We start from the raw sequence: 56672 nt of genomic DNA, 5'->3' as shown, positions 1-56672 counted from the left end.
ACTGGATGTTTTCTTATACATTGATTCTGACAACCAGATCGCTGCAACGACTGAAAAACCAATTGCTCAAGTGGGGCAGTTTGGCTTGATGACGGTTGAAGGCGTAAACAGCACCGGTGCATTCATGAGCTGGGGCGTGAAAGGTAAAGATCTTCTTGTTCCTTTCAGCGAGCAACGTGGCCGTTTAAACGAAGGTCAGTCAATCTTAGTATATGTGTATATCGATAAAGCATCTAGCCGCATTGTAGGTACAACAAAGTTCAACAAGTGGTTAGACAATACGCCTGCGACTTATAAGCAAAACGAGCAAGTGGATCTCATTATCGCTGAGCGCAGCCAGTTAGGTTACAAAGCGATCGTGAACGGTGAGCATTGGGGCATGATTTTCCCATCAGACATCATCGGTAAGCTGTTCATAGGTAAAGCGCTAAAAGGCTACATTAAAAACGTTCGTGAAGAAGACGGTAAGATTGACTTGTCTCTTCAGAAAATTGGTGTGGCTAAAATGGATGACCTAAGCACTAAGGTTCTCGATCTGCTTGAGAAGAAAGGTGGTTACTTACCTTTGAATGATAAATCTTCTCCGGAAGTTATTTTCTCTGCATTCAGAACCAGCAAAGGTACGTTCAAGAAGACAATTGGTGGTTTGTACAAGTCTGGCAAGATCACTATCGACAAAGAAGGCATCAGCCTAGTTAAATAAGCGAGCTTGTCGGTCAAAAAAAAAGCCCAAACCTTCCTGTTTGGGCTTAGGGGAAAGGGCTCCGAAGAGCCTACGCTAATCGTTTTAATTCTTTGACTGTTAGACTGAAGTCTAGTTTAAATTCCCTAATAAGCGATTTTTGTTATTGGAAATAGCGACTTGAATTGATATTTGTGTAATTAAGTATTGATTTTTCAGTGCTTCCCTTGAAATGAACTAGCCGACAAGAATAGAAAAAGCCCAAACAATGAAGGTTGTTTGGGCTTTTTGTTTTTCTCAGTACAGTGAGAGCTTTAATCGAACGACTAGAAAAGGTTTTTGTCGCGTACTAGTTCTCTTGGTAAGCCATTCTTCACTCGGTTACCTACCCATTTACCAAGGCCGATGATTGCGCCGTTGTATTTTACTAGCACTTCGCCTTTGCCTGACAAGCCTTCTGGGCGAACGTCTCGGCCCATGAACCATTCTCGAGCATCTTCGATGTTGAGGTCTACGATGTTAGCTTCATGACCTGTCGCGAGCGTTGTCGCGACTTGGTGTTGCCATCGGTAACCTTTTTTATGGGTTTCAGCGATTTTGATGCCCATGCGAGAGAAACGGAATGCACCGATCATAGGCTCAAGCGCCTCAGGGAATAGCCAAACGTCTTTATCTCGGATCCAAACTTGAGTATCACTTGGTAGTTCGATATCGAGAGCACTAAGCAGTTGTTCAGCGACTTCTTGCTGAGCTTTCTTTGACGCTTTTTCAAATGGGAATTTACCCATGCGTTTTTTAACTTCTGGTGGAGTCACAGACGCTAGTTTACGGATACGTGCAACAAAGAAACCTTCAGAGTCATACACCTGAGGGAAGATGTGAAGAAAGCCTTCTTCAGTCGTCGTTGCTTTTGCGTTGTCGAACAGTGATTCAAGAGATTCAAACTCAACCGCATCACCAAAGGTTTCTTTTAGGTGATGGCACACTTGTTGGTTCTCTTCAGTGCTTAACGTACATGTTGAGTAAACCAAAACACCATTAGGTTTAAGAGCATGGAATGCACTTTCAATCAGGTCTTTTTGCGTGTCGGCAATATCGACTACAGATTGATACGTCCAGTTCTTCATCGCATCAGCGTCTTTACGAATGGTACCTTCGCCAGAGCAGGGTGCATCCAGCAAGACAGCATCAAACTGTTCTGGCAACCAACCACCGAAAACTCGACCATCGAAGTTACTGAGTGCGGCATTACGAACGCCACAACGTTCGATGTTGGCGTGAAGTACTTTCACACGGCTAGCAGCGTATTCATTGGCCACCAACACGCCGCGATTATTCATTAGCGCAGCGATTTGCGTTGTTTTAGATCCGGGTGCAGCAGCAGTATCTAGCACGGCTTGGTAATCAGCTTCGCCTTGGAAAAGAGCCGAAGGTGGCATCATAGAACTGGCTTCTTGGATGTAGAAAAGACCAGACATGTGTTCTGCCGTATTACCTAGAGGCGCTTCACTTTCATCGGCTGTAATCCAAAAACCTGTTTCACACCAAGGTACAGGTTCCAGTTCCCAGCCTTTCTCTTTTGCTCGTATTAGGAAGTCTTCAACACTGATTTTCAGTGTGTTGACTCGAATACTTTTACGAAGTGGTTTTTGGCATGAAGCAATAAAAGAAGCCATATCTAGGTGACTAGGCATGATCGCTTCGATGTGCGTTAGGAATTCTTCAGGAATATATACGTTAGCGTGCAAAAGAGTATCTCGAATTATTGCATTAATGCGGGGAGTTTAAAGCAAAATGAGGTCGTCCTAAACCATATTTACGGCAAACAACAAAAATGCAGCCGAATGGCTGCATTTTGATGAAGAATTAATCTTCGTTAAGCTGTATTAATTTGCATGGAGCTTCTGAGGATTCACTCTATGGGCGAGGAATTGCGGTTCTCCATGACTTCCACTCATCTTCTGCTTGAGGGTATAGGTAGAAAGACTGATCTTCGCTTGCCACAGGCTGAAGTTCACTCGTCGGTGGCGTTGAGAAGGTAATTCCGCCTCTTAATAAACTGTCTACCGTTCCTGCTTTGATGTTTGCACCAGAAAGGCCGATAGAAACATCGACACCCGACACGTTCCAGAACACCGTGTTTGCGCGGATCAGATACGCGTAATCAGGTTCTATTTGAATCGTAGAGATGATGCGGTCAGCAAACTCGCCGAGTTGAACATCGATAACACTACCGATTTCTAGCTCACGGAATAGGATAGGCGTGCCTTCAGACACCGAGCCTCGCGTTTCACTTTGTAGCTGGAATATCTTGCCTTCAGGCTGCACTGGTCCTTTGCTAAGCTTAAATTTCGTACTTCTGTCACCATTGCCCGGATCTACGTTGATGTGCTTAGAGAGAAGCGCAGAGACGTTTTTGATGCCATTAAGGCCGATCTCAGGCTCTGCCAACCAGAAGTGACTGTTCGCCACGGCAATCTTGTCAACGTACTCCGGTAAGATTCGTGCGGTAATTTCAATGCCGCCTTTATTGAAGTTAGGAATCACCAAAGTAACCTCACCAACAGTGACACCTTGGTATTTGATCGCCATACCCTTGCTGACTTCTTGATCGCCAGAAGAGGTAATCGTAATCGCGCGGCCAAATTTTCGAGCGGATTTAGAATCTTTGTACAGCTTCCACACATCACCAAGCTTATTGTCTATACCGGGAAGCGAATCAAAAGCAATACCACCTTGAATTAGCGTTTTAACAGGTGCCGCTTTAATACTAATACCCGATAGCGAAGCATCAATCTCAACGCCTGAGCGGTTCCAGAAAACGGTATGTTTATTGAGTAAGTGCGTGTAACGATTTTCGATCGTGACTTTGATTCTTACACCACCATCAGCAAGCTGAAAATCCGAAATGCTACCCACTTGTAGGTTACGGTAGAGCAGTGGGCTGCCTTTAGATATTGAAGGTAACTCACTAGAAAATAACGAAAGCGTCTTTGAGCCTGACTGATTAAACTTAGCGATTTCTGCTAACGACTTGCTTTGGAAAAGTTGGTAGTCAGTTCGAGCTTCAGGTTTACCTTCACTCACAAAGCTGATCGAGCCAGTAAGAAGCTGTTTTGCCGGTGGAACCGTAACACTTAGACCTGATTCGGTCAGCTCTGCGGTCGCACTGCCTGTCACAAAGAAACGGTTGTGGCTTTTGATTAGGTGCGCATATTCGTTATCGATAAGCGCATCCATAAACACTTCGTGCTTGTCAGAGCCAGTGCCAACACCATCAACTAAGCCAACTTGAATGATAGAGCCAACGGCAATGCCTTTGTAGAGTAGTTGTGTACCGACATCCAATCCGAATGAATTGTTCGATGTTAAGCGAATCGCGACTGACTTTTCTTGTTCCTGACTGAACTCGTTTTTACGAATCGCAGTAAATCGACGCGCTTTTTCACCTTCGCCCGGTACCAAGGTTAAAAAGTTACCTGTCACTAAGTTGGCAATGTTTTTCATACCAGTGAGTGACAGTTCAGCTTCTTCTAAAACGAATTTACTCCCGCTATTTAAAAAATCGCTGAATGCCGGTTGGATAGCGGCAGATGCAACCACGTTTTCGCGACCTTCGCTTAAAGATAAATCAGTGATCTGACCGATTTCAATGCCTCGATACATGATCGGAGCGCCAGTTGCGCTGATCTTGTTGTCATCTGGCACGGCGATCTTGATAGAGATGCCACGACCGGCGGTTTTCAAATCTGGGTAGAGCTTGAACTTGGTGTTCATCTCGACGGGCTGACCTTCTCCGGGAGAGTCAACCGCAATTGAACCACCAAGCAATGCACTTAGGCTCTCTAAACGAACATCAACACCAGAAAATCCGATACTGGCACCTAAACCACTGACATTCCAAAAACGGCTTTGGTCGGTAATGATATGGCTGTATTCATCTTTAATCGACGCTTGGATCGTAACGGACTTCGCGTTGTCGTTTAACTGGTAGTTGTAAACCTCACCAATTGGAATTTTACGATAAACGATTTGAGAGCCAACAGACACACCGCCCAGATCTTTGGTCGTCAGTGAGATATTTAGACCTTCAGAGGCCAATAAATCAGAAGGGGACGATTCTAGAGCTTGGAAAACGGTTTCTGGTTCTTCTTTGGTTTCGCTAGGATGAATAGCAATGTAGTTACCCGAAACAAGCGCGTCTAACCCTGAGATGCCAGACAAACTCGCCGTTGGTTTTACGAGCCAGAAACGTGTGCCCTTTGAAAGTAACTTTTTCGCTTCTGGGTAGATGTCAGCATCGACATAGATACTCGATAAATCTTTGGACAAGGTGATGTCGCGTACCATACCCACCTCTAAGCCTTGGTAACGAATCGTTGTTCGACCTGCGACTAAACCTGCGGCATCTGAGAAGTATATCTGCACACGTTGCCCTGCATCGTGTATCGATTTCATGACCAACCAACCGGCTAAGGCGACGGTTAATATCGGCAGAATCCACAAAGGTGATATGCCTTTGTTTTTCCTTACTTCTGGTGAATATGACGTTTGTGATTGGTTATCGTTGTTCATTCACTGACTCATCTTTAGAGGTGTAGTTATCCCAAATTAGCCTAGGATCTAAGCTTTCCGCTGCCAGCATCGTGAGAACAACAACGACACCAAAAGCGACTGCACCATAACCTGGTGTAAAGTTTAAAATCTGTCCACGGTCGACCAAGGTCATCATGATCGAAATAACGAACAGATCCATCACCGACCATTTTCCCACCCACTTCACAATGAAATAGATGGTCATGCGCTGCCTGTGGTAAACCGCGCGCTTCATCTTGATACAAATTAAGATGTACGTTAGGCCAAGTATTTTCGCAACAGGCACGACGATACTGGCAATAAAAATGATCGCTGCGATGCCATACATGTCGCTATTGATTAGCGAAGCGACACCAGAAATTATCGTGTCTTCTAACCTTTGTCCGTTTGTAATAAGGATAGAAATAGGAATAACGTTGGCTGGTACGATAGCCACTGACGCAGCAAACAATAGAGCCCATGTCTTCTGTATAGAGTAGGGCTTACGGTGATATAAGTCATGGTGACAACGTACGCAAGTATGACCTTCAGGTTGAGAAAGATGGCAGTTGTGGCAGTGTACGTTCTTACTTTCTACAAAAGAGTAATCAGACTCTTGAGCCCAAGCTTCCCAATAGCGACGCACACTGATACGGCTTACCAGTAATACACTGAAAAGCTGCAGTAAAATCAATCCAACTAAACCAGGGCCGACAAAAATATCGGAGTAATCCTGCAGTTTGAAGCATGAGACAGCCAAACTTACCAGAAATACATCCAACATCATCCAATGCTTTAATGTCTGGATGATGGATAACGCATACCTAAATGGCGTGAAAATCTTAAAGCGCAGTGCTGCATGAGTGACGAGTACAGAGGTACAAACGAGTAACGGGGCGATCGAACTACAGAATAGGATGAGTAGGCCTAGTAGAGGGAAGCCTTCACCCATTAAAGTAAAGACACCTGATGGTAACGTCGCAGGTATCATGACGCCAATCAGACGAATACTGATAAATTCAAAAAAGTGTGAGGGGATAAATAGCAATAAGCAGGTAATCGCGATTGCTAGGTTTCCAGACAGGCTAGGTGTACCGCCTCGGTAAAGCTGGGTGCCACACCTTGGACAATATGCGGATTTCCCCAGAGGGATATCCATTTTATCAACAGGGAGTTCGCAGCCTTGACACAGACGTACAGAGCTGCTGTCGCACTGGTGCTCGGTTCTTAACGGAGACTTAGTTGCTAACGGAGACTTAGTTGTCAACGGAGACTCAGTTGACAACTGGTGCTGAGTCGATAAAGAGTTGGTTTCGGATGGGGAGGTCACGCGACCTCCCAAGTTGAAACACTAATCAGACTTTTAAGCTGATTTAAATGCCTAGAACTACACTGATTTAAGTCCCTAGAACAATAAACATCAGGCGTGCGACTGCACACTGCCATAGAGTGTTTGATATAGTCCTTGTTGTTCAACCAATTCACCATGCGTTCCCGTCTGTGTGACTTGCCCATCTTCTAAAACATAGATTAGATCGGCCTGTTTCACCGCTGATAATCGATGAGCCACTATCAAAGTTGTGCGATCTTTCAAAAACTCGCTTAGTGCTTTATGCAGTGCTGACTCTGTTGCTGTATCCAGTGCAGATGTTGCTTCGTCAAGAATAACAAACTTAGGATTACTCAGCACCATGCGGGCGATCGCTAAGCGTTGTCGTTGACCGCCAGACAGTCGAACGCCATTCCTACCAATTTGCGTATCCAAGCCATTACTCAGCTGTTTGATCACATCTTGCATTTGAGAGACTTCAAGCGCCCGCCACAACGACATTTCATCGTATTCAGCACCAAGGGTCAGATTATGCCTTAATGTATCGTTAAAGAGTATAGGTTGTTGTAAAACAACGGCAATTTGACTGCGTATTATGTCAAAGCTGATGTCGTCCGTTGTTTCACCATTAAAGCGTATACAACCAGAGTCGGCTTGATAAACCCCAATTAACAACTGGATCAACGTTGATTTACCACCACCGCTAGCACCCACTAGGGCGACTTTTTTTCCTGCTGGAATGTGTAGCGACAGCCTGTTTAAAACAGTGTTTTCTAATGTGTAAGAGAATGTAACGTCTTCAATGTCGACTGTCACTTCTTTATGGTCATCAAAAGGGTTTACCTTGCTAACAGGGCGATGTTCTTCTTCTAGTTGCAGCAGGTCGTTAATGCGTTGCAGCGCTGCTTTCGCGCTATACCAAGAGAATTGAATCCCTAACAATTCTTGGACAGGGCCTAACATGAACCATAAATAGCCGAATACCGCAAAAATCTGACCTATCGTCAAGTCACTGAACAACACCATTAGCATGGCTACGGCTCGGAACAGTTCGAAACCTAATAAGAACAGTAGAAACGAAACACGGCCGGCAGCTTCCGATTGCCAAGCGTATTTATCAGCATCGATTCTTACTTGGTTTGCTTGAACTTTAAGTTCATCAAGAAAGATACGCTCCTTGTTAGCGGCTCGGAGTTGATAGATGCCATCTAAGGTTTCCACTAAGCGATTCTGAAAACGCTCAAAAGACTGGTTCTCATATTTTTTGAGGTGTTTAACTCGGCTGCCGAGTTTACGAGAAAAATAAATAACAACAGGATTGACCAGTAAGATAAATAGCCCAAGTCGCCACTCTAACCATAGTAGGACGATAGCGGTTCCGAATACCGTTAAGAAACTGATGATAAATTTAGAAAGGGTCGAGCCAATGAACTTATCAATGGTCTCTATGTCTGTAATTAGGTGAGCATTAATACCGCCGCTGCCCTTGGTCTCATATTGTCGGATGCTAATACGACCAAGTTTATCGATCATCTTGCTACGCATCTGGTAGGTGATCGTTTTGGAAACCAAAGTAAATTGGCGACCTTGTAGAATATTCAGCGCTTGGCTGGCCGAGCGCATTAAGATAACCAACAAGAGAGTAAGCGCAATATAACCAGTCGGCGTTTGCAATGAGACTGGAAGTAGATGATTCATCATCTCTAACCCTGAAGCTGGCTTATCAAGCAAAACTTCATCGACCATGAGTGGCATAAGCAGAGGGATAGGGACGCTAATCAGGGTTGCAATAACGGCAACAAAGTTAGCAAACAGTAATTTGGACTTGTGTTTTTTTACTTGAGTTATCAACCAAGAACGGCTAATAGTGTCTTCTGAATTGTTCATTGTAATGAGAATAAGTCCTATTTAGTTTGATGGCCGCATTTTACTGCGTTCTCTTGATAATGGAAGTCTCAATTTAATTGGAAGTTAATATGAAAATAGAACATTACCAACGCTTAACCAAACAAGCCGTTGCATTAATTGAATCTGAAACCGATCTAATTGCAAATCTTGCAAACATTAGTTCATTATTATTCATGGAATTGGATGAACTGAATTGGGCAGGTTTCTATTTAATCAAGCAAGATTTAGCTAAGGAAAAAGACGAACTAGTACTGGGCCCATTCCAAGGTCAACCTGCTTGTGTTCGAATTCCGGTAGGGCGTGGTGTGTGTGGAACTGCGGTTGCGACAAATACAGTTCAGCGTATTCATGATGTGCATGAGTTCGAAGGTCACATCGCTTGTGACGCTGCAAGTAACTCAGAAATCGTTATTCCATTCTCTATCGATGGCAAAGTTGTGGGTGTTCTTGATATCGATAGTCCAAATATTGGTCGTTTTTCTCAAATTGATGAAGACGGATTGACATTTTTTATGGCTGAAGTGGAAAAGGTGCTTAATTCGCACGCGAACAAGGCATAAATTATTCTCTTACTGTGGTTTTTCCCAAGCATCTCTCTATAATACGTAAAAATATTTTCTTAATGCTCGCGGAAAACCGCAAAAACCAGGAACCCACATGGAAAACACTGAAAAGTTAAAAAACAGCAAAGAAGTTATCGCATATATTGCTGAATGTTTCCCTAAATGCTTTACTCTAGAAGGTGAAGCAAAACCACTTAAAATTGGTATTTTTCAAGATCTTGCTGAACGTCTAAATGAAGACGAAAAAGTAAGTAAGACTCAGCTTCGTGCAGCGTTAAGACAGTACACATCATCATGGCGTTACCTGCACGGCGTAAAAGCTGGCGCAGATCGTGTTGACCTAGACGGCAACACGTGTGGCACGTTAGAAGAAGAGCACGTTGAGCACGCTAAAGCTACACTTGCAGAAAGCAAAGCGAAAGTTCAGGCTCGTCGTAAAGAACAAGCACAGAAAGCTCGTGAAGAAGGCAAAGCGAAAGCTAAGGCGAAGAAAGCTCAACAGCCTCGTCGTCAAGCGCCTAAAGCACCGAAAGTAGAAAAGCCTGTAGAAACACGCGCTTTGAACGCTGACGAATTTATCGCTGGCAAAGAAGTAAATGTGAACATGGGTACAGGAAACATGGCTGCGACCATTGTTGAAATCAATAAGGAAGATGTGCGTGTTCAGTTAGCAAACGGCCTACAAATGGTTGTTAAAGCGGAGCACTTGCGCGCTTAAAGGAGATACTCCTACGCATGAAATGCCGTTCAAAATTGACACTGATTGCTGCTAGCTTTTGTCTAGCAGCTTCAGCTCAGGCTCTTGAAGCCAAATTAGATCAGGACGATTTACCTTTACTCGTTCCTGAGGCCCAACACGAAACTGCTAGTAAACGTGTTACTTCTCGATTTACTCGTTCTCACTATAAACACTTCAATCTCAACGATGATTTCTCTCAAGCTATCTTTAATCGTTATTTAGAGATGCTGGATTATAATCGTAATATCTTCACTCAAGCTGATATTGACTCTTTCTCCTCATCATCTGTTCAAATTGATGATCAGCTGAAAGCGGGTAATAACCAGATTGCTTTCGATGTTTATAATCTTTCTATGCAGAAGCGTTTTGAACGTTTTCAGTATGCGCTGTCTTTGCTAGACACTGAGATTAAGTTTGATACCGATGAAAGTATTGAGCTCAATCGCAATGAAGCGGAATGGCCGAAAGATATCGCCGAAGTGAATGAGCTTTGGAGGAAGCGTGTTAAATACGATGCGTTGAACCTAAAACTTACTGGTAAAGAATGGCCAGAGATTCAAGAAGTTTTGGAAAAGCGTTACAACAATGCGATGAAGCGTATCACGCAATCGCATAATGAAGATGCTTTCCAAATCTACATGAACGCATTTGCGCGTGAAGTTGATCCTCACACCAGCTACCTTTCTCCAAGAAATGCAGAGCAATTCCAATCAGAGATGAATCTATCTCTAGAAGGTATTGGTGCTGTACTTCAGATGACTGACGACTACACCGTTATTCGATCTCTCGTTGCTGGTGGCCCTGCGTCAAATAGCAAACAATTGAGCGACGGCGATCGTATTGTTGGTGTCGGTCAAGATGGCGAAGAGATTGTTGATGTTATCGGCTGGCGTTTAGACGATGTAGTGCAATTAATTAAAGGACCGAAAGGGACCAAAGTTAAGCTACAGATCTTGCCAGATGGTAAAGATGCAAAAAGTCACGTTGTCACAATTGTACGCGATAAGATTCGTTTAGAAGACCGCGCTGTTAAATCAGAAGTTATCGAGAAAGATGGCAAGAAGATTGGTGTACTCGAAGTACCAAGCTTCTATGTTGGTCTTTCTAAAGATACAGACAAACTGATCACTGAGCTTAAAGGGCAAGGTGTTGAAGGCATTATTGTTGATCTGAGAAACAACGGTGGTGGTGCACTCACTGAAGCAACTGAACTCTCTGGTTTGTTTATCAAAGAGGGACCCGTTGTTCAGGTGCGTGATAGCTACGGTCGTGTCAAAGTTAACAGTGATACTGATGGCGAAATTAGTTACCAAGGTCCACTAACGGTATTGGTCAATCGCTACAGTGCTTCAGCCTCTGAGATCTTTGCGGCAGCGATGCAAGATTACGGTCGTGCAATCGTTCTTGGCGAAAACTCTTTTGGTAAAGGAACGGTGCAACAACATCGCTCTTTGAATCATATCTATGATTTATTCGATAAAGAGTTGGGCTACGTTCAATACACAATCCAGAAATTCTATCGAATCAATGGTGGCAGTACGCAAAACAAAGGTGTAGTACCTGATATTGCTTACCCAACGCCAATTGATCCTGCTGATACTGGTGAAAGTGTTGAAGATAATGCTCTGCCTTGGGACAGCATTGATAAAGCAAACTACTCAGTGTTACAGCGTAATGATGAGCAAATTGCTGCTTTAACAGCTCAACACCAAGCTCGTATCGCTACTGACATGGAATTCGGCTTTATCGCGCAAGATATTGAAAAATATAAGGCAGATAAAGACGATAACGACCTTTCTTTGAATGAAAAGGTACGTCAGCAAGAGAGCGATGATGCGGATACGCTTCGTCTAGATCGTATCAACCAACGTCAAAAAGCCGCTAAATTAGAGGCATTTAAAACGTTAGATGATATTCCTAAAGACTATGAAGCCCCGGATGCTTATCTTGATGAGTCTGTTGCTATCATGCTGGATATGATCAAGAAATAGAGCAAATACCTGTTAAAAGGTGATTGTTTAAAGATGCACAATTTAAAAAGCGAGCCTAGGCTCGCTTTTTTTGTGTCTATGATTTGACAGGAATACCTGATTGTAACCGTTGAGATTGTCGCAAAGAACATTCAATACTCAGGGTCATTTAGCTCTATTTTGCGTCGAACAATGACATTTAAGTTACTTTGCACTTAAAATTTAGTGACTTGGATCATATTTTTTCGCTTTCTAATCATTACGTGCCTAAGCTTAAAGAAAACGAGGGGGTGCGTATGAAATGGATTCTACTATTTTTATCTTGTTTAAGTTTTGTTGCTTTTGGAAGTGAGGTCGCTTCGAGCGATCAACAATCAAAAAGTGATAGTAATCTATCTCATTTTGACCTTCCTCTGTTGCTTGGTGATTGGTATTTGATGAACCCAGATCCTGAACAAGGCACTGAAAATTTTAGAGCAATTAAGCTGACTCTCGACTCAAACTACTCTTTCTCCATTGATATTCAGAAGAAAGACTACAGTGTCGACCATTGGGAAGGTTTGTATAACGCTAATGAAGACACGATTATTTTGGGATTAAATACTTCTGAGCCTCAGGTTTACGCTTACAGCAGTAATCACAATATGTTGAATCTTAACGGTGTTATGTTCACCAAAGCCTTGCCCAACGCCCTGGCAGGAATATGGTCAAGTGCCGAACTGTCCGGAAGCGATTTGCGTGCCAGTAACATTCAAAAAATGGACTTAGTGCTTCAGCCTGACTTTATCTTCATGTTCCGAGTGTCCGATGAAGAAGGGGGAGAAGTCATTCGTCGCGGAGTGTATTACACCGAAGGCGACCAATTAGTATTGCTGTATGAAAATGGCGAACACGGTACTCGTTACACATTGAACAGTGATGTGTTGACGCTTCAAGGTGAAGAAGGAGACATGTTTGCGGTGCTCAATCGCATTCGTTAAGCACTATATCTCGCCGTAAAGTCGGGCTCGTTGATAATATGGTTCACAGTTCATTTCTTAGCCGTTCCTGTCTGATTTGATTGATAAAATAGCAAAACATGGAGGCATTTTCCTACAATGCCTCCTTTTTTCAATAATCCTCTTGTGTTCTTGGCGCTCAACCTTTAGATATATACAGTTAAAATATAATTACGTATAACGATCAAAAGGAACCCGTCATGGCACATACACCTCAAGCCAAATATCGTAAAGATTATCAATCACCATCTCACACTATTTCTGAAATCGATCTTACTTTCGATTTGTACGATTCGGCATCCATCATTACCGCTGTTTCTAGTGTTAAGCAGGAGAAAGAAAGCTCGACATTAGTACTTGATGGTGAAGGCTTGAAGTTGGTGTCTGTTTTGGTAGAAGGCACGGAGTGGACGCAGTATGAGCAGTCTGAAACTCTACTTACTCTGAATGACCTTCCGAAAGAATTTACGCTAACGATCGTGACTGAAGTCGACCCTGAAGGGAACAGCGCGCTTGAAGGCCTGTACAAATCAGGTGGTGCATTCTGTACTCAATGTGAAGCTGAAGGTTTCCGTCGTATTACTTATTATATGGATCGCCCAGATGTGTTGGCGAAATTCACGACAACAGTCATCGCAGACAAAGCTGAAAACCCATTCTTATTAAGTAATGGTAACCGTGTAGATGAAGGCGAAGCTGAAAACGGTCGTCACTGGGTGAAATGGCAAGACCCACATCCAAAACCTGCTTACCTGTTTGCTTTAGTTGCAGGTGACTTCGATGTACTTCGTGACGCATACACAACACAATCTGGTCGTAATGTTGACCTCGAAATCTTTGTCGACAAAGGCAACCTAGACCGCGCAAACCACGCGATGGTTTCTTTGATTAACTCAATGAAGTGGGACGAAGAGCGTTTCAATCTTGAGTATGACTTAGACATCTACATGATCGTAGCCGTTGATTTCTTCAATATGGGTGCGATGGAAAACAAAGGCCTGAACGTATTCAACTCTAAGTTCGTTTTAGCAAATGACCAAACAGCAACTGATACCGATTACCTAGGTATCGAAGCGGTTATTGGTCACGAATACTTCCATAACTGGACCGGTAACCGAGTGACGTGTCGCGATTGGTTCCAACTAAGCTTGAAAGAAGGTTTAACGGTTTTTCGTGACCAAGAGTTTTCATCTGATCTTGGTTCTCGCGCAGTAAACCGTATCAACAATGTTCGTATTATTCGTGGGCCACAATTCGCTGAAGATGCGAGCCCAATGTCTCACCCAATTCGCCCAGAAAAAGTGATAGAAATGAACAACTTCTACACATTGACGGTGTACGAAAAGGGCAGTGAAGTGATCCGAATGATCCACACATTGTTGGGTGAGGAAGGTTTCCAAAAAGGCATGAAGCTGTACTTTGAACGTCACGATGGCACGGCGGCAACGTGTGAAGACTTCGTCGCGGCAATGGAAGATGCGTCGGGCGTTGATCTGTCTCAGTTCCGTTTATGGTACAGCCAGTCTGGTACGCCGACGCTGTCTGTTAAAAGCCACTACGATGCAGAGAAAAAAGAGTACACGTTAACGACTCGCCAAGTAACAGCGCCAACTCATGAGCAAACCGAAAAGCAAGCTCTGCATATTCCACTAGATATCGAGCTATACACAGCGTCGGGTGATGTGATTGAGTTACAATGTAACGGTCAGCCAGTTCACAATGTATTAGATGTGAAAGAAGCGGAACAAACGTTTGTGTTTGAAAACGTTTCAGATCAACCGATCCCATCGCTACTTCGTGAATTCTCTGCGCCAGTGAAATTGGAATACGATTATTCAGATGAAGAGCTGATCTTCCTGATGGTGAATGCTCGTAATGAGTTCTCTCGTTGGGATGCGGGTCAAATGCTATTGGCTAAGTACATCCGCAGTAACGTTGAGAAGGTTCAACAAGGTCAAGAGTTTGAACTTTCAGCTTCTGTTGTTGATGCATTCCGTGGCGTACTGCTTAGTGATTCTTTAGAGCCAGCGTTTATTGCAGAGATGCTTTCTCTACCAAGTCATAATGAAGTGTCTGGTTGGTATGAGCGTGTCGATATCGATGCTGTTGCATCTGTATTGAAAGCGATGAAAGTGACGCTAGCGAAAGAGCTCGAAGATGAACTTGCTGCGGTTTACCACAGTCACGCATTAACAGAATACACGATTGACCATGATTCAATTGGTAAGCGAACTCTGCGTAAAGTTTGTCTAAGTTACTTGGCTCATACTGAAAAGGGTAATGACTTGGTTGTCGCTATGTACCAGCAAGCAAACAACATGACAGACACAATGGCAGCAATGGGCGCGGCGAACAGTGCACAACTCCCATGTCGTGAAACTTTAATGGCGGATTACAGCGACAAGTGGAAACACGATGGTCTCGTCATGGACAAATGGTTTGCTCTTCAAGGAACGAACCCAAGTTCAAACGCACTTGAGGTGATCAAGGCGTCTATGTCACACCAAGCGTTCAGTTTGAAGAACCCGAACCGTACTCGCAACTTGGTTGGTTCGTTCTTAAACATGAACCCGGTTCAATTCCATGACAAGTCAGGTCAAGGTTATGCGTTTGCTGGCGAGATCCTACGTGAGCTGAACAGCAGCAACCCGCAAGTGGCTTCGCGCTTGATTGACCCGCTGCTTAAGTTCCGTAAGTACGACGATGCCCGCCAAGCTCTTATCAAAAAAGAACTAGAGACGTTAAAGAACATGGACAACCTAGCAAAAGACTTGTTCGAGAAAGTGACGAAAGCACTAGAGGCTTAAGTTCGCGCTCATTCGGGTAACTGATTGCTAATAAGCGGTTTACTAATAAATTGTTTGCTACAACGAAAGGTCATCAGTGGTAGAGAATATCTACCACTGATTTTTTGTTTCTGGTTTATCGAATTTTCGATAAGCTAGAGCAGTTTCAAGCTCAGTTTCACCGTCAGACATCGAAAAGTGCCAAAAAACACCGGCACTGTATATTTATACAGGTATCGTATGAATCGCTATATTTTCCAACTTAACATCTCATATCAGCAGTTTTTGGCCAGCTATTCTGGTGCGGCAAGTAAAGTCCAAGTGATAACGACCACTGGATTACGCCTACAGTTACCTGCAACTCGGTTCAGACCTTTTCTTACACAAATAGGGGTTAGAGGGCAGTTTAGACTGACAACTGACCAAAAAAATAAGTTTATTAAGTTGGAAGCTCTGTAAACCTTGGCGTGCCTAGTGAGTTAAAAGGAATCTTAATCACATAATCAAACATTTCACCTCTTACCACCTCCAAAACAATTAACTATTTCTCAATAATGCTTTTACAATAAATGAATGCATTACCTTTGCTTAACTCGTTAGTAGGAAAGAGCTCAACGGCTCAATTCAAACACCAGCTTAAGTAAGCCCCTAATAATAAAATATAATTCTAATTGTGGAGTGTGACTATGACCGCACGTGAAACTGTGGTTCCAGTTTTACTTGAAAAAGTGTACAAACTGATTCAAGACAAACTTGACCTTGCTCATCGACCTCTCGTAACTCAACTTGCTCAACACTTGTTTAGTAACGTTTCTCACGACGACCTAACTCAGAGAAACGAATCCGATTTATACGGTGCTGTAGTTAGCTTATGGCATCACATCAATGAAAAGAAAGCCGACGAAATTTCTGTCCGTGTTTTTAACCCGACAGTAAGTCGCCAAGGCTGGCAATCTACTCACACTATCGTTGAGATAGTGGTACCAGATAGCCCATTCCTCGTTGATTCTGTAAAAATGGCATTAACTCGCCTCGACCTCTCTTCTCACCTTATGCTTCACAACCCAACACAAATCTCACGTTCTGATAAGGGAAGTGTTGTTGGTGTAAGCAACAATGAAGGTGCTTTCCAATCGCTTTTCCATATTGAGGTTGACCGTCTTAGCAGCAAAGCTGAAATGACCGCGCTCAAAACGGAACTACTGGATATCTTTACCGATACTGGTCTTGTGGTTAATGACTGGCTACAAATGGTAGAACGACTTGAAGAAGTCACCAATCAAGTTGAACAGCAAAAAGAGACGATTCCAGTCGATGGCCAGCGCTTTGATGAAACTCTGGCTTTCCTTCGTTGGTTAGGCGAGCACAACTTTACGTTTATGGGCTACAAGGAATATGACCTTGTTTCTGTAAATGGCGACACGGAACTACAACCTACCAAGGAGCAAGGCCTTGGTTTGTTCGCAAATTCAGATCGTGTACGCAACGTTAAGCTGTCTGAGTTTTCAGACTCGGCACGCTTAGAAGCGAAAAAGCCGTATGTATTGATCGTAACCAAGGGCAACACGGCTTCACGTATTCACCGCCCAGCTTACAATGATTACATCGGTATCAAAAAGTTTGATAAAAACGGCAAGGTCATTGGTGAGCACCGCTTTACGGGTCTTTACACTTCTGCCGTTTATAACCAAACCGTTGAAACCATTCCTCTAGTTCGCGAGAAAGTTGAGCGTATCTTAGATGCAAGTGGTTACCGCAAGGGTTCATACTCTTATAAAGCACTGCACAATATTCTAGAAAACTATCCGCGTGATGAACTGCTTCAAGCTCGAGAAGAAGAGCTACTTGAAGTGGGTACGGGCGTTGTACAAATGCAGGATCGCGATCTTCTGCGTTTGTTCGTTCGCAAAGACCCGTTTGGCCGTTTCTTCAGCTGTATGGTTTACGTAACAAAAGATCGTTACAACACCGAGCTTCGTCGTCAAACCCAGCGCATCTTGAAGCAATACTTTGGCTGCGAAGAAGAAGTTGAATTCACGACGTACTTCTCTGAAAGCCCACTGGCAAGAACGCACTATATTGTTCGTGTTGATAACAACAACATGGATGTGGACGTGAAAACAATTGAGCAAAATTTAATGGAAGTATCGTCTACGTGGGATGACCGCCTGTCTGAATCAATCGTTGCTAACTTCGGTGAGAGCAAAGGTCTTCCGTTATCGAAAGAGTACATGCGTGCATTCCCACGTTCGTACAAAGAAGACATGATGCCTGGTTCTGCTGTTGCGGATATCGAGCGTCTAGAAGCACTAAGTGAAGACAACAAACTGGGCATGCTTTTCTACCGACCTCAAGAAGAGGCGGCAGACTCTAAAGCTGTTCGTTTGAAATTGTTCTACCACAGTGATGAGCCGATTCACTTGTCTGATGTTATGCCAATGCTTGAAAACTTTGGCCTGCGCGTTATTGGTGAATCACCTTATGAAGTGCGCAAGACCAATGGGGTGACTTATTGGATCCTTGATTTCTCAATGCTGCATAAGAGTGACAAGACGATTGATCTTCGTGAAGCTCGCGATCTATTCCAACAAGCTTTTGCTGCGATTTGGGCGGGTGAGTTAGACAGCGATGGTTTCAATCGCTTGGTGTTGGGTGCGGGTCTTTCTGGCCGTGAAATCTCAATCTTACGTGCATATGCTCGTTACATGCGCCAAGTTGGTTTCCCATTCAGTCAACAATACATCGAAGACACATTGTCTCATTATCCAGATCTAGCAAAAGGGCTAGTGAGCTTATTCGGCAAGCGTTTTGATCCTAAATTGAAGGGCAGCGCGAAAGGCCAACAAGATCTTATTAAGAAGATCACTGAACAGCTGGATCATGTAGAAAGCTTGGATGATGATCGTATCATTCGTCGCTACATGGAAATGATCACAGCAACGCTTCGTACTAACTACTATCAGTTAGACGACAACAAACAATCTAAACCTTGGTTGGCTCTGAAAATGAGACCAAGCGAGATTCCAGATATCCCAGCGCCGGTTCCTGCGTTTGAGATCTTCGTTTACGCACCTGATATTGAAGGTGTGCATCTACGTGGCGGTAAAGTCGCTCGTGGTGGTTTACGTTGGTCAGATCGTCAAGAGGATTTCCGTACTGAGATTCTAGGCCTAGTTAAAGCACAACAAGTTAAGAACACAGTAATTGTACCGGTTGGTGCAAAAGGTGGTTTCGTTTGTAAGCGTCAGCACATGATGTCTGGCCGTGATGAAATTTTTGCTGAAGGTCAACGTTGTTACAAACGCTTCATCCGTGCGCTACTAGACGTATCAGACAATATTATTGAAGGCGAGGTTATCCCACCGAAGAGTGTTGTTCGTCACGATGAAGATGATCCGTACTTGGTTGTTGCTGCCGATAAAGGTACAGCAACGTTCTCAGATCTAGCAAACTCAGTATCTGATGAATACAACTTCTGGTTAGGCGATGCATTTGCCTCTGGTGGTTCTAACGGTTACGACCATAAAGCGATGGGTATCACGGCGAAAGGTGGTTGGGAATCTGTTAAACGTCACTTCCGTGAAATGGGCATCAACTGTCAAACAACGGATTTCACTGCTATCGGTGTAGGTGATATGGCGGGCGATGTGTTTGGTAACGGCATGCTGTTGTCTAAGCATATTCGTATGCAAGCTGCGTTTAACCACATGCATATCTTCATCGACCCGAATCCAGAATCAGCATCAAGCTGGGTAGAGCGTGAGCGCTTGTTTAATCTACCTCGATCAAGCTGGGAAGATTACAACAAAGACCTTATCTCTCAAGGTGGTGGCATCTTCTCTCGTCGAGCGAAGTCGATTCCTTTGACGCCTGAAATTCAGAAAATGCTGGGTACCAAGAAAGCATCAATGGCACCGAATGACTTGATCAAAGCGATCTTGTCTATGCAGGTTGATCTTCTTTGGAATGGCGGTATCGGTACATACGTTAAGTCTTCAAACGAGACTCATACTGATGTGGGTGACCGTGCAAATGACGTGCTTCGTATTGATGGCCGTGACCTGAAAGCTAAGGTTGTTGGTGAAGGCGGTAACTTGGGTATGACTCAATTGGGTCGTATTGAATACGCGCTTACGGGTGGCCGCGTTAATACTGACTTCGTTGATAACGTTGGCGGTGTTGACTGCTCAGATAATGAAGTAAACATTAAGATCTTCTTGAATGGTTTGGTGTCTAATGGTGATCTAACCGTTAAGCAACGTAACCAAGTGCTTGAATCGATGGAAGATGAAGTGGGCGAAATCGTATTAGACGACGCATATTGCCAAGCTGAGTCTATTTCGGTTACTGAGCATCAAGGTGTTGGCTTAGTCAAAGAGCAAATCCGCTTTATTCATACAATGGAAAAAGCAGGGTACTTGGATCGTGGTTTGGAATACATCCCAGATGACGAAACACTGCTTGAGCGTGAAAAGCAGGGCCAAGGCCTAACAAGACCAGAGCTTTCTGTACTTGTCGCTTACGGAAAAATGGTGCTTAAAGAAGATCTTGTTAGTGATGATATCGCTAATGATGAATTCCATGCTCAACAGCTTATGCAATACTTCCCAACAGCGTTACGTCGTAACTACTCTCAGCACATGGATAATCATCCACTACGTTCTGAAATCATTGCGACGGCACTGGCTAACCAAATGGTTAACGAGATGGGTTGTAACTTCGTCACTCGTCTGCAAGAAGAGACGGGCGCAAATATCGTTGATATTGCCAATGCTTACGCGGCATCACGTGAAATCTACGGTCTTGGCAAAGTTCTGAAGAGCATCCGTGAACTGGACAATGTTTCAAGTTCTGAAGCTCAATATGAATTGATCTACCATGTTCGCCGTACACTTCGTCGCTTGGCTCGTTGGTTGTTAAGAAACCGTACCGGTAAACAGTCGGTGAAAGCACTGATTGAACTTTACCAAGGTGATGTTCTTACTATCACAGAGAAACTGGATGAAAACCTAGTGGCTTCTGAAGTAGAAGAGCATAACGCAATGGCACAGCTATGGATTGACCAAGGTGTAAACGCTGAGTTGGCTAATTCAGTCGCGCGTTTGTCTAGCTTGTACTCAGCACTGGATATATCCACAGTGGCGCGTGAAACAGGTAAAACAGTACAACAAGCGTCTAAGCTTTACTTCAATCTTGGTGATCGCTTGTCTTTGCACTGGTTCTTGAAGCAAATCAATGGCCAAGCAGTAGACAACAACTGGCAAGCGCTGGCACGTGCAGCATTCAGAGAAGATCTGGATTGGCAGCAACGTCAGCTAACTGGCCAAGTACTTAACTGCGGTTGTGCTTCAGATATTGATGTGATTAAAGCGCTTGATGATTGGATGGAAAGCAATTCGGTTTCTCTACATCGTTGGGAAAGCATCTTGAACGAATTCAAAGTAGGTTCGGTTCATGAGTTTGCTAAGTTCTCAGTAGCACTACGTGAATTGATGCTATTGAATCTAAACTGCATGTCGACAGACTAGCGATTAGATAAAAACGAAAATAAACAAGGGCAGGCCATTAGGTCTGCCTTTTTCGTTTGGCCGAACAGTGTTATTTGGCAGAAAAGTGTTATTTGACAGAACAGTGCTATTTGGCTGAATAGTGAATGACGTGTCCGATTATTTCATTGAGTCACTTATGCTTGGTCAAGTTAGCTTATCCCAGGTCGAGTTAATCTATGCTCGTTACACGAATGATAGTCAAATGGACTATTCGCCGGAGGATACGGTAACGTTTGCTTAATAATAAACCTCATTCGTTAGCAAACTCGATTATCTTACCCTTACAGACAGTAATAGATTGAATAGTTGGGTAAATAAGTAAATAATATCGCCCCGTTTACACGGCGCTTTTTTCTATCGGAGGCACAATGCTTTACCGTCTAGCCAGAACTGGCTTTTTCCAACTTGATGCCGAAAAGGCTCATGATCTTGCAATTCAAAATTTCAAACGCTTCACTGGCACACCTATTGATCTTTTGTATCGCCAACAATTACCTCACCGACCTGTAGAGTGCATGGGTCTTACTTTTAAAAACCCAGTTGGCCTTGCTGCCGGCCTAGACAAAAACGGCGAATGTATTGATGCATTTGGCGCAATGGGTTTTGGTTTTGTAGAAGTAGGGACTGTTACTCCTCGTCCACAAGCAGGTAATGATAAACCACGTTTGTTCCGTCTTGTTGAAGCCGAAGGTATTATCAATCGTATGGGTTTTAACAACCTAGGCGTAGATAACCTAATTGAGAATGTTAAGAAGTCGAACTATGACGGCATCTTAGGTATCAATATTGGTAAGAACAAAGACACGCCAATTGAAAAGGGCGCAGAAGATTACATTATCTGTATGGAGAAGGTTTACCAATACGCGGGTTACATTGCGGTAAATATCTCTTCACCAAATACTCCAGGACTTCGTTCGCTACAATATGGTGAAGCACTTGATGATCTGTTGTCTGAACTAAAAACCAAGCAATCTGAATTAGAAGCGAAGCATGGCAAATATGTCCCGCTTGCTCTTAAGATCGCTCCGGATCTAAGTGATGACGAAATCAGCCAGATTTGCGAATCATTGATCAAAAATAAGATCGATGGTGTGATCGCAACTAACACGACATTGGATCGCAGTATCGTTGAAGGCATGAAGCATTGCGATGAAGCGGGTGGCCTAAGCGGGCGTCCAGTTCAATCTCGCAGTACTGAAGTTGTTCGCAAACTTCACGAAGAGCTGGGTGACCAACTACCGATCATCGGGGTAGGTGGCGTTGACTCTTACGTTGCTGCAAAAGAGAAAATGATGGCAGGCGCGAAGCTTGTACAAGTTTACTCTGGTTTCATCTACAAAGGTCCAAGACTTGTAGGCGACATCGTCAAAAATCTATAGTTCGCAAAAACGATCTTAGTCCAAAGACTACAATCCGGCATCGTCTTACTAAAAGAGACACTGTAACTCACTGAGTTGTAGAGAAAAGCGATAAGAAAGAGGAATTCATTTCCTCTTTTTTTTTGCCTATCGCACAGTAAAATTACTGTAATTGAAGGTAATTTTGCGTTTTACCTAATGGAATGGTTCAACAGTGTGAGACGAAATGATGCTTAAACCTAGCGATACATGGAGTTGGTATTACGATGAGCAGCAATGTTCATTGATGCTAAACCTCGGAGAGGATATGATTTTTAAAACGAATCTGGTCCGCAATAAGCTGGTGGACTGCGCTTTTAAAGATAATGAATTCACTGTTGATGATGCATCTTCCTACCAAACCTTCAAAGAACAAATTTCTGGCTTAGAACTGTCTGAGCCACGACAAGCAGAGCTTGCACTTTATTGTGTGGCTGCAAAGCGTTTCCATAAGCCTGTACAGCCTAAAAGCTGGTTCTTCGACTCACAAGGCGCTGGCCATGAATATCCTCAAGAAGGGGATATTGTACAAATGAATAACGAGCATAGTCTTGGTTACTTCATTGTATTAGAAGTAGGTGAGTGTGCGAGCTTATGTGCATTTGTAGACTTAGAAGAGTTCCTCTTAACGCCTTCAAAAGGGTTACGCTTTGGAGACTCGATTAAAGTCATGCACGATAGAATGACTGATGCAAATGCCATCCTTCATCAAACGCATATTGCGATGGTGGGTTAACCTCTAATCTCTAATCTAGAGCATCACTAGAGCATTATTTCGACCAACCATCGCTACGAATAAACTAGTAATACCTTCCCCATAATCGGCTTAATAGCCGATTTTTTTGTGCCTAAAAAAGCCTATCTCAATAAATACGACGTAGTTCATTCATTTGAATGACGTTGTTCACTTATTTAATTTGTAAAAAACGTATCTTTTTTAACCTCAATTTCGACCGATTCTCTCATTATCGATAGCGGGTTTCCTCTGTTTATTCCCTGTTTGGGGTCTTTTGTTGTTAAATTTCAACCTAAATTTCAATCTGGTATATACCAACTTAAGGGTGAATATAAATGCACTTAATGATTTGAGCCTATCGATGAGTGTTATTTCTGTGAGATTGAGAGTTGTTGTGTTGTAAGGGAGTGCGGGTAAGCGATCGCTTCATGACTGACCATTTGCTAAGCAGTTAGTCGAAAGATTCAATGAAAAGACGAGTTTAGTGTGATGCTCTGGTAACAAATTCAGGTATAATCGAGCTCATTTTTATCAATAAAAGAACACTATGAATCAATATCTAGCGGTTACCTCAAATGGCCTTGAGAATTTATTAGTTGAAGAACTAACCCAACTAGGGATTACAAACGCAAAACCTGTTCAAGCAGGTGTTAAATTCAAAGCCACCAATGAGCAAATTTATCGTTGTTGTTTGTGGAGCCGTTTGGCTTCTCGATTTGTACGTGTCCTTTCAGAATTCACTTGTATGGATGACATGGATCTTTACCTATCGACCACTGCGGTTAACTGGGTAAATCAATTCCATAGCACTAAGCGTTTCGTTGTTGACTTCAATGGTACGAACAACGAAATCCGTAATAGCCAATACGGTGCGATGAAAGTAAAAGATGCCGTTGTAGATTGCTTCGAGAAGAAGTCTTTACCGCGCCCATCTATTAGCAAAGAAAATCCAGATATTCGTATTCACGTTCGTCTACATCGCGACAAAGCGATACTTGGTGTGGATATGGTAGGCAGTGGCCTTCATCAACGTGGCTACCGTCCAGAATCAGGTCGCGCACCACTGCGTGAAACTCTTGCTGCAGCGATTCTTCTTCGTAGTGGTTGGGATGCAACGAAACCTTTCCTTGACCCTATGTGTGGTTCAGGCACGTTAGTGATTGAAGCGGCGATGATGGCTGCAAACATGGCACCTGGTGTGAAACGTCAGAAATGGTGTTTTGAATCACTAGAAGATTTCGAACCTGAGCTTTGGGCTGAAGTTAAAGCTGAAGCTAACGTTCAAGGCCGTCGTGGCGTTAAGAAAGTAGAATGTAAGTTCTTCGGTTACGATAATGACGAACGCATGATCAAAACGGCGCGTGACAATGCACGTCGCGCTGGCGTTGAAGAGTTGATTGAATTCGAAGTAGGTGACGCAGCAAAGCTTAAGCGTCCTACAGAGTTTACTGATGGTGTGATTGTGTCTAACCCGCCTTACGGTGAGCGTTTAGGTACAGAACCGGGCTTGATTGCACTCTACACAGCATTTGGTGCTCAACTGAAGGCTGAGTTTGGCGGTTGCAACGCTTCTATCTTCTCAAGTTCTGATGAATTACTTAGCTGCTTGCGTATGCGTGCAGACAAACAGTTCAAACTGAATAACGGTGCGTTACCGTGTCACCAGAAGAACTACTCAATTTCAGACCGTCCTATGTCTGAGCGTCCTACTGGCGAGCAAGAGCAGCTGATTGCTCCTGATTTCGCGAACCGTCTTAAAAAGAACATCGGCAAAATCGGTAAGTGGGCTAAGAAAGAGCAATTAGACTGCTACCGTATCTACGATGCTGACTTACCAGAATACAATGTTGCGATTGACGTATATCCGGGTCACCTTGTGATTCAAGAATACGCAGCACCTAAAGATGTGCCGGAAGACAAAGCTAAGCGTCGCTTAACCGATATCATCCGTGCGTCTATTCAAGTGACAGGCGTTGAAGCAAACAACGTCGTGCTTAAGGTTCGTCAGAAGCAGAAAGGTCGTTCTCAATACCAGAAGATGGCTCAAGACTCTTCTAACCTAGAAGTAAACGAATACGGCGTTAAGCTGATTGTTAACCTTCATGACTACTTAGATACAGGCTTGTTCTTAGATCATAAGATTACTCGCCGTCGTATTGGTGAGATGGCTAGTGGTAAAGACTTCTTGAACCTGTTTGCTTACACAGGCAGTGCTTCTGTTCATGCTGCAGTCGGTGGCGCTCGCTCTACAACGACTGTTGATATGTCGAACACGTATCTTGAGTGGGCAAAAGAGAACATGGAACTGAACGGCCGTGTTGGTCGTCAACATCAATTTGTTCAAGCTGACTGCTTACAATGGTTGGCGAAAGAGCAAGGATCTTACGATTTGATCTTTATTGATCCACCAACATTCTCAAACTCTAAGCGTATGGATCAATCTTTTGATGTTCAGCGTGATCACATCCAATTGATGGAAGACCTAAAGCGTCTTCTAAGAGAAGAAGGCACGATTGTGTTCTCTAACAATAAGCGTCATTTCAAGATGGATATGGAAGGTCTGGAAGAGCTGGGTCTTAAAGCTCAGAATATCTCGTCTAAGACGTTGCCTCTGGATTTCTCTCGCAACAAGCACATTCATAACTGCTGGTTGATTACTCATAAGTAATTAAGAGATTGTATAAGGACATATAGTGCTGACTCTCTACAGTACAGAAGGGTGCCATCTATGTGAGATGGCATTCAAACTCACGGAACAGCTGAATATTAGTCATCAGATCAATGTGGTGGATATCGCATTGGATGATGAGCTCTTCTCCCGTTACGGGGTCACTATTCCGGTACTCAAATTTGAAAGCTCTGACTTGTCTAAACACTCAGAGCTTAACTGGCCTTTTGGCTTGTTAGAACTTAACGATTGGTTAAAGAAGAATGGCATTACTTACAATTCATAATGGGCAATTAGCGTTTGGTGATCACCCATTATTAGATGGTGCGGATTTCGCACTGCAAGAAAACGAACGTGTGTGTTTGGTTGGCCGTAATGGTGCAGGTAAATCAACGTTGATGAAGATCTTGTCTGGCAACATCATCATGGATGACGGAAAGATGCAGATCACACAAGATGTGGTTGTATCTCGTCTAGAGCAAGATCCACCGCGTAATGAACAAGGTTCTGTTTACGAATACGTCTCGGGTGGTTTAGCTGAGGTAGGTGAGCTGCTTAAGGAATACCACAACTTACTTGATGTGATTGCAGAAGATCCTAGCGAAAAGAATTTAAATCGCCTTACTCGCGTTCAAGAAAAATTGGATCATGCCAATGCTTGGCGTTTTGAAGATCGTGTAAGTAATGTTCTTGCTGCACTTAAACTAACAGCAAATACTAAACTGACGGAACTGTCAGGTGGTTGGCAACGTAAAGCCGCACTTGCACGTGCGCTTGTATGTGACCCTGACGTATTACTGCTTGATGAGCCTACCAACCACTTAGACGTAGCAACGATCGAATGGTTAGAAGCTTTCCTAAAAGACTTCCGTGGTTCAATCATTTTTATCTCGCATGACCGTGCTTTCATTAAATCAATGGCAACACGCATTGTCGACCTTGACCGTGGCAAGCTAAGTTCTTTCCCTGGTGACTACGACAACTACTTGCTAGAGAAAGAGGAAGCGCTACGTGTTGAAGAGATGCAAAACGCAGAATTTGACAAAAAGCTAGCGCAAGAAGAAGTTTGGATTCGTCAAGGCATCAAAGCGCGTCGTACGCGTAATGAAGGCCGTGTTCGTGCTCTTAAAAAGCTTCGTGAAGAGCGCCAAGATCGTCGTGAAGTACAGGGTAAAGCGAACATCCAAATCGATACGTCTGCACGTTCAGGTAAAATCGTATTTGAAGCAGAGAACCTTAACTTTGCATTTGAAGGCAAAGAGATCGTTACAGACTTTAGCTTCAACATCATGCGTGGCGACCGTATCGCACTTATCGGGCCAAATGGCTGTGGCAAGAGTACGGTTCTTAAACTGCTTCTTGATCAACTTAAACCTGATTCAGGTCGTTTGCATTGTGGTACTAAACTGGAAGTGGCTTACTTCGACCAATACCGTGAAATTCTAGACCCTGAGAAGTCGGTGATTGATAACCTGGCTGATGGTAAGCAAGAAGTAACCGTAGGCGGGCGTGAGCGCCATGCACTGAGCTACTTACAAGATTTCTTGTTCTCTCCTAAACGTGCTCGTACCCCTGTTAAAGCACTGTCTGGTGGCGAGAAAAACCGATTGTTATTAGCTCGTATTTTCCTTAAATCGAATAACTTGTTGATTCTCGATGAACCTACCAATGATTTAGATATCGAAACATTGGAACTTTTAGAAGATTTGCTTGCCAACTATGAGGGTACGTTGCTTCTCGTGAGCCACGATCGTCAATTCGTTGATAATACGGTAATGACGAGTTGGATATTTGAAGGTAACGGTGTAGTTGAAGAGTTTGTTGGTGGTTACCATGATGCTCAGAAGCAAAGAGCACAAGCACTTGAGTATCGTCAGGTTGAAAAGCCAGCAAAGACTGAAAAAGTTGTTGAGGAAACTCCCAAAACTGCGCCAGTTAAAACTAAACCTAAGAAGTTATCGTATAAGCTACAACGAGAACTAGAAGCGCTACCAATGCGTTTAGAAGAATTGGAAACTCAAATTGAAACTCTTCAGGAAGAAGTCAACGATCCAAGCTTCTTTTCAAAATCTGTAGAGCAGACACAACCAGTATTAGATAAGCTATCTGCAGTAGAGCAGGAGCTTGAAGTTGCTTTTGAGCGCTGGGAAGAGCTCGAGGCACTACAACAGGAAAGTTAAGAAGTAATAATGACTTGTACTAAATTTAAATTAACAACAGTTGCAGCCCTAGTTTTGGCTGCAACTAATGCCAACGCTGCGCTTTACAAGGTAGTTGAAGTAACGCCTTCTATTACTGGTGCATCTGAAATATTTGGTGTTGCGATTCAGCCTGGTAAAGCTGTAAACGTCAACGCAGTATTGCCAACATTACCTGATGATGAGTTACCTCTAGGTTGCTTTGATTCTAATGCAACTAATTGTGCGGATAGTACATTTAAACTTGCTGGCGAAACTCGCGATACTCTTGAAGCTGTTAGTTATCGTGAAGAAGTTCCTTTCGCAATGGATGCTCCATTTCAATACATCCAAGATCGCGATGATTTCGAAAACTATTGTAAACTTGAGCTGCAATACTCTACGTGTGAAAGTTGGGCAGAAAACCGCTGGAATGATACCTGGAGCAAGGAAAAAAACGACCTAAGTTATGTAAATGCAAAAGCATTTGTTGAGGGTGGGGCTACATTTGAGAACCGCAATACGGTCATTAACTATTTAGATGATAAGGCTAAACCATTAGGTGTTAAGTCTGATGGTAACATCCGTAGTAATGCGATGTTCACAACGACAATTGGGCCTACAGGTACCTCAGAAACTCGTGCATGGAAAGCTATAACAGCAAGTAACGGTACTGTTTATAACGTAGGTAGTGTATCTACGAAAGGCCCTAAAACAGACACTTCAGATACAACGTTTAGTTCAAAAGCAGCAATCTGGGATGGAACTAATACAGAAGAAATTGATTGGGTCAGAGGTGGCAACGCCCAACAAGGTGATTACTTTGCCCAAGGCAGCATGCGTTCAATTACTGAGTCGGGTACTAAGTTTTATGGCGTAGGCTACAATACTGTTGATGGTAGTGGCGATCTGCAAGATATGAATGCATCTGTATTCATCAGTAAATCTCTGGACTTAGCTGACAGCGCGAATATTTGGACGACCAAATCAATTGAGGGGGCTAAGGTCAACTCTAACTCGTCTAACGATTACAAATACAGTAACTCTGTTGCGACCGATATTAACGACAACTTGTTTGTTGTTGGTAACTCTAAGCGTAATGGTCGAGTTCCTGAAAATGGTAGCGCAGGTAATAAGATTTTCGTTGTAACTGATGCATCAGCATCTACTCCTATTGCAACATACTTGTCTGGTGGCATCTTCTTTGGTGGTTCGAGCGGTGAAGCCAAAGCCGTCAACAACTTCAATGAGTTTGTCGGCCAAATAGACGCGGAAACGACTCGTGAAGTAGGTGGTAGTGAGCGTAGACACCGTGGTTTTATTTATCCTTATAATGTTGCTTCATCGAAAGATGAGCGTCGTGTAGACGTTTTTAACGGCCAAGCTTGGTGGTTAGATGACCTAACAAATGATGGTAACGCTTCTGGAGAAAACAACAAGTTCCGAATTATTGATGCTTCTGATATCAATGATGCAGGTGTGATCTCAGCAACAGCTATCAAGTGTACCGTTGGTGGAACAACACAAGCATATGATACAACGTCACATAACTCGTATTGTGGCGGCGCTGCATCTAACGCGGTAGAAGAGGTTGTAGCTGTTAAGCTGATTCCAATTGCCGGTGCTACTAAAGCTGATATTCAAACTCGTAGCGCTGATACGGAGAAAGTTGATCGCCAAGGCGGTAGCCTAGGTTGGTTAGGTTTGACTGTGCTTGGCCTGTTAGGGTTCCGTAGAAAATTTAAATAATTTTATCTCTTGAGCCCGAGTTCACAATTCTGAACTCGGGCTTTTTTTCGCCTTGAGAAAAGTGCAAAAGTGGTCGATTCTTAAAGTTGGAGTCAACAAAATTCCACGAAGTTGTAATCATTGTATGTTAGTAAACGAACACCCGTATGAGGACTGCACTATGAAGAGACAAAAGCGTGATCGCCTAGAACGAGCACAATCTCAAGGTTACAAAGCTGGTTTAAACGGCAGGTCACAAGAAGCTTGCCCATACAGCCAAATGGATTCTAAATCGTATTGGTTAGGCGGTTGGCGTGATGCCAAAGATGATAAGCATTCAGGTCTCTATAAGTAGATAGGGCGAACATATTCAAAGGTCAAGGCTCCATGTTGTATAACAGCTAGAGCCTTGTTAGTTTCTGAGAACCATACAAGGTCTTATAAACCGAGAGCTGGCTGATTAGAAAGTGATTTAAGTTGTTTCGCTGGTGGATATATAATTGATGAGAGTTACTTAGTTATATTCTAATGCACTATAACTAAATGTGTTGGAATGAAAATAAAGCAACCATTGGCTGCTTTATTAAAAATCTAACTATTAGACTAGAATGCTGATGTGTCTTGGAAAAGACCAACTTTCAAATCTTTAGCAACATAGATCTCTTTACCATCAACAAGAACGCGACCGTCTGCAAGGCCCATTACTAGGCGACGGTTAACAACACGCTTCATGTGAATTTCGTAAGTTACTTTTTTAGCCGTAGGTAAGATTTGGCCAGTGAATTTAACTTCACCAACACCTAGAGCACGGCCTTTGCCTTTGCCGCCAACCCAACCAAGGTAGAAGCCAACAAGCTGCCACATTGCATCAAGGCCTAGACAACCAGGCATTACTGGGTCGCCAGGGAAGTGACAGTCGAAGAACCATAGGTCAGGAGTAATATCCAGTTCAGCAAGAATCAAACCTTTACCGAAATCACCTTCAGTCTCAGACATTTTAGTGATGCGATCCATCATCAACATGTTCGGTGCTGGTAGTTGAGGACCTTCTGGCCATAGTCCGCCTTGGCTTGATGCTAGAAGATCTTCGCGAGTGTAAGAATCACGTTTGTTTTGCATTATCAATTACTCCGATTTTTGATAGGTGCATATTAGTGAACAGGTGTACGCTAAACAAGTCCGATCAGTACTAGACAAACCAGTTTTTAATGCGTCCAACGATTCCAATAGGGTGCTCATGTCTTTCAAAGTTTTCAATACGTTCCGCGATTTTACTCAGAACGCTTTCTTGTTCTTCGTCCCTAAATGGTGCGTTCATAATAAGAGGAATCGCTTCATCTACATTAGACACAGACCAGATATGGAACTCTTTGTTTTTGATGCTTTCAATTAGGTCTGGCTTCAGAGCAAGGTGTCTTAAGTTAGATCTTGGAAGGATCACACCTTGTTCGCCAGTTAGCCCATTGTGTTTACACACATGGTAGAAGCCTTCGATTTTCTCGTTTAGCCCACCAACGGCTTGTACACGGCCGAATTGGTCGACAGCACCGGTTACCGCTATTTGTTGATTGATAGGATATTCCGACAAAGCACTTACCAGAGAGCAAAGCTCAGCAAGGGAAGCGCTATCGCCATCAACCTCGCAGTATGATTGCTCAAACACAACAGAAGCAGCATATGGCAACGGATCTTCAAGGTTTAGCGCGCTGCTTACGAACGCTTGCATGATCATCATGCCTTTAGCGTGAAGGTTGCCACCAAGCTCTGCTTTTCTTTCTACATCGGTAATGTCACCATCGCCAAAGTGAATAACACAGGAAATACGAGCTGGTTCACCATACGATATTGGGTGTCCCGGTACATCGATAACAGTCAGACCATTAACTTGACCTACTTGTTCACCCTCAGTTTCGATGATGACTTGGCCATCTCGAATATCATCGAGAGCACGTTCAGGAAGGTAAGACTCGCGGTTGTATTTGTGTTGTTGAGCTTGGTGAATATGGTGAATATCAATGTCACCATTGTCCGCTTCAACTAAAGCTTCGCTCAATAGCGCATTGTGCCAAATAGGGCATAAAGGGATATAGCTCTGATCTTCAGTCTCACGCGCACCAGCGGTAAGAATCCCAATTAGTGCCTGTTGCGTAATGTATGGGAGGTTATAACGTTGCTGAAGCCATCTTAGATACCCAAGATATTGGGTCAAAGTATCGCGTGAAAGCTTAATATCTTGTTCTATTTCACTGAATAGACAAAACCCTGTTTGAATATCGCCATCTAGATAATCCAGATCACCAAGTTGAGCGCGGTCGCCGACAACAATCAACTTAATGTTGTATGTCAGTGCAGCGATAGGCGTTTGATTTAGATGCTCTGGAAAACTGCTAATTGGTTCGACTGCTTCACCGAGAAGTGCGGATTTCAATAACAACCAACTTCCTGGATTTGCAAGGATCAGATTCGCTGAGACAATGAGGTAACCATTGTTCGCTCTAGAAAGTAGACCTGGCTTTGTCGCTACAATTTCACCATTTTTAGACTGAACTTGGTCAAATAAAGCGGCTGCATTTAAAGATTCGGTTTTTATAACAGGCTGAGCATCGTCTTTTAATTCTGTCGTCAAAGATTCAACGATAAGTTGACGATAGATTGAGTTGTCAGGCGCATTAACAAGTAGAACTCGTGAAAGATTGGATAGGCGTACAAAACGGGTTAGCGCATCTCTAAATCTATGTTGAATATTTGAGAATGTGAAAGGAGAGATGTCAGGGAATTGCTCTAGTTGAGCGCTATATTCATCGTACTGAGGCGTTACATGTCGCCAATCTACTTGAGTCATTTAAATGTCTGATTATGATAATAAGGTAGGGAGTATATAGAAAAACCGAGGACTCATATAGGTCTATGTTGTAGTTACTAAACACTAAGCTAATATAAGTATGATCTTGGTCTATTCTTTCAAGACAACAATTGTTAAGTGACCTATTATGGGTTACGCTGTCACTAGGTTAACTCTCGAGATTAGACATGAAATATCAGCAGCTTGAAAATTTAGAATGTGGTTGGAAATGGAACTACTTGGTAAAAAAATGGAAAGAAGGTGATTCGATCACTTGCCACATTGATTCAAGTGAAGCTGATGTTGCCGTGAAAGCTTTGTTGGAGCTAGAACACCAACCTACAGGGGTTCTTGAGTGGATCTCAAATAACATGTCGCCTGAGCTCGATAACAAACTCAAGCAAGCGATCAGAGCCAAACGTAAGCGCCATTTCAACGCTGAGCAAGTTCATACTAAAAAGAAGTCTATCGATCTTGATTATCGAGTCTGGGAGAAGTTATCTCAACGAGCAAACGAACTCGGTTGTACGTTATCTGATGCGATAGAGTATTTGGTTAGCGAAGCGTCTCGAAGTGAGCAGGCCAGCAAGACAGTTACTAGCCTTAAAGAAGATTTGAGTAAGCTCCTTTCTGACGATAAATAACCGTCAACAGTAGTGGTGACATTATGATGTATGTAATCTTAATTGGTGCAGCGTTGGTTTTTTGGTTAGTCGCAGTTGATCGGCCGGTATTGAAAATCAAATTTAGTGACGGGACGATCGAACAAGTTAAAGGTCATCTTCCACCGAGCTTTAAGCACAACCTTCAAGAAATTGGCCACAATAATTCCTTCAAGGGTGAGTTGAAAGTGTATGCGAAGCGTTCTGGTTACAATCTCAAATTTACTAAAGATGTACCTAAAAGTGTTCAACAACGTATTCGTAACGTTTTTCCGCATAATGGATTTAAATCCAAAGGTTCAAAGAAAGCGTAATTGTCGAGAATTACGCGTTATCTGGTAAAACGTCATACTTAGTTAATTCTTCATCCTCCTTAACTGTAAGCATACTGTTCTCACCCCCAATAAAGAGAGAGCAGTATGAGATATCTATTATTCTTGTCGTGTTTTTTATCCCCATTCGTTTTTGCCGACGATGCATTGGTTAACCCCGTAGCCAAAAAAATTAAAGCCACAGTGCTGAAAGGGCTCAACAAGAGTAATATTGATTTTGATGGTTATTGCGACCTGATGATAGAAATGAAGCACTCTAAAGGTTATGCCAGAATTAAAAAGGTTAGGGCATCTGGCGATAGCAAAGCATGCAAACAAGCTAAAAAGCACTTACCGAGGAAGAAAAAGTTCAAATACAGCTTTCCTGAAAAGTACATCCGCCTCCATATCACATAATAATCCATGTCATGCACTATAACTAAATGACCTTAATTTTATTGAAACAATTACGTGAACCAATCTCTAATTTCTATTAATATTAGTTTTATTATAAAGGCAGGATATGCCGACAAAAGAGCATTTAGGGCAAAGGAAAGTCACTGTTGTTGTTAGCACATAAAAATTACCCCCCTGAAGTGATTGAGATATCTAGAAAAGTCTCAATCAATGTTGAGGCTCGCTTTAATCGGTGGTTGATCTCTCCGGAGTATAAACTCGAACAGTCTACGGTAGATACATTACTGAGTTTGGAAAATAGATACTGTGATAGCGTTATTTTTGATGAATCTGACCGCATATCTCACAATCAACGTATTTTATTGCGTTGTGAACAAGATAGAGTTAACGCTCATCGTGAGAAAGTCGTCGCGAAGCAACAAACACTGCGTTACGTGGTCGATGATGTAAGTAATGCAGCCTCGGAGCTTATGCTTGAGAAGCTTCAAGGGACCTTAATAAGCACATTGTTTTCAGAGCTACCAGACTACAACCAGTTCGCTAATGTTGGCTATTCGCCATCCTTAAACTTTTCTAAGCTTCATGAAATATCAGCTAAAAGTAGTGCATTGAGTTCAAGCTTAATCGAGTTTGTTTCCAATCGTGAGTTCACTGAAAAGTACGGTAAAAAATCCAAGGTAATTCTCGATCCTAAAGTTGCAGCGCGGCAAATAGGTATCGAGAACTGTCGTTTGTTGTTTCCATTGCTGATGAGCCAACAGCTTATTAAATGGAGTGATGGCAACATCAAGCACATCTCGCCTAAGGTTTGGCAGCATCTGGTAGTGACTTCAAATGCGACTCGAATTCGACTTCAAGAAACGTCGGTAAAAGATCCTAACGTCGGTATTCTACTTGGTGTTTTGAGAGTTCTGCCTTTATTCTTGATTTGTAACCACTTTTCTTCAATTTTTGAAGATGCATTGGTAAAAACGATGCTTGGCTATCGTGAAGCAAGTGACAAGCATGATGAATATTATGCTTGTACAGAGGTGATACCAAACACACAGTTTCTCGAAGTAATGGTAGAGAAATTGGAGCTTAAGCTACTAAAAAATCTCGTTGAATTTGTAGATTGGAGCCCAAGTAATCTGTTCATTAAGAGGGCGCTTCTAGAGGAAGTGAATGATATCCCCGTGCTTGAGCGAACAGTTTATGGCGCGGCTCTCGCCCAAGGTCGAAAGTTTTCTATTTTCGAAGCGTTGGATAACAGCGAATTGTTTAACGTTAAGCATCGCCCTTATTGGTTTTCCACAGTTCAAATGTCTATAACGACAATTGAACAAATGCAGGCTAGAGTGCCTGGACAACTGACGACGAACATGTAAATAAAAAGGGAGCCACATTAAATGCGGCTCCCTTTTTGTTACACTGCAACTTCTGATGATTTGCTAGTTTTTCAATAATAATCAGTTGGTTGTGTTATTTTAGCTGACCACTTCGAATGTAAACGACTCTTGTTTTGCTGTTGCGTGCTTAACGGGAATACCAAGGTGTTGGCAAGTCATCAGAACTTTAAGCTTCCTGTCGGCAGGAGCGTGTTCAGAGAGGATCACAGAACTTAGACATTCTCTATTAAGATACAGCTTATTGCCGAGCATCTCCTCATTAGGTAACACCCAGCGATATTCCTTTTCGTAACGCCAATTAGAATGCTTGATCTTAAATATTTCTGCTTCCAATTCAGATGTTTGGAATTCATTCAACGATTCTAAGTGGAACATGTTTGGGTCGTCTTCATACTGGACTTCAAAGCAATTGAGCTTGGCCTCACCATTATAACAATTGAGATCATACTCGATGCACATGCCTTTAAAGTTGTCGCCATACTGAGACCATAGTATTGGGTGGTCACTTGACTGAGAAAAACACACAACCTTGAAATCGTTCTGAAGTTCTTTGTCGAGCAGATGGTTAGACTCAAATGGGTTATTAAAGGTCTTAGCGTAATCAAACCATAACGAACATTCGGCAATAGATTGTATGTTTCTGTCATGGAGAGATCTGAACTTATAAAGTTTAGGCAACATATCAAACACCTAGTTTACAACATTGCTTGATGTTAACACTTTAATTCATAACTCATACCCGAATGCATAGCATTTGATTGCTCAATCACCAAATTTATTGGCACAACTGTTTGATAGATCAAAATTTAAACACGAAATAGTGACCGGTTTAAGTGGTTTATTTTGCATAAAGGCTAAGCTTTCAAGTTGTAGCTTTTTAGAAAGATACAACGTAACTTTATTTATGGTTGAATTGTCTTGTTAAAGTAGAGGTTGAGCAGGGAAAGGGTAAATAGGTGACCAAGATTAAAGCCGAACTTTAAAAGGACGGCTTTAATTGTATTGAGCCTACGAGTGAATCAAGTTTAGAAGTGGTACCTTGCACCTAAGTAAGCGGTTTGGGGTGACACGTCGATGGATTCTATTTCAACGTTTGCATAGCGGTAACCAATATGGATGTCGATGTTGTCTGTCACTATCGCACCAAGCTCAGCTCCAACTTGGTAGGCTGCTTCAGACTTAGAGCCTGAGACTCCAAAAGCTTTCGCTTCCATATCCATAGAGCCAACACCGGCTAATAGAGATACATACAGATCTAAGACGTCACCTTGAACAATAAACTTTGGTTTAATGTTTACGAAGAAAGCTTGGCCTTCAATATCCATTAAGTCGCTATAGCTAACTTTTCCGATTTTTCGGTGCTCGGCCTCTAGTCCCAGTTTGACGACATCGTGTGTATTGAATTCGTAGCCTCCAACCAAGTTATAGCTAAAGTCTGATAGGTCAGATGAATCTTCAATGGCGCTGCCACGATATTCTAATTCAGTTTCATTATAAAAGCCGATATCAACACCAGCATAAAAATGACCATGATCTCTAGGTGAGTTTTCGGTTTCACTAGCAAGCGCCTGCGAGCTGATTCCAAAAGCGGTGAATAGCGATAGGGCGATTGTACTGATTTTCATGTAAAGCCTTCTAAGATAGTAAGTTATTCAGTTCCAGAATATGTTAACAAACAGCAGGTACTCTAACTAATTGAAAAATAGTCTAAATATCTAATTTTAAAGACTTGTTGCTAATAGAAATGTCATTATCGCAGTTGTGAGACAAAGTACTACAGTCCAGACAGTAGCGAGTAGTATTTGTGTTGCACTGTAACTCTTTCATCAATGAACACCAATAGATATTTATCGCAGCGGCCTTCAAACCAGTCATGATAGGAGCCGTTAATTTGGATAAGTTCACCCAAGCAATCACGACGGTAACGAGGCTGATGGACCCGAGGTTTGCGTTGTGAATGTGGAAGCCAGGGTCCGTCGGCGATCATCCATTGACGGAGTGTTTCTTTAGAGACGGATAGATTGTGTCGTTCAGTCAGTTTTTCCAGAGCGAACGTTGGTGAGAAGTCAGAGTAATGCTCACGGATAAGTTTCAGTATTTCAATTCTGAAATGTTCTGAGTAGCGTCGATTACTTGGGCGTCCACGCGCTGCGTGTGTAAGACTTTGAGCGCCAAGAGAGACAAGTTTGTTTACCAAACGTCGGATATGACGCGCAGACAGATTCAAAATGATAGCAGCGTCAACTTGGCGTAGTCGTTTTTCACGTACGTCAGTAAGCACCTTGAATCGATGAATATCTTTTTCACTCATAGTAATAAGCATCCGGATAAATCCTAAGCAGACCAATATAGGTAAGCTTAGGAGGACATTTTAAAATGGCTCAAACCGGACATTACTATCTGGGGCTTACAAATTCAGTGCGTATTATGTATATGCGGGTAAATCAATTCTAATCTTTAGTCTCAGGCCAAGATTCTCTTAATGCATTGATAATTCTTGGCTTTTTACTCTTATCAATCAAGAGGCCAAGGACAACATTTTGATCCGATTCTTCTAAAAGATCCGCACATAGAAAGGCTGTTGACCAGTCTAGCATACGTTTCCCTTTTCTCATCGAACACAAACTCCCACAAGAAATCGATAACTTTTTCGCAAGTTGGTACTCGCTAGTCAGAGCGTACTTAGCTTTGACACGATTCAAAATTGCATTTGTGTAAGTGAAATATTCCATCCTGCAGCCTCCCAACTGAGTTCATACTAGGGCGGTTTCTATGAAAAATCATCGGTTCCCAAATTTGCAACTATGAAAAAAATTGTATTAAGTTGACCTCTATCGTGGTGTCACGGGTTTGTTGAGGTCATATGAAGAATTCAACATCGTCAATTGGTGGAATACTTGATGAAGCAGAGCAAGAAGCAAAGTCTGGTGAGTATTCTAATAGCTTAAGACTCGTGATTGTGTCACTTCGCAAATTGATGGCGAAGCCAGCCAAAGTACAACGAACTCTGAAAGCGAAAAGAAAGAATCATGAGTGTTAGGACTCCAATATCGAATATCCATCATAAGAGAAGTGCGCGCCCATTGGCTGCGCTCAATCGTGATCGTTGGAGAAAGCTGTTGGAGAACCCGTCCCAATATGACTATCTGTTGTCTCGTTCGGGCAAGTCAACGCAACGCCAATACTTAACCGATATTGGCCGAGTGATGGACTACTTGGTGAGTGAGTTGGAGTTTCGTACTTGTAAGGTAGGAGTAGTGACCGCGAACGGGTTCTTGCTTCGTACTTGGGCGAATGCAGCCAAAGGTACCGGCTTACCAGAATGGCGGGTGAAACAGTGCGTGAGTTACGCAAAAGATCGAGGCTGGATCACCTCAAAGCAACCTCGAGAGAACATCAATGGCGACTGGTATGGATTGGCATCCATTAAGCGCATCACCGACAAGTATTTCCGCGATCTCGGTTTGAACCTGGCTTACGCGAACGCCAAACAAGCCGCAACTAAGAACCTCAAGAAAATGGCCGCCTCAACCGGCGTACACATCCGTTATCTTTTAACACCCATCACTTTGTTACGTAAGTTTGCGCGTCGCAGTACTCAGCGCCACAACAGCACTGTGCCTTAAGATCAAAGCTCAAACTGTGCCTAGATCCGCCTGAACCCCGATTTTTCGGGGTTTTTTGTCTCTATTCCTATCCAATCTCATCGATTTAAGACCGTGAATTCCTCGTTGTGGATAACCGTTTCATTAACCGGTGTTTTACTGCGTTAACTACTCCATGAAGTCACGCTTTGAGATCGCAACGCATAGTCTAAAGACTAATGATCTATCTAAAGATAGATGTAAGGGAGAGTTACTGTTACCCCGTGAAAAACGGGGATAACTTATTAAAGGAAGCGGCTCATCGAGCTCGCCAGCGAGCTGGAGCCTTATTACGCGAGACGTTCGATAGCATAGCGATAAACACCGAGAATGCGGGCACAGCAACGGCCAGTGAGTCGCTGCGCGACGGTCTGTTAGGAAAGCAAAGGTGAAATCGAATCGCACAGTTTAATTACTTAAACCTATTAAGTTTTATATTTTAATTGTTATAATCTATTGGTTAACGTCGAGAGACAGGGACACACCAACGTCGTGAGACAGAGGACAACACAATGACTACGCATCAACAGAGCTACCAACAATTGGTCAGCGAGCTTGAGCTCGTTGAACAAAGGCTGACCCAAGCGGCGCCAGACTGGAGCACAGTTCCCACGTTCAAGAAACCCCTTGTCGCGATCCAAGCGGCCGAAGAAGCCAGCCAACAGGTGGCGACGACCATCCACTTGCTGAAATCCCTCATGAACAATTTCCATCTTCGCTTGTGCGAACTGGAGGCGACGCATGGCCAGTAAGAATCCAATTAAAGGTTACATTGCCTGCCCAACGCATGGCTGTGATGAGATCTGCACCGTGCACGCCGTGGGTGAGCATAAGCTCATCGAAGGCGGTGAGCCGCCCAAGAACAAGCGCCGTCTCGGACAGCTCTATACCATTTGCCCCAGCTGCAAAACCAATCAAAGCGCGGGTAAACCGTTTCAAGACTGGTTACACAACCACATGGTATCGACTCCAGAAAAAGCCACTACTGGTTATAAAAACAGTGTCGATGAAGAGCCTCACCCAACTAAGCCCCCAAAACCGAACGAAACCAAGCCCGATAAGGGATCAAGCAATCCCGACAAACCCAACGATAACCAACCCGCGCCGGTTACTACCCGATTAGGCTGGTCATTCTTGTTGCTGTTAAGCACCTGCGCCTTGTTGTGGTTTGGCTTAACGAAGACCAAGAAAGGAGTCACGCATGAGCAATGAAGCCCTATTCACGCCCGTAGAGAACGAACTGGATGAACGTGATCAACAAGCCGTTGAAGCGGTAGAAACCTTACGTGAAGCCCGAGAGCAAGACGAGGCCGAGCCGTCAGAGACGCAAGAAGCCTCGCCGGAGCCGTTGGGTTTCGGGGAAGAAGATGCGCGCATGATGCTCTCTTACGGATTAGGTGTGGTGGAGATGACCGTCGGCAGTGTGTTTGATGTGCCGTTTGAAATCGACACCCGAGCCGGTAACCAGTGGTTAGACGCCGCATCACCCATGCTGCAGAAGTACGGTCCCGCCGGTTTGAAATGGTTCGGCCAATACCAAGGCGAGTTTGTGTTTGCCATGGCCTCGATGACCTTGATTGGGGGCTGCGCCAAACAAGTGCGCCAACTCAAACAAGCTCAAGAGGCAACCGAGCCCGAGACACCGCAGGAGGTGGACAGTGAAGCTCCCGAATCCAGTGAACAAGAATAACGCCCACAATGCGGAGCACATTTGTTACATGGGTACCACGGGCAGCTGCAAAACCACCGCCATTCGTCAGCTCAATTTTATTGAGCGTCAGTCTCAAGTAGTGATGTTCGATCCGTACAGTGAGCATATTGAGGCGCCACTCAAAGGCGGCCGCGTGCAAGCGTGCCAAAGCTTTGATGAGTTCTATCACAAGGCGTGGTTTGCGCGTAAGAAAAAGGCCGCGTTTCGCTTGGCCCTGGTCGAGCAAGAGCGAACCCGAGAGAACCTTGAGTTGTTTGCCAACATGGTCTGGTCATTGGGCGATGGCCAGCATTCGAAAAAGCTGCATTGCGTGATTGAAGAGCTCGCCAAATTCACCAACACGCCCTCAAAGCTCGATGGGTTAGCCGGTGAGCTCTGGACGGGCGGTCGCGGCTTTGGCTTGGTGATGCACGCGACGTTTCAGCGTGGGCAAGAAGTGCCTAAAACAGTACTCGATGAATCTAAATATGTGTACGTCGGTGCGGTCAGCTCACGACGCAATGCTAAGTACATTGCGGACTATTTCGATATCCCCATAGAGGCCATTTTGGGGCTGCAAAGCTGCGTCGATAGGGAGCATTTAGGGCGTAAGAAGTTCGCGGATTACATTCTCAAATCACCGGGGTTAGGCAAGTGGGAGCAAGGAAAAATCTACCCCAAGCGATGACGGGTAACCTAATAGGTTTAACTCTTAACCTAACAGGTTAAAGGCACTGGTCATTTTCGTCTCCATACACCACGTTATCAGCATCAATCACTCTAAAGGAACTCCCATGAGATTGAACGTGAAAAATGTGGCGATTGTCGCCGGAATTGCCGCGGTAACGACGGGTGCGATCGTCTTTGCCGTGAATAATAAAGTCGGTGGCCTCGATAAGTTGTTGGGTCGCTCGGGCTGGTTTTAGAGGGGAATACGATGTCAGTCAAACCAATCAAATTGAACTCAATGGTTGGCGCGTCGTGGGGACAAAAAGGCACATTGCCTATCCCTAATGGCCCGACGTACCACGAGTTGGTACTGGAAACCAACGCCAGCGCCGCGGACATGCAGCGCATTGCGATAACGCTTAACGCCGAAGAGATTTACGTCTTAACCGGTGAAGAGCTCGTGATGCTTGAGCGCTATAAGCAGCGAGACGCCACGGCGGGGCATTTTGTGATCCCATTCAGTGACATCGTGGCGCGCACCAAAAATGGGGTGCGTTACACCGGTTTGGTCACCGAACTGGGTGACAATATTCACCTCGATATTCAATTCAAAGGCAAGGCCGCCAACGCGACGCCGCTGTCTATCCAAGTGCATGCGTGGGTGAGTAACTCTCAAGCGATGCGTGTCTTGGTGCCGATGATCAAACGCGAAACCATGCCGGCCAATGCACAAGGCGAGAACGAATTCACCAACTTGGTGACGAGCCCGCTCATCAGCATCCGCCGCATGCATTTCATGCACGACAAGATCAGCAAATTGGAAATTGAGCGCGACTTTGTCAAAGAGTACGAAGCCAACACGTTCATTTCTGAAGCCAATGCGAAACGCAATGAGCGCACGCCGCAGTCGGGGTATTTTCATTTTGACCCGATCGTTCGCGGATTCTCTATTGATGAACTGTTTCCAACGCAGCACAGCTCCAATCTGAAGTTTTCTGTGACCACCACCGATGTCCCAGGCTCGATCCCGATCTTGGTGGAGTCGGTGAAAGTCACGCGACCAGAAATGTTGCAGAGCGGCGCGGCCTAAGGAGCGCCAATGAACGCTTTTTTTGATGATCTGTTGGAGTTTGGCGCGGGCGCGTTGGATTCGGTCGGTGAAAACGCCGACTGGTTGTTTCCAACCAACGACCAATCGGCCAATCCCGACAAGACGCAGCAACCCAATCACCCTAGGGTGGATGACAAGGGCAACACGGTGACCACACCGCACGCCCAACCCGCGAAAGACAACACTTTGTTGTACGTCGGTGGCGGCGTTGGTGTGGTGCTGGTCTTGATATTGGGCGCGCTGGCGTTTCGAAAATAAGGAGACGGTGATGCCGTTACTGTTTTGGGTATTGGGTGGATTTGGGGCCGGCAGCCTGTTTGGGCTCAGTGCCGGCAAAGGACTCAATAAAGTGTTGCTCGTGGTGATGCTTGTCGCGTCACTGATGTGGCTCAAAGGAGGGCGATGATGCTCGGATCATTGACATCATTAACGGGTGGCGGCGGCCTTCAAGGGGGCACGGCAGGACCGGCGACGTCCGGTACCTCAGGCAACACCACCAACAACAGCGGGTTTGAAGGCGGGCACATCAGTCTCGGTGAGCAGCGCGGCATGCCGTGGTGGTTCATTGTGCTGATGGCGCTGTTTGCCTTGTATGCCTTGTCAAAACGGTAGCTTACAGCCAGCCAAGTGGGCGCACGTCCATCAACGGCTAAAACCAGCACTGAGAGACTATTACCAACACGCACAAACCCAAGTTACAAAAGGCTTAGAGGCAACGTATCAAATAAGTGACACTGTCATGTTATTGCGTGGTGAAAGGCTGAAAAACAACACCAAAGAGTTGGTTGTGGTGGGGTTAGCGGGCGACATGGCCACCGGCACATTGGCCGCCGTCGAGCATGCGAAACAGCATGGCTTTGATTCGGTGCGAGCGCATTTTTATCGTGAGGGTGCGAAGCGATTCATTGCAAGACGATTGAAGTTACCGGTTCAGGAAATTGAACGCCACGGCGATGAACGGGTTTTACAAATAAGGTTAGCGGATATGGGTGGAAGAAGTTCTTCGAAAAGTCGTCAAAGCAACACCACGACGACCACGAACACCAGCAGCAGCGCGGCGGTCGGTGGCGACAACACCGGTGTGATGCTGTCGGGCGTCAGTGATTCGGACATCAACTTGACCATGACCGACCATGGGGCGATGGCCATTGCAGGGCGTACTGCAGAAGAGGCGTTTGATTTTGGTACCCAAGCGTTAAGAGTCAATCAATCGGTGGTCGGGGATTCGCTGCGCGTGGTCGATAACACCGTCGACGAAGCGTTCGGTTTTGGTTCGTCGGTCTTAGAAGAGCAATCCGAAGTCAGTCAACACGCCATTGATTCGATCAAATCGATGGCCGGCCAACAAACCGAAACCACAAAAGCGGCGATTGCTTTAGCCAACAACGCGAAAGCGAGAGAGCAAACGGGCAGCAATGAATCCGATAACTCTACGCTGAAAAAATTATCTCTCATCCTTGGGATCATCGGGACGATGGTCACCATTGGGGTGGTCATGACAAGGCGCGCATCATGAAACAGACGCACACATTAGAACCCGATCAAACGCTGACCTTCAATGCGGGTCAGTCCGGTAAGTACCTTATTTTGCGTGAGACCACGCACTCATTTCTTTTGCAGGGCGATGCGATGCGTCCCATTGAGATCTTTGCCGGTGACACCGTTGATGTCTCCCGTTTTGACAAGCTCGAGCTGCACAATCATCAGACCGTGGATGTGACGTTTGAATACCAAGTGTCGGACGTACTCATCATGACCAAGGCGCAGAAAATTAGCGTCAATAACGCGCTGTTGGTCAGTGAAATTGAAAAGCCTATCCAAGTGAGAAACGTGCTCGATCCCGTTAAGGTGAGCGAGGTGGAAACGCCCGTGACTGTCGCGCAAATACAAGCGCCAGTCGTGGTTAAAAAAGTGCGAGAGCCTGTCAAGGTTAGTGACATTGTCACACCGGTTAAAGTTGCGGAAATACAAACACCTATCACTATTAATGAAGTGCAAGCGCCAGTAGACGTCCATCGAGTGGCCGAGCCGGTGACGGTCGACCAAATCACACAGCCATTAACCATTGAACGCATCCAACAACCGGTGAATGTCGAGGTTGGGAATGCGTCACTGGACGTGCAAGCGACCATCACTAATAACGAACTGAAAGTGACGTCGGATCCGGAGCGCGTGACGTTCGCCAGAATTGGCAATGGCACCTTGTTGATGACGGGGGGCTATCAACGCATTCGAGAGAAAAGTGCGAGAAAGGCACTCATCTTACAAGCTTTAACCACCAATGAAGGCACGGTCGTCGTGCAGGGTTTCTTGGAACTGCGCCCGGGCGGGCATTTGATGCTCAACACCAATCAAGCCGTAAGCTTGAAAGGCACCGCCAGCGACCGCCTTAAAGTAGGAGAAGCGATATGATGCTGTCATTAACCAATCCTGAGCTTACCAGCGCTAATGATGGTTTGCTGAACGTGGAAGCAAAACACGACAATCAGATGAAATTCATTTTCGGCTCACGTCGAAAGGCGACGTTCCCACTTTCCAATCATGTTGAATTGCTCGACTTGACACTTAGGCGCTTTAAGCAATCGCAAGCAACGCCACACAATCAGAGCAGCAGCTCCTCTCGGATTCTGGCGAAACCTGGCATCGTCTATCTTAGATTTCTCAAAGGCAACGGAACCATAGTGTCTTCCCGTCTCTTGTATCTGTATTTTGCCTCGAATTCCCTCTATGGCTATCCACTGTTCCTTATCAAACCGAAAGCCGCGACCAAGCTTGAGATCACCGTCTCCAACGTTGATGCCAGCGTTACGCTGCATTCGAGACTCCTTGTGAAATCGGAGGGCGAATGAGATGGCTAGTGTTACTCGCCAGTGGCTTACTGGCCGGAGTGTACCTTATGAATAAGAAAACCATCGATGAGACGGTCAGCGACTTTGTGCTGTCCGCGCGTAGCGAAACCCGCATGTTGGGCGTGCATGGCGACTTAAAGAAAGTCGTACGTAGGGCGCTCGAACTGTCCCCGTATGATTTTGGCATTACGGAAGGCTTACGCACTGCGAAACGGCAAGCCCAGCTTTATCAGGAAGGTTTGAGCCAGCTCGATGGTGTGAGACGACCAAGCCGACATCAATCTGGCCATGCGATCGATTTCGTGGCTTACGATGAGAACAACAAGGTGACGTGGGAATTTAAGTACTACGACGCCATCAGCAAAGCCTTTAAGCAAGCGGCGCGAGAGCTGAATGTCGCCATCGTTTGGGGCGGTGACTGGAAGAGCCTCAAAGACGGTCCGCACATTGAATTAAGTCGACGGGTGTACACATGATTGGCGCATTACTCAATCTCGTGACCGGTGGCGTGGCTGCGTATCAGCAGCACAATCAAAACCGAGCCGAAGTGCTCAAGCGCAAAGACGAACTCGAGAGCGAAAAGCATCAAGCGAGGGTGCGTCGACTGCAGAGCGGCGAAGAGCAGGCCAGTAGCCTCGATGAAGTCAGCATTCGAGAGCGGGGATTCAAAGACGAGTTCATTCTCTTGGTGGTGTTTGTGCCACTGATTCTGTCATTCATCCCCAATTATGCTCCTTATGTTGAGCAAGGCTTTACCGCGCTGCAGGGTATCCCGAATCCGTATTGGTTTGTGGTGGGTGCTGTCGTCGTCGATACGCTCGGGATGCGCGCCATGGTGCGTTATCTCCTCGAGTTCTACGTCTCGCGCTGGAAGGGAAAATGATGGGGTTTCTCGATACTTTGATTATCGCGTTCATGACGGGGGAGTCTCAAGCCTTGGCACGATTGCGGCTCTGAAAACGGACATCAACTGGATAAAGCGAGTGCAACAAGACCAAGAGCAACGGATAAGAAAACTGGAGATACCGAATGAAAGGACACAAATGCAAAGGCCGACGACCAAACGGCCAACTTAAGAAAGGTTACACGCTCAAGAACGGGCGAGTTGTGAGGGCGAACACCACACGCAAACGCTACAAGAAACGCCGATAAAACAAACCAATCAAAAGAGCCGCTTTGTTATAAAAGTGGCTCTTTTTGTATTTCGTCTATAAGAGACGGTATCTTTAGCACTCAGTTTCACAGCTAATGACTTAAATCACTGTTATAAATGAGGTTAATGGTTATAATTCGTCCCCATAAATCAGACTAAACAGAAACCCCGTATCCTAAATGCGAATATTTCTGTTTGATAGCTGCTAACTTTATTAGGTGATTATGGAATACGAATATAACTCAAGAATTAGCAACCTCAATCGTGGTGAACTAAGTGAACTCTGGCGGTTATTGCCTCCAGAAGAATTGAATGAACTAATTAAAAAAAGTAATGATAAAGAACTTTCTCTGCTCGTAGGACATTTGCCAGAGAAAGGTATACAGGTTCTTATATCTAACCTTAACGAAGATGCCGCGAATAGATTGTTTTCATCTCTTTCAAGTAGAACTATCAACAAAGTTCTATTGTTATGCTCTGTCAGTGCCTTAGCTAAGTTACCAAGGGTGCTTAGCAGAGAAAACCTTATTCGTGTGATTCGTAGTACCAGCTCCGATGTCCGAGATAGACTGCTGAAAACGCTGCCAATTGAAGATCGTCATATGATATTAGAAATTACGGAAGAGCAGACTGACCTCGAAGATAATTACAAACATTACCTGACTCAAAAGTTCGAAAACTCGATTGAAAAAGATGCTTTTGAGCGGATTAAGGAACTTGAAGATAAAGAGAGGTACTTGGAACGCCGTCAACGAGCACGAGAGGAACAATTAGCAGAGCAACTAGAGCACCTTCGTAATCAAATTTCTGTTGCTGAGAAGGATTTTCATCAACGTCAGAATAAGCTTAAAAGTATTGAAAGTAGTTACGCTAAACGAGAACTGGAACTTAAAGAGAACATCAGGCAACTACAAGAAGAACATCAAAAACAAGTACAAGAAAAAATTGAAATAAAAGTTCCTGAGTTTGTAAAATCAGCGGTTGAAGTCTTAGATAATAAAGAAAAAGAATTTTCAGATAAATCGAGAAATTGGAATTTACAAGGGTCCTTTGCTTTAGGGCTTGCGATTACCTCTGCTATCGGAGCATTAATTTATGGCGGGTTTGCATTTCATACAGCGTCAAAAGAAAATATTGATTGGTTCTTTTTCTCTTTCTTGTTACTTAAAGGGCTTGTTGTAGTTACATTGTTCGGGGCTTGGGCAAAGCATGCATATAATCTTGGCAATGCTTACATGCATGAGTCCCTAAAGCGAAGTGACCGTATGCATGCGATTAACTTCGGTAAACTTTATCTAGAAGTTTATGGTAATGATGTTAGTCAATCTGATATGAAGGCTATATTTGAAAATTGGAATTTGGATAGCGATAGTGCCTTTACTAAAGTACAACCTACAAATTTTGAACCAAAAGTAGTTGAACAAGTAACACAAATGATTGCGGCTGTTTCTAGTGCATCGAGTAAGCAAAATGCAGAGAGCAAACCTTAGTAAAAATAAAGTTAATAGGTGTTATAAGATAGATTTCCAATATATGGCATGTTTAATATGCGTTGAGTGGTTACTCTGTTCACCACTTAATGCAGAATCATACAAAAGTGGAGGTGTTTTTGGCTGAAGATAAGAAAGCTAGATATCGTGATATCTCTGATGGTTTACTTAGGCAAAGAAGAAATCTAATGCTTGTATCGATAGCTATGCCTTTGTTTTTTGTCAGTGGAGCTGAGGTTGAAAAACTCAATATACTTGGGACCGTTATAGTGCTATCAAATCCCAAGGTTGTAGAGTATTTACTGGTGGTATTGTTCTTATATTTCTTCTTACGCTATTGGCAGTATTACAAAGAAGAAAGCTACATTTCTGATATGAAAAGAAAAATCATTGACTATACAGTCGTTTTAGAAACTAGATTTTTGACAAAAAAAGCTAACCAAATGACAAGCTTTGTTAAGTCTACTGACTATTCAATTCACTATACAGACTCCCGCTATCATCGGTTTGGAAGACCTGTACATATACCTGTAGAAAATGACCGAGTTACTTTTCTCTTTATGCGAGAGTGCAAGTTTTATATATACCCCAAAACTAAAAATGGTGATGCATCTAGTACTGAAATAAAAGAGTTTGGTGGCCTATCTGAAAGTCATAGCTTGTCAAACTGGAGTGTAATTGAGAGCCCTGAAGACTTTTCAAAGAGAACATATAACTATTATGGCAATGTAATCCATTACTCAATTTTTAGGTTTAATCTATATCGAACGATTGGATATCTTAAGTATATGTTAAACGAGTCATATTTCACCGATTACCAACTTCCATTTGCTATAGCACTTGTTTCTATAATCGGGTCGTCAATAACAGTTTTTATATAGCAAGTGTTCAACAGTGATTCACAACATTAGTTAGCATTGAATGTGTTGCTACAAAGAGCTGATGAAAACTATACTGAAGGTCAAACATGGATTTATTACACAATGATTGGTTTTCAACTGGGGCAGCGATAGCCGTTTTAGTTGGTCTGTTGCCGTTCTTGAGATTTTTTCATGAGCTGGTTTCATCTCACAAGCAATTCAAGGTGAAGAACTTAGAATTGTTGTTCCATAGTTTTGACAAGGAAGTTAACCTTGCAACGAAGTTGGTCGTCGAACAACAGTTTCGGTTACTTTTTAAGTATGAAGTCAACTATGATGAAATCTGTGTTTTGCTATTAAGTCAAAAGCCAACTAGCACGGTCGAATTGTATAAAGATGGTGGTCAGTACTTGGTTTGTGAAGAAGGGAAGTTTCGCTTCAAAGAGCAATACGTTGATGAAAAAAAGCGATTGCGAGAGTACTTTTATAGGCCACTAAAAAACTTCACCTTGTATATGTTGTCAGCCTTACCCGCGGCTTTTTTATGTGTGGCGCTTATCTCACTAGTCACGACGACAGAACTCTTTGAATTAACGATTGGTCTTCCTAATTTGGCTTGGTATTTAATTTTAGTCGCACTCACTGGACTGTTTATTAGAGTGGCCTACCATAGGATCACAGATACACACAGCATCAAGTATGCGGATGAACTTTTACTGAATTATGAAAGCGACCACGTTAAAAGGGTCGAGCTAACATTCTGGAAAAATATAAGCAAAATGATTCGGTATGATGTAATACGCGGTATTTTTCTACGCTAAACTTATAAGACAGAAAGTGATACAATAGTATCACTTTAATCTTTATTGGAGTCATTCTCATGAAAGTCGAGCTCGTTACTTCCCTTAAGCGTCAAGCGACCAAGATCCTTGCCGACCTGCACGACACCAAAGAGCCCGTGTTGATCACCGAGCATGGCAAACCTTCTGCGTATTTGGTGGATGTCGACGACTACCAGTTTATGCAAAACCGCTTGGCTATCCTGGAAGGGATCGCACGCGGTGAGCGCGCCATTTCTGAAGGCAAGGCGCTGAGTCATGATGAAGCCAAAGATAAGATGTCAAAATGGCTGAAGTGATTTGGAGTGAGCCCGCGTTATCGGACCTGAACGATATCGCGGAATACATTGCTCTTGAAAATTTGGTAGCGGCCAAACAACTCGTTCAAAACGTCTTCGACAAAGTCGAACGCCTCGTCGACTTTCCTGAGTCTGGGCGTCTGCCTCCCGAGCTCGAGCACCTCAATTATCGCGAAGTCGTAGTGAATCCATGTCGGGTTTTCTACAAGCAAGACGGTGACAAGGTGTACATCTTGTTTGTGATGCGCGCGGAGCGAGATTTACGTCGATTTTTGCTGAGCAAGCAGTAAAGCGTTTTTGCCACCTCTGATAGGCTGATGGTCTACATAGAGGAGGGTTCAACATGGCGAAAAAGAAAAAAGCACTTCAATCTAAATGTCCCACCAAACCAGTGCCTTCATGGACTGAGGCCAAATTGGTCACCATTCGACGACACCGTATCGAGGGCGCCTTAAGCTTCGGTGTGTCGACCATCTCCAGATCGCAAGTCTTACCTAATTATGAGCGCGTTTGGGAACAAACCATCGTCGAAGAAGCGTACCAACAAGCGATTGTTGAGCTGCTAGAGCAGGGCGATGTCGTGTTAAGAGTAGAAGACTAAATGGGTTTCTCTTTAGTGTATTTTCTTTCGGGTATACCCGTCTAAATCATTGATATTAAAATTAACTTTCCAATTCCAAGCCAAATTACGCCCCTCTGAGTGGTTTCTCATTCTAATTTATAATTATTAATTTCAAAGAAGCGGACCGAGCAAAAACGCGAAACGATCATAATGTATATATTCCTCGTCGTTCATATAACGCCATGAGGAAATTAAGAATGAAACACCCCAGTTCTATTAAAGTATTGAAAAGCACAATGTTGATCGCCGGTGTGTTATTGGTCGGTTGTAAAGAAAAAAACCTGTTCGAAAAGGTTGAAGAGATTGAAATTGAAAACAACGAGAGCCTAGAGGTAGAAACGCATCCATTTCAAATCAGTGAGGTGGTCGTTACGGCGGACAGTCGCACGTTCCCTGTGAAGAGCGTCATCACGTTCGAGGTGTTTGCAGCAACCGAAACCTTGTTTGATGGCCCACACGACATCGCCGCCCATCATCAGCTAGTAGCCCGCGTGAACCTCTCAGATTTACAGGGAGTTCGGCTTGAATCCACATCTCCGGCGATCTTGTTCATTCCAGAAGGTGAGCAGATCGGCGTGGCTCTACAAGAAGGGGAAGCCACGGTATACGCGCATTTTAGAGGTGTGCAGAGTGCGCCACTGAAGCTGAAGATCTTACCGGCGTTGACCTCGTGCGGTGGCATCAATGATACCGATAAAAACAACGCGAGTGGGGCTTGTCTAAAAGTCGTGAAAGGAAGGCACGGGGAAGCTATGAATAAACTCTTCACCAGTACACCCAGCCGACTTTTCTTAAATGCTCTGAATTACACCCAGGCGGACTCCGCATTCAATGTGGGCAAAACGTACGCTGATGGTCGTGTCGGTCTCGGTAAAAATGCGACCGCCGGAGCGCATTTTGGGCTGTTTCGTCAAGATGGACAGGACGCCACGAAAGATGGCACCCACGGCCAATATGACCGCTATTGCCGAAATCTAGCTGAACTTCATTTCTTAGAAAGAAGCGATTGGCGCCGTGCAACATCCCCAGAATTATCGGATCTTTATCAGGGCTCAGGTGATCTCTTTGAAAATTACGGGGGGTTTAATCAAGTTGATTATTGGACGGCGAATCAATCCATGCTTGGGCAACAGACGGCATTTTCCTTTGAATTTTTTCGTGTTGGCTTAAAAACAGGCTTCATTTTCCCAAGCAGTCGAGCAAGAAGTTTGGCAGCCAGTTGCGTGTCCGCCAATTCGAGTCATCCCTAACGACGGAGTCAAGCCGGCTCATCGGGAGGGATCTTATCTCTCTTGTGATCCAGCGCTTTTATCAAGGCGTCAAGGTTATAATCCGCGATCCCACTGTCTTCACCTTCCATAAGCCGCTGTCGTAACGTCTTCATTTTATTCTCTTTTAAGTCACCAAGGCGCTGCGCTGAGCCTCCTGTAGGGGGATCGCCAGCGCCAAATCGATGAAAGCGGGCAGGTGGGTTACTTCTTTTTATGGCCACTCTGTATGAGCCTCAACGAGCCGAGGGATTTGGTTTCCATGAATTGACCCATGGCCGCCCAATGGGCGATGGTTTGGGACGGCGTCAGCCCTGAGCTTTTGGCGGCTCTGAGGGCTTGGTTAAACAGCACTTGATCGATATAGACACTCACTTTCATTACTAATCCTTTTTATGATGCTTTTCTTATTTGAATTTACTCGGGATCCAAGGCTTGGCCGGCAGTCGACGACCGCCACGAAATGGTAATGGGTGCTCCTTAGGTGGGTAATATTTCGGCGAGTCAATCTTGCCGTGACGCTCAACCAGTTGGCGATGCTCATCACGCCAGTAGGCAAAACTGAGTAATTCTTTGGGGTTGAATTCACGTCTTTCTGGCGTGAGCAAGGTCGCTCGGTCGACATTGATTTTAAAACCGTCCCAACGATGATCCAGTGGTAAATAACCTCGAGCGTGAATGTTCATGAGCTTTTCGGCGATCGGGTTGATTGGGTATTGGCCGGACAACCAGCGCCGAATAGTCGGCACCGTGACATGAAAAAACGCCGCAGCGTCTTTCAAAGAATCGAAATGTTGGTTGACTAACTCGGCAAACGGCGGGGTTCTCATGTGATCGACCTCATAAAATATTCATCGTGGTTGATAGTTTATTTCTATTTCACTTTGATGCCTTGATAGCTAATGACTATCAACACGCGCCGTTTTATTGAAATTGAAAGTTTGCGTGGGGATCACTATAGCGAAGCCGGGCATCAAAAAACGTAATTAATAAACTAATTTCTGGGTAAAACGTAAGGAAACCAAGGTGTTTGGGCACCGAGATAAGCAAAATTCAGATTGGTTAAGAGTTTGAAAAGATTATAATTTATCACTACATTAGTGCGTATTATGTGAGTTTACGTTAAATGCGTCTAGTTACATAACTATCACTAATGTATATAAACCCTTTTATAATAAAAGGGTAATATATGCACCATCGAAAAATGACCGAGAATTACATTTTTCGTGAATACATTTGTTGTATAAGCAAGGAAGAAACAGCAAATCTATGTTTTAAAACTGTGAGAACTGTCACAGGTTGGGATGATGGGAAACCAATACCCCCTGAATGCAAAAGGCTTATGAGAATGGCAAAAGGTCGAGAGTTGAACGACTCGAAAGACTGGGAGCAATTCAAAATGCATAGACAAGGGTTAGAACTACCAACAGGCCAAACGGTGACAGCACAGCAAGTTTTAGCAGGAATAGCCCTATTAGAGATCCAATCCGAAATAGAAATAAAAACATCGAGATACTTGTTGAAAACAGCAAGGGCTATAGCAAATATAAAATCTAGATAAAAAAAAGCCCCGAGGAGGGGCTTTATAATGTCACCAGTGACGGACTCATTTAGTGCATTGAAACCATACGCCCTGTATGAACGTCTTTCAAAACTCCAACTGTAAGATTTTCATAATCACACATAACAGATGCAGCTTGTTTAACGTCGGATTCTCTATCCTGTGGAATCCAAAGTGTAACTTTCTTGAACCCTTTAGATTTCATCTTATCTTCATATTTCTTGTTTCGACTCATTGAACCACCTCCCTATGCAAACATTTGATCACAATCGATTGTAAGGTGCAAGACTCACTTCGTTCAAACACTGGCGCACTGCGTTTGCGAATAAAGTCGAGGAGCACTAGCACTATGTTAGTGCTCCAATAGAATCGATAACTGGCAGTGCCCTGCACCAAAAAGAAGGCTTAGCAGGGCGGAGGGGGGATTGTCAAAACCGGAAAACAAGCGGGGTTCCCGTAGGAAAACTGATAGGTAAAGCACGAGACTCCCGCCAAAAGCGCCTAGTCCCTGCGGGGCAAAAGCTAATCAACGAGAATGACGAACATCAGCACCAAGCAATGACCAAAACATCCACCACAAGCCATAACCAGCCACCCATAATGGAAAATGCCACCAAACAAAATCATATACTTCAATAAAACTTTGCACTTAACACTCCTTTCATAATAAACACTTATCAGGAAACCTTAGCTCGAGCTCTACGTTCGCTAATATCGGTGGAAACTTTTATCAATTGATACTTTCGATAAAATGCTCTAAAACGCCTAACAGATGCAAGAGCAAACCAACTCAAGAGATCATAAAAAAACAACGCCCCTAGAACACCAATAAAACCATAGATAGCGAAAGCCTGAGAAATCATATCGATATCATCAGCCGTTATATTTATACTTTGCATAAAGAACCTCATTAAAATTTATATTATCATCATGCCGCGCCGCGTTCGCTGTTCAGCTCTCACGACTCACGCTATGCGGCAAAGAAAATTACATACTAAAAATATCAACAGACCTTTGAACGTCTTCGACTCTACCACTCATCAAGTCGTTACTTTCAGAAGCGATAGCAACGCCACTCGATGTAGGTGGACACGTTAAGACCCTTGATACTGATTTAGAGCGCACTTGAATCAAGCAATCATCAATCAATTCGAAGCGGTAGCCGTAGCGGTTCAACACAGCCGAGCGTATATAAAAGGTGTCTACACCTTTATCTATCCTAAAGACAAAATCCGAGTACTCACCAAAGCCCTTTGGATAAACCGTTCTACTTACTGACGTAAGGTAGACCGCTGTAGAGCCGTTGAATACTGGAAAAGCATCAAAGAAAGGATTCACAGCATCAGGAAGACTTTCAGTAGAAGCTTGAGAAGTAGCATTGCTAGAACCCACCCGAACAGAACTTTCCCCATCTTTGATAGGAACATTTTCAGATACTGGAACGTTAACCGGAGTAGATAGAGTAGGCGAGTTGGTAGAGGCAGCTGGCGCATCAACCGTTTGAACTTCACCCACATCAGAATCAGATAGTACATAAGATAAATCCCATAGAAATTTGCCAATGGCCACGACCCCAATAATGATCGCGAGAATGAATTTCGGTGACTTCAAAACCGAGATATCAGATTTAGTAGCGTTAAAGCCTCCGGTTCCTGTGGACTGATAAAGCGCGAACACATCAACAGGAATTTTCTTGGTGGTACTACTGGCCATGTCGGCCTTAGTGGAGGGAGCTGTCTTAGTGGATTTTGGAGGGTGGTTAAAAATCCTAGGCTTACGACTTCGAAAGAATGTATCTGTTGAGCGGTGAGAATAAGCTTCACCGGCACACCCTTTTAACCAAGTGGGGATTGCGGTGTAATCAGGTGTAAGCATGACAATATCCCATTGGTATTTTCTATGTCGCATGAATGCACCGTAGAAGTCGAACGGGTAGAGCAGTCTGTTATTTTCATCGAGTTGGGTTCGTTCACAATCATCAACGTCACCGACTTCAAACGAATCAGGGTCAACCGGAAGCCAACGAGAATAGAACAGTTCTGAAAAGTCTTTGGGTAGGTAATCTACGAACTCAGAAAAGGGTTTTTGTAAAAATTTCTCACGCTTAAATCCTGCTTCGGGACAATACAAATCCTGACACTCATCAATCACAACGAATGCACCAAGAGGCATCCAGTTGAACCAATTTTGCCAGAGCATTACCCCCTCAGAAGATCGTGTAAAGATCCTAATTAAGCGTGCTGAATCTGGAAATTTTTCACCTAACAATTCTTCGATAGATTCTTTAGGTTTCAAGCCCTCAATATTAGTGACAACGATACGACCCTCACGCAAAGCAGGGAGGATTTCGAACCATGTGACATAAGCGGTTTTATAAGCCCCGTTAGAGCCATGACGAAAGGAAACAGCCATATCACCACCCCATAATTCTAAGCACAAATGCCGTAGCAAACGCATCAACAACAATTCGAACTGAATCAACAATGCCGAACTGGTAACAGGCAAAGCGTAAGTCTGAGGGAAGCTTGTTAAAGGCCATGTTCAAAACCGTGTAGACCTCATATTCAGAAAGCAGCAAAGAGGCAACGTTATAGGCCATTTCTAGCATTTGGATTTTTAGGTAGATATAGAGCTTAATGAACCAAAACCATGCGTATGTGAACACGTCCAGAAACAAGTCCGGTATGGTGGCGAAGAAGTCGTAAATGCTGCCAAAGACAGAAACAATGTAATCAAGTGCGCTGTAGAAATATTCCATGATTTATACCTTAGAGCGACCAGAGGAAAGCAAGATAAAGCCAGCTAATAGAGTGGCGATGAATAAGATAACGGTGCGAATCATATTGGTATTGCTAGAGCCTAAAGAACTGAACAAGTTGAACCCAACATCAACATTCCATCGACTTAGGGAAAAAGTTGTGGATTCATATGAACCGTCAGAGAATGACATTTGACCGAGCTTCAAAGGGGATTGTTTAATCTTACTTTCAAGTGTTTCTTCAAGGTCATCAATTTCAGTTTTTAGATCATCAACTGCTGTAGTGAGTACAGTGTTAGTAGCGTATCCATCACCTTGCCCTGGTGCATTAAATGCACCTGATTTCCCAAAGAAACCTTGAAGAGCATCTTGTAATTGAGCTTTTGTTAGACCGTCACCGTCAGTAGAGCTGCCACCGCCAGTTTCACCGCCA

The 56672-nt window shown here is 43.9% G+C and carries 62 protein-coding genes and 1 pseudogene (1 of these 63 running past the window's edge); 44 read left to right on the top strand and 19 right to left on the bottom strand.

Features of this window, described 5'->3' with window-relative positions; genetic code table 11:
• Nucleotides 1-703: the 3' portion of a CvfB family protein gene (locus tag AACT19_RS12055; RefSeq protein WP_004733627.1), read on the top strand. The gene continues 206 nt to the left of window position 1, outside the view; only the last 703 of its 909 coding nucleotides appear in the window; its start codon lies beyond the left edge, outside the window; the stop codon is at nucleotides 701-703.
• A 305-nt stretch (nucleotides 704-1008) separates the two neighbouring features.
• Here AACT19_RS12055 and rsmF read toward each other — a convergent pair whose 3' ends face one another.
• The 4 genes from rsmF to AACT19_RS12035 form a co-directional block, all read right to left on the bottom strand.
• Complete coding sequence (gene rsmF / locus AACT19_RS12050) at nucleotides 1009-2430, bottom strand: 16S rRNA (cytosine(1407)-C(5))-methyltransferase RsmF (RefSeq protein ID WP_076646466.1); 1422 nt, start codon at nucleotides 2428-2430, stop codon at nucleotides 1009-1011.
• Between the two features lie 169 nt (nucleotides 2431-2599).
• A complete protein-coding gene (locus AACT19_RS12045) occupies nucleotides 2600-5257 on the bottom strand; it encodes an MlaD family protein (protein ID WP_076646464.1) in 2658 nt (885 codons plus the stop codon).
• Nucleotides 5244-6599, bottom strand: a complete 1356-nt coding sequence (locus AACT19_RS12040; protein WP_076646462.1) for a paraquat-inducible protein A — start codon at nucleotides 6597-6599, stop codon at nucleotides 5244-5246. The genes AACT19_RS12045 and AACT19_RS12040 overlap by 14 nt, the downstream gene beginning before the upstream one ends.
• A gap of 78 nt (nucleotides 6600-6677) precedes the next feature.
• On the bottom strand, nucleotides 6678-8474 hold the full coding sequence (locus AACT19_RS12035) for an ABC transporter ATP-binding protein (protein WP_017082219.1): 1797 nt from the start codon (nucleotides 8472-8474) through the stop codon (nucleotides 6678-6680).
• A gap of 89 nt (nucleotides 8475-8563) precedes the next feature.
• Between AACT19_RS12035 and AACT19_RS12030 the strand changes: the two genes are divergently transcribed.
• The 14 genes from AACT19_RS12030 to rmf all read left to right on the top strand — a co-directional run bounded on the left by AACT19_RS12030 (nucleotide 8564) and on the right by rmf (nucleotide 30161).
• Nucleotides 8564-9055, top strand: a complete 492-nt coding sequence (locus AACT19_RS12030; RefSeq protein WP_017077212.1) for a GAF domain-containing protein — start codon at nucleotides 8564-8566, stop codon at nucleotides 9053-9055.
• Between the two features lie 97 nt (nucleotides 9056-9152).
• Nucleotides 9153-9776 carry an RNA chaperone ProQ gene (proQ, locus tag AACT19_RS12025; RefSeq protein WP_004733641.1) on the top strand — a complete coding sequence of 208 codons (624 nt, stop codon included), beginning with the start codon at nucleotides 9153-9155 and terminating at the stop codon, nucleotides 9774-9776.
• Between the two features lie 17 nt (nucleotides 9777-9793).
• Nucleotides 9794-11788 carry a carboxy terminal-processing peptidase gene (gene prc, locus AACT19_RS12020; RefSeq protein ID WP_076646460.1) on the top strand — a complete coding sequence of 665 codons (1995 nt, stop codon included), beginning with the start codon at nucleotides 9794-9796 and terminating at the stop codon, nucleotides 11786-11788.
• Nucleotides 11789-12063: 275 nt separating this feature from the next.
• Nucleotides 12064-12747 (top strand): hypothetical protein, encoded by a 684-nt coding sequence (locus tag AACT19_RS12015; RefSeq protein ID WP_004733643.1) that lies wholly within the window; start codon nucleotides 12064-12066, stop codon nucleotides 12745-12747.
• Between the two features lie 218 nt (nucleotides 12748-12965).
• On the top strand, nucleotides 12966-15572 hold the full coding sequence (gene pepN, locus AACT19_RS12010) for an aminopeptidase N (protein WP_076646458.1): 2607 nt from the start codon (nucleotides 12966-12968) through the stop codon (nucleotides 15570-15572).
• A 219-nt stretch (nucleotides 15573-15791) separates the two neighbouring features.
• Nucleotides 15792-16010, top strand: coding sequence for a DUF2835 domain-containing protein (locus tag AACT19_RS12005; RefSeq protein WP_004733645.1), 219 nt, complete (start codon nucleotides 15792-15794; stop codon nucleotides 16008-16010).
• Between the two features lie 227 nt (nucleotides 16011-16237).
• Nucleotides 16238-21079 (top strand): NAD-glutamate dehydrogenase, encoded by a 4842-nt coding sequence (locus AACT19_RS12000; protein WP_076646455.1) that lies wholly within the window; start codon nucleotides 16238-16240, stop codon nucleotides 21077-21079.
• A 389-nt stretch (nucleotides 21080-21468) separates the two neighbouring features.
• Nucleotides 21469-22479 carry a quinone-dependent dihydroorotate dehydrogenase gene (gene pyrD / locus AACT19_RS11995; protein ID WP_065608083.1) on the top strand — a complete coding sequence of 337 codons (1011 nt, stop codon included), beginning with the start codon at nucleotides 21469-21471 and terminating at the stop codon, nucleotides 22477-22479.
• A gap of 205 nt (nucleotides 22480-22684) precedes the next feature.
• On the top strand, nucleotides 22685-23233 hold the full coding sequence (locus AACT19_RS11990; protein WP_004733648.1) for a cell division protein ZapC: 549 nt from the start codon (nucleotides 22685-22687) through the stop codon (nucleotides 23231-23233).
• A 547-nt stretch (nucleotides 23234-23780) separates the two neighbouring features.
• Nucleotides 23781-25901, top strand: coding sequence for a bifunctional 23S rRNA (guanine(2069)-N(7))-methyltransferase RlmK/23S rRNA (guanine(2445)-N(2))-methyltransferase RlmL (gene rlmKL / locus AACT19_RS11985; protein ID WP_065608081.1), 2121 nt, complete (start codon nucleotides 23781-23783; stop codon nucleotides 25899-25901).
• A gap of 25 nt (nucleotides 25902-25926) precedes the next feature.
• Nucleotides 25927-26187, top strand: a complete 261-nt coding sequence (locus AACT19_RS11980) for a glutaredoxin family protein (protein WP_017077217.1) — start codon at nucleotides 25927-25929, stop codon at nucleotides 26185-26187.
• Nucleotides 26165-28081 (top strand): ABC transporter ATP-binding protein, encoded by a 1917-nt coding sequence (locus AACT19_RS11975; protein WP_017088511.1) that lies wholly within the window; start codon nucleotides 26165-26167, stop codon nucleotides 28079-28081. The genes AACT19_RS11980 and AACT19_RS11975 overlap by 23 nt, the downstream gene beginning before the upstream one ends.
• A 9-nt stretch (nucleotides 28082-28090) precedes the next feature.
• Nucleotides 28091-29827 carry a DUF3466 family protein gene (locus AACT19_RS11970; RefSeq protein WP_017091492.1) on the top strand — a complete coding sequence of 579 codons (1737 nt, stop codon included), beginning with the start codon at nucleotides 28091-28093 and terminating at the stop codon, nucleotides 29825-29827.
• A gap of 160 nt (nucleotides 29828-29987) precedes the next feature.
• Nucleotides 29988-30161: a ribosome modulation factor gene (rmf, locus tag AACT19_RS11965; protein ID WP_017074275.1), complete on the top strand. Its 174-nt coding sequence runs from the start codon at nucleotides 29988-29990 to the stop codon at nucleotides 30159-30161.
• A 248-nt stretch (nucleotides 30162-30409) separates the two neighbouring features.
• On the opposite strand, the gene fabA is transcribed toward rmf, so the two are convergent.
• On the bottom strand, nucleotides 30410-30925 hold the full coding sequence (gene fabA / locus AACT19_RS11960; RefSeq protein ID WP_076646453.1) for a bifunctional 3-hydroxydecanoyl-ACP dehydratase/trans-2-decenoyl-ACP isomerase: 516 nt from the start codon (nucleotides 30923-30925) through the stop codon (nucleotides 30410-30412).
• A 70-nt stretch (nucleotides 30926-30995) separates the two neighbouring features.
• Nucleotides 30996-32648 carry an AAA family ATPase gene (locus tag AACT19_RS11955; protein ID WP_076646451.1) on the bottom strand — a complete coding sequence of 551 codons (1653 nt, stop codon included), beginning with the start codon at nucleotides 32646-32648 and terminating at the stop codon, nucleotides 30996-30998.
• Nucleotides 32649-32836: 188 nt separating this feature from the next.
• Here AACT19_RS11955 and matP point away from each other — a divergent pair, with 188 nt between their 5' ends.
• From matP to AACT19_RS11935, 4 genes are all read left to right on the top strand, one after another.
• On the top strand, nucleotides 32837-33292 hold the full coding sequence (gene matP / locus AACT19_RS11950; RefSeq protein WP_004733655.1) for a macrodomain Ter protein MatP: 456 nt from the start codon (nucleotides 32837-32839) through the stop codon (nucleotides 33290-33292).
• Between the two features lie 23 nt (nucleotides 33293-33315).
• The gene (locus tag AACT19_RS11945; protein WP_019350839.1) at nucleotides 33316-33624 is read left to right on the top strand and encodes a DUF3634 family protein; all 309 of its coding nucleotides are present in this window, start codon (nucleotides 33316-33318) and stop codon (nucleotides 33622-33624) included.
• A 105-nt stretch (nucleotides 33625-33729) separates the two neighbouring features.
• On the top strand, nucleotides 33730-34038 hold the full coding sequence (locus AACT19_RS11940) for a hypothetical protein (RefSeq protein WP_029222397.1): 309 nt from the start codon (nucleotides 33730-33732) through the stop codon (nucleotides 34036-34038).
• A gap of 146 nt (nucleotides 34039-34184) precedes the next feature.
• The gene (locus tag AACT19_RS11935) at nucleotides 34185-35405 is read left to right on the top strand and encodes a hypothetical protein (protein ID WP_004733658.1); all 1221 of its coding nucleotides are present in this window, start codon (nucleotides 34185-34187) and stop codon (nucleotides 35403-35405) included.
• 99 nt (nucleotides 35406-35504) lie between these two features.
• Here AACT19_RS11935 and AACT19_RS11930 read toward each other — a convergent pair whose 3' ends face one another.
• The 4 genes from AACT19_RS11930 to AACT19_RS11915 form a co-directional block, all read right to left on the bottom strand.
• On the bottom strand, nucleotides 35505-36107 hold the full coding sequence (locus tag AACT19_RS11930; RefSeq protein WP_076646449.1) for a DUF2971 domain-containing protein: 603 nt from the start codon (nucleotides 36105-36107) through the stop codon (nucleotides 35505-35507).
• 344 nt (nucleotides 36108-36451) lie between these two features.
• Nucleotides 36452-37051: a porin family protein gene (locus AACT19_RS11925; RefSeq protein ID WP_004733660.1), complete on the bottom strand. Its 600-nt coding sequence runs from the start codon at nucleotides 37049-37051 to the stop codon at nucleotides 36452-36454.
• Between the two features lie 149 nt (nucleotides 37052-37200).
• Nucleotides 37201-37749, bottom strand: a complete 549-nt coding sequence (locus tag AACT19_RS11920) for a helix-turn-helix domain-containing protein (RefSeq protein WP_076646447.1) — start codon at nucleotides 37747-37749, stop codon at nucleotides 37201-37203.
• Nucleotides 37750-37876: 127 nt separating this feature from the next.
• Nucleotides 37877-38158 (bottom strand): hypothetical protein, encoded by a 282-nt coding sequence (locus AACT19_RS11915; RefSeq protein ID WP_017082203.1) that lies wholly within the window; start codon nucleotides 38156-38158, stop codon nucleotides 37877-37879.
• 131 nt (nucleotides 38159-38289) lie between these two features.
• Here AACT19_RS11915 and AACT19_RS11910 point away from each other — a divergent pair, with 131 nt between their 5' ends.
• From AACT19_RS11910 to AACT19_RS11795, 24 genes and pseudogenes are all read left to right on the top strand, one after another.
• Complete coding sequence (locus AACT19_RS11910; RefSeq protein ID WP_017082202.1) at nucleotides 38290-38466, top strand: hypothetical protein; 177 nt, start codon at nucleotides 38290-38292, stop codon at nucleotides 38464-38466.
• Entirely contained in the window at nucleotides 38456-39052 is a 597-nt protein-coding gene (locus AACT19_RS11905; protein ID WP_017082201.1) for a hypothetical protein, read from the top strand. The genes AACT19_RS11910 and AACT19_RS11905 overlap by 11 nt, the downstream gene beginning before the upstream one ends.
• 530 nt (nucleotides 39053-39582) lie before the next feature.
• Nucleotides 39583-39822, top strand: a complete 240-nt coding sequence (locus tag AACT19_RS11900) for a hypothetical protein (RefSeq protein ID WP_076646443.1) — start codon at nucleotides 39583-39585, stop codon at nucleotides 39820-39822.
• Nucleotides 39812-40282, top strand: coding sequence for a hypothetical protein (locus AACT19_RS11895; RefSeq protein WP_076646441.1), 471 nt, complete (start codon nucleotides 39812-39814; stop codon nucleotides 40280-40282). The genes AACT19_RS11900 and AACT19_RS11895 overlap by 11 nt, the downstream gene beginning before the upstream one ends.
• Nucleotides 40272-40760, top strand: a complete 489-nt coding sequence (locus AACT19_RS11890; protein ID WP_076646439.1) for a hypothetical protein — start codon at nucleotides 40272-40274, stop codon at nucleotides 40758-40760. The genes AACT19_RS11895 and AACT19_RS11890 overlap by 11 nt, the downstream gene beginning before the upstream one ends.
• Nucleotides 40729-41448: a type IV secretory system conjugative DNA transfer family protein gene (locus tag AACT19_RS11885; protein WP_242658946.1), complete on the top strand. Its 720-nt coding sequence runs from the start codon at nucleotides 40729-40731 to the stop codon at nucleotides 41446-41448. The genes AACT19_RS11890 and AACT19_RS11885 overlap by 32 nt, the downstream gene beginning before the upstream one ends.
• A gap of 106 nt (nucleotides 41449-41554) precedes the next feature.
• Nucleotides 41555-41686, top strand: coding sequence for a hypothetical protein (locus AACT19_RS11880; RefSeq protein ID WP_016787086.1), 132 nt, complete (start codon nucleotides 41555-41557; stop codon nucleotides 41684-41686).
• Between the two features lie 11 nt (nucleotides 41687-41697).
• Entirely contained in the window at nucleotides 41698-42519 is an 822-nt protein-coding gene (locus AACT19_RS11875) for a major capsid protein P2 (RefSeq protein WP_048661966.1), read from the top strand.
• A gap of 9 nt (nucleotides 42520-42528) precedes the next feature.
• Nucleotides 42529-42798: a hypothetical protein gene (locus AACT19_RS11870; protein ID WP_076646435.1), complete on the top strand. Its 270-nt coding sequence runs from the start codon at nucleotides 42529-42531 to the stop codon at nucleotides 42796-42798.
• Nucleotides 42799-42945: 147 nt separating this feature from the next.
• The gene (locus tag AACT19_RS11865) at nucleotides 42946-43152 is read left to right on the top strand and encodes a hypothetical protein (RefSeq protein ID WP_017082233.1); all 207 of its coding nucleotides are present in this window, start codon (nucleotides 42946-42948) and stop codon (nucleotides 43150-43152) included.
• Nucleotides 43133-44056, top strand: a complete 924-nt coding sequence (locus tag AACT19_RS11860) for a hypothetical protein (RefSeq protein ID WP_076646433.1) — start codon at nucleotides 43133-43135, stop codon at nucleotides 44054-44056. Before AACT19_RS11865 ends, AACT19_RS11860 begins: the two co-directional genes overlap by 20 nt.
• Nucleotides 44053-44952, top strand: a complete 900-nt coding sequence (locus AACT19_RS11855; protein ID WP_076646431.1) for a hypothetical protein — start codon at nucleotides 44053-44055, stop codon at nucleotides 44950-44952. The genes AACT19_RS11860 and AACT19_RS11855 overlap by 4 nt, the downstream gene beginning before the upstream one ends.
• Nucleotides 44949-45389 (top strand): hypothetical protein, encoded by a 441-nt coding sequence (locus AACT19_RS11850; RefSeq protein WP_076646429.1) that lies wholly within the window; start codon nucleotides 44949-44951, stop codon nucleotides 45387-45389. The genes AACT19_RS11855 and AACT19_RS11850 overlap by 4 nt, the downstream gene beginning before the upstream one ends.
• On the top strand, nucleotides 45386-45865 hold the full coding sequence (locus AACT19_RS11845) for a M15 family metallopeptidase (RefSeq protein ID WP_207551964.1): 480 nt from the start codon (nucleotides 45386-45388) through the stop codon (nucleotides 45863-45865). The genes AACT19_RS11850 and AACT19_RS11845 overlap by 4 nt, the downstream gene beginning before the upstream one ends.
• On the top strand, nucleotides 45862-46272 hold the full coding sequence (locus AACT19_RS11840) for a hypothetical protein (protein WP_076646427.1): 411 nt from the start codon (nucleotides 45862-45864) through the stop codon (nucleotides 46270-46272). The genes AACT19_RS11845 and AACT19_RS11840 overlap by 4 nt, the downstream gene beginning before the upstream one ends.
• Nucleotides 46272-46465: pseudogene (locus tag AACT19_RS11835) on the top strand (hypothetical protein). The gene AACT19_RS11840 and the pseudogene AACT19_RS11835 overlap by 1 nt, the downstream one beginning before the upstream one ends.
• Entirely contained in the window at nucleotides 46419-46541 is a 123-nt protein-coding gene (locus AACT19_RS11830; protein WP_258186662.1) for a hypothetical protein, read from the top strand. Before AACT19_RS11835 ends, AACT19_RS11830 begins: the two are co-directional and overlap by 47 nt.
• Nucleotides 46542-46766: 225 nt before the next feature.
• On the top strand, nucleotides 46767-48032 hold the full coding sequence (locus AACT19_RS11825; protein ID WP_076646425.1) for a magnesium transporter MgtE N-terminal domain-containing protein: 1266 nt from the start codon (nucleotides 46767-46769) through the stop codon (nucleotides 48030-48032).
• Nucleotides 48033-48151: 119 nt separating this feature from the next.
• Nucleotides 48152-48913: a hypothetical protein gene (locus tag AACT19_RS11820; protein WP_131825227.1), complete on the top strand. Its 762-nt coding sequence runs from the start codon at nucleotides 48152-48154 to the stop codon at nucleotides 48911-48913.
• Between the two features lie 86 nt (nucleotides 48914-48999).
• On the top strand, nucleotides 49000-49713 hold the full coding sequence (locus tag AACT19_RS11815) for a hypothetical protein (protein WP_076646421.1): 714 nt from the start codon (nucleotides 49000-49002) through the stop codon (nucleotides 49711-49713).
• A 59-nt stretch (nucleotides 49714-49772) separates the two neighbouring features.
• Nucleotides 49773-50030, top strand: coding sequence for a type II toxin-antitoxin system Phd/YefM family antitoxin (locus AACT19_RS11810; RefSeq protein WP_016787072.1), 258 nt, complete (start codon nucleotides 49773-49775; stop codon nucleotides 50028-50030).
• Nucleotides 50018-50320 (top strand): type II toxin-antitoxin system RelE/ParE family toxin, encoded by a 303-nt coding sequence (locus AACT19_RS11805; protein WP_076646419.1) that lies wholly within the window; start codon nucleotides 50018-50020, stop codon nucleotides 50318-50320. The genes AACT19_RS11810 and AACT19_RS11805 overlap by 13 nt, the downstream gene beginning before the upstream one ends.
• Before the next feature lie 53 nt (nucleotides 50321-50373).
• Nucleotides 50374-50631 (top strand): hypothetical protein, encoded by a 258-nt coding sequence (locus AACT19_RS11800; protein WP_076646417.1) that lies wholly within the window; start codon nucleotides 50374-50376, stop codon nucleotides 50629-50631.
• 218 nt (nucleotides 50632-50849) lie between these two features.
• Nucleotides 50850-51902 (top strand): hypothetical protein, encoded by a 1053-nt coding sequence (locus AACT19_RS11795; protein WP_076646415.1) that lies wholly within the window; start codon nucleotides 50850-50852, stop codon nucleotides 51900-51902.
• Nucleotides 51903-51910: 8 nt separating this feature from the next.
• On the opposite strand, the gene AACT19_RS11790 is transcribed toward AACT19_RS11795, so the two are convergent.
• The 3 genes from AACT19_RS11790 to AACT19_RS11780 are packed head-to-tail and all read right to left on the bottom strand — an operon-like array spanning nucleotide 51911 to nucleotide 52750.
• Entirely contained in the window at nucleotides 51911-52144 is a 234-nt protein-coding gene (locus AACT19_RS11790) for a type II toxin-antitoxin system ParD family antitoxin (protein WP_076646413.1), read from the bottom strand.
• On the bottom strand, nucleotides 52125-52301 hold the full coding sequence (locus AACT19_RS11785; RefSeq protein WP_165689846.1) for a hypothetical protein: 177 nt from the start codon (nucleotides 52299-52301) through the stop codon (nucleotides 52125-52127). The genes AACT19_RS11790 and AACT19_RS11785 overlap by 20 nt, the downstream gene beginning before the upstream one ends.
• A 26-nt stretch (nucleotides 52302-52327) precedes the next feature.
• On the bottom strand, nucleotides 52328-52750 hold the full coding sequence (locus tag AACT19_RS11780; RefSeq protein WP_076646411.1) for a DUF3653 domain-containing protein: 423 nt from the start codon (nucleotides 52748-52750) through the stop codon (nucleotides 52328-52330).
• Nucleotides 52751-53109: 359 nt separating this feature from the next.
• Here AACT19_RS11780 and AACT19_RS11775 point away from each other — a divergent pair, with 359 nt between their 5' ends.
• Nucleotides 53110-53481, top strand: coding sequence for a phage protein (locus AACT19_RS11775; protein WP_076646409.1), 372 nt, complete (start codon nucleotides 53110-53112; stop codon nucleotides 53479-53481).
• Nucleotides 53482-53530: 49 nt separating this feature from the next.
• Here the strand turns inward: AACT19_RS11775 and AACT19_RS11770 are convergent, their stop codons facing one another.
• The 6 genes from AACT19_RS11770 to AACT19_RS11745 all read right to left on the bottom strand — a co-directional run.
• Nucleotides 53531-53716, bottom strand: a complete 186-nt coding sequence (locus AACT19_RS11770; protein WP_017088003.1) for a hypothetical protein — start codon at nucleotides 53714-53716, stop codon at nucleotides 53531-53533.
• Nucleotides 53717-54007: 291 nt separating this feature from the next.
• Complete coding sequence (locus AACT19_RS11765) at nucleotides 54008-54130, bottom strand: hypothetical protein (protein ID WP_017088002.1); 123 nt, start codon at nucleotides 54128-54130, stop codon at nucleotides 54008-54010.
• A gap of 28 nt (nucleotides 54131-54158) precedes the next feature.
• On the bottom strand, nucleotides 54159-54380 hold the full coding sequence (locus AACT19_RS11760) for a hypothetical protein (RefSeq protein ID WP_076646407.1): 222 nt from the start codon (nucleotides 54378-54380) through the stop codon (nucleotides 54159-54161).
• Between the two features lie 88 nt (nucleotides 54381-54468).
• Nucleotides 54469-55893, bottom strand: a complete 1425-nt coding sequence (locus AACT19_RS11755) for a zonular occludens toxin domain-containing protein (protein WP_076646405.1) — start codon at nucleotides 55891-55893, stop codon at nucleotides 54469-54471.
• A 1-nt stretch (nucleotide 55894) separates the two neighbouring features.
• Nucleotides 55895-56239: a hypothetical protein gene (locus tag AACT19_RS11750; RefSeq protein ID WP_019351056.1), complete on the bottom strand. Its 345-nt coding sequence runs from the start codon at nucleotides 56237-56239 to the stop codon at nucleotides 55895-55897.
• Between the two features lie 3 nt (nucleotides 56240-56242).
• Nucleotides 56243-56672, bottom strand: a 430-nt coding sequence (locus AACT19_RS11745; RefSeq protein WP_165689845.1) for a hypothetical protein, incomplete at its 5' end; no start/stop codon positions are given.

The sequence above is a fragment of the Vibrio sp. 10N.222.47.A9 genome, from assembly GCF_963872585.1.
Classification (GTDB): Bacteria; Pseudomonadota; Gammaproteobacteria; order Enterobacterales; family Vibrionaceae; genus Vibrio; species Vibrio splendidus.
Note: the sequence above shows the minus strand (reverse complement) of the source record. Positions and strands in the feature narration are given on the sequence as shown.

Bases quoted from the DNA above. Each gene is read 5' to 3' on its own strand.
- AACT19_RS12045 (WP_076646464.1), bottom strand. From the start codon at position 5,257: ATGAACAACGATAACCAATCACAAACGTCATATTCACCAGAAGTAAGG.
- AACT19_RS12035 (WP_017082219.1), bottom strand. From the start codon at position 8,474: ATGAACAATTCAGAAGACACTATTAGCCGTTCTTGGTTGATAACTCAA.
- AACT19_RS12030 (WP_017077212.1), top strand. From the start codon at position 8,564: ATGAAAATAGAACATTACCAACGCTTAACCAAACAAGCCGTTGCATTA.
- proQ (WP_004733641.1), top strand. From the start codon at position 9,153: ATGGAAAACACTGAAAAGTTAAAAAACAGCAAAGAAGTTATCGCATAT.
- prc (WP_076646460.1), top strand. From the start codon at position 9,794: ATGAAATGCCGTTCAAAATTGACACTGATTGCTGCTAGCTTTTGTCTA.
- AACT19_RS12015 (WP_004733643.1), top strand. From the start codon at position 12,064: ATGAAATGGATTCTACTATTTTTATCTTGTTTAAGTTTTGTTGCTTTT.
- pepN (WP_076646458.1), top strand. From the start codon at position 12,966: ATGGCACATACACCTCAAGCCAAATATCGTAAAGATTATCAATCACCA.
- AACT19_RS12005 (WP_004733645.1), top strand. From the start codon at position 15,792: ATGAATCGCTATATTTTCCAACTTAACATCTCATATCAGCAGTTTTTG.
- AACT19_RS12000 (WP_076646455.1), top strand. From the start codon at position 16,238: ATGACCGCACGTGAAACTGTGGTTCCAGTTTTACTTGAAAAAGTGTAC.
- pyrD (WP_065608083.1), top strand. From the start codon at position 21,469: ATGCTTTACCGTCTAGCCAGAACTGGCTTTTTCCAACTTGATGCCGAA.
- AACT19_RS11990 (WP_004733648.1), top strand. From the start codon at position 22,685: ATGATGCTTAAACCTAGCGATACATGGAGTTGGTATTACGATGAGCAG.
- rlmKL (WP_065608081.1), top strand. From the start codon at position 23,781: ATGAATCAATATCTAGCGGTTACCTCAAATGGCCTTGAGAATTTATTA.
- AACT19_RS11975 (WP_017088511.1), top strand. From the start codon at position 26,165: ATGGCATTACTTACAATTCATAATGGGCAATTAGCGTTTGGTGATCAC.
- AACT19_RS11970 (WP_017091492.1), top strand. From the start codon at position 28,091: ATGACTTGTACTAAATTTAAATTAACAACAGTTGCAGCCCTAGTTTTG.
- rmf (WP_017074275.1), top strand. From the start codon at position 29,988: ATGAAGAGACAAAAGCGTGATCGCCTAGAACGAGCACAATCTCAAGGT.
- fabA (WP_076646453.1), bottom strand. From the start codon at position 30,925: ATGCAAAACAAACGTGATTCTTACACTCGCGAAGATCTTCTAGCATCA.
- AACT19_RS11955 (WP_076646451.1), bottom strand. From the start codon at position 32,648: ATGACTCAAGTAGATTGGCGACATGTAACGCCTCAGTACGATGAATAT.
- matP (WP_004733655.1), top strand. From the start codon at position 32,837: ATGAAATATCAGCAGCTTGAAAATTTAGAATGTGGTTGGAAATGGAAC.
- AACT19_RS11945 (WP_019350839.1), top strand. From the start codon at position 33,316: ATGATGTATGTAATCTTAATTGGTGCAGCGTTGGTTTTTTGGTTAGTC.
- AACT19_RS11940 (WP_029222397.1), top strand. From the start codon at position 33,730: ATGAGATATCTATTATTCTTGTCGTGTTTTTTATCCCCATTCGTTTTT.
- AACT19_RS11930 (WP_076646449.1), bottom strand. From the start codon at position 36,107: ATGTTGCCTAAACTTTATAAGTTCAGATCTCTCCATGACAGAAACATA.
- AACT19_RS11925 (WP_004733660.1), bottom strand. From the start codon at position 37,051: ATGAAAATCAGTACAATCGCCCTATCGCTATTCACCGCTTTTGGAATC.
- AACT19_RS11920 (WP_076646447.1), bottom strand. From the start codon at position 37,749: ATGCTTATTACTATGAGTGAAAAAGATATTCATCGATTCAAGGTGCTT.
- AACT19_RS11915 (WP_017082203.1), bottom strand. From the start codon at position 38,158: ATGGAATATTTCACTTACACAAATGCAATTTTGAATCGTGTCAAAGCT.
- AACT19_RS11910 (WP_017082202.1), top strand. From the start codon at position 38,290: ATGAAGAATTCAACATCGTCAATTGGTGGAATACTTGATGAAGCAGAG.
- AACT19_RS11905 (WP_017082201.1), top strand. From the start codon at position 38,456: ATGAGTGTTAGGACTCCAATATCGAATATCCATCATAAGAGAAGTGCG.
- AACT19_RS11900 (WP_076646443.1), top strand. From the start codon at position 39,583: ATGACTACGCATCAACAGAGCTACCAACAATTGGTCAGCGAGCTTGAG.
- AACT19_RS11895 (WP_076646441.1), top strand. From the start codon at position 39,812: ATGGCCAGTAAGAATCCAATTAAAGGTTACATTGCCTGCCCAACGCAT.
- AACT19_RS11890 (WP_076646439.1), top strand. From the start codon at position 40,272: ATGAGCAATGAAGCCCTATTCACGCCCGTAGAGAACGAACTGGATGAA.
- AACT19_RS11880 (WP_016787086.1), top strand. From the start codon at position 41,555: ATGAGATTGAACGTGAAAAATGTGGCGATTGTCGCCGGAATTGCCGCG.
- AACT19_RS11875 (WP_048661966.1), top strand. From the start codon at position 41,698: ATGTCAGTCAAACCAATCAAATTGAACTCAATGGTTGGCGCGTCGTGG.
- AACT19_RS11870 (WP_076646435.1), top strand. From the start codon at position 42,529: ATGAACGCTTTTTTTGATGATCTGTTGGAGTTTGGCGCGGGCGCGTTG.
- AACT19_RS11865 (WP_017082233.1), top strand. From the start codon at position 42,946: ATGCTCGGATCATTGACATCATTAACGGGTGGCGGCGGCCTTCAAGGG.
- AACT19_RS11860 (WP_076646433.1), top strand. From the start codon at position 43,133: ATGCCTTGTCAAAACGGTAGCTTACAGCCAGCCAAGTGGGCGCACGTC.
- AACT19_RS11855 (WP_076646431.1), top strand. From the start codon at position 44,053: ATGAAACAGACGCACACATTAGAACCCGATCAAACGCTGACCTTCAAT.
- AACT19_RS11850 (WP_076646429.1), top strand. From the start codon at position 44,949: ATGATGCTGTCATTAACCAATCCTGAGCTTACCAGCGCTAATGATGGT.
- AACT19_RS11845 (WP_207551964.1), top strand. From the start codon at position 45,386: ATGAGATGGCTAGTGTTACTCGCCAGTGGCTTACTGGCCGGAGTGTAC.
- AACT19_RS11840 (WP_076646427.1), top strand. From the start codon at position 45,862: ATGATTGGCGCATTACTCAATCTCGTGACCGGTGGCGTGGCTGCGTAT.
- AACT19_RS11830 (WP_258186662.1), top strand. From the start codon at position 46,419: ATGAAAGGACACAAATGCAAAGGCCGACGACCAAACGGCCAACTTAAG.
- AACT19_RS11825 (WP_076646425.1), top strand. From the start codon at position 46,767: ATGGAATACGAATATAACTCAAGAATTAGCAACCTCAATCGTGGTGAA.
- AACT19_RS11815 (WP_076646421.1), top strand. From the start codon at position 49,000: ATGGATTTATTACACAATGATTGGTTTTCAACTGGGGCAGCGATAGCC.
- AACT19_RS11810 (WP_016787072.1), top strand. From the start codon at position 49,773: ATGAAAGTCGAGCTCGTTACTTCCCTTAAGCGTCAAGCGACCAAGATC.
- AACT19_RS11805 (WP_076646419.1), top strand. From the start codon at position 50,018: ATGGCTGAAGTGATTTGGAGTGAGCCCGCGTTATCGGACCTGAACGAT.
- AACT19_RS11800 (WP_076646417.1), top strand. From the start codon at position 50,374: ATGGCGAAAAAGAAAAAAGCACTTCAATCTAAATGTCCCACCAAACCA.
- AACT19_RS11795 (WP_076646415.1), top strand. From the start codon at position 50,850: ATGAAACACCCCAGTTCTATTAAAGTATTGAAAAGCACAATGTTGATC.
- AACT19_RS11785 (WP_165689846.1), bottom strand. From the start codon at position 52,301: ATGAAAGTGAGTGTCTATATCGATCAAGTGCTGTTTAACCAAGCCCTC.
- AACT19_RS11780 (WP_076646411.1), bottom strand. From the start codon at position 52,750: ATGAGAACCCCGCCGTTTGCCGAGTTAGTCAACCAACATTTCGATTCT.
- AACT19_RS11775 (WP_076646409.1), top strand. From the start codon at position 53,110: ATGCACCATCGAAAAATGACCGAGAATTACATTTTTCGTGAATACATT.
- AACT19_RS11770 (WP_017088003.1), bottom strand. From the start codon at position 53,716: ATGAGTCGAAACAAGAAATATGAAGATAAGATGAAATCTAAAGGGTTC.
- AACT19_RS11760 (WP_076646407.1), bottom strand. From the start codon at position 54,380: ATGCAAAGTATAAATATAACGGCTGATGATATCGATATGATTTCTCAG.
- AACT19_RS11755 (WP_076646405.1), bottom strand. From the start codon at position 55,893: ATGGCTGTTTCCTTTCGTCATGGCTCTAACGGGGCTTATAAAACCGCT.
- AACT19_RS11750 (WP_019351056.1), bottom strand. From the start codon at position 56,239: ATGGAATATTTCTACAGCGCACTTGATTACATTGTTTCTGTCTTTGGC.